This is a genomic window from Novosphingobium sp. (genome assembly GCF_031424035.1).
Taxonomy (GTDB): domain Bacteria; phylum Pseudomonadota; class Alphaproteobacteria; order Sphingomonadales; family Sphingomonadaceae; genus Novosphingobium.
The window spans coordinates 1-46,465 of the sequence record NZ_JANPGP010000119.1 but is presented as its reverse complement, the minus strand read 5'-3'; the positions used below and the strand labels follow the sequence as shown (position 1 = coordinate 46,465).

At 64.0% G+C, this 46,465-nt stretch carries 46 protein-coding genes and 1 pseudogene; 28 read left to right on the top strand and 19 right to left on the bottom strand.

All coding sequences use genetic code 11. From position 1 onward, the window contains the following. From RMO89_RS16705 to RMO89_RS16685, 5 genes and pseudogenes are all read right to left on the bottom strand, one after another. The coding region (locus RMO89_RS16705) for an ATP-binding cassette domain-containing protein (RefSeq protein WP_310534546.1) at positions 1-153 on the bottom strand (153 nt) is incomplete at its 3' end. A 2-nt stretch (positions 154-155) separates the two neighbouring features. Then, the gene (pstA, locus tag RMO89_RS16700) at positions 156-1,013 is read right to left on the bottom strand and encodes a phosphate ABC transporter permease PstA (protein ID WP_310534544.1); all 858 of its coding nucleotides are present in this window, start codon (positions 1,011-1,013) and stop codon (positions 156-158) included. Positions 1,014-1,056: 43 nt separating this feature from the next. Continuing rightward, a pseudogene (pstC, locus tag RMO89_RS16695) lies at positions 1,057-2,434 on the bottom strand (phosphate ABC transporter permease subunit PstC). Positions 2,435-2,439: 5 nt separating this feature from the next. Continuing rightward, a complete protein-coding gene (locus RMO89_RS16690; protein WP_409035572.1) occupies positions 2,440-3,477 on the bottom strand; it encodes a substrate-binding domain-containing protein in 1,038 nt (345 codons plus the stop codon). Between the two features lie 95 nt (positions 3,478-3,572). Beyond that, positions 3,573-4,574: an ATP-binding protein gene (locus tag RMO89_RS16685; protein WP_310534541.1), complete on the bottom strand. Its 1,002-nt coding sequence runs from the start codon at positions 4,572-4,574 to the stop codon at positions 3,573-3,575. A gap of 97 nt (positions 4,575-4,671) precedes the next feature. On the opposite strand from RMO89_RS16685, the gene RMO89_RS16680 reads away from it, so the two are divergent. Beyond that, positions 4,672-5,364 (top strand): fumarylacetoacetate hydrolase family protein, encoded by a 693-nt coding sequence (locus tag RMO89_RS16680; protein WP_310534540.1) that lies wholly within the window; start codon positions 4,672-4,674, stop codon positions 5,362-5,364. 26 nt (positions 5,365-5,390) lie between these two features. Here the strand turns inward: RMO89_RS16680 and RMO89_RS16675 are convergent, their stop codons facing one another. The 4 genes from RMO89_RS16675 to mutM form a co-directional block, all read right to left on the bottom strand. Next, positions 5,391-5,624 carry a hypothetical protein gene (locus RMO89_RS16675; protein WP_310534539.1) on the bottom strand — a complete coding sequence of 78 codons (234 nt, stop codon included), beginning with the start codon at positions 5,622-5,624 and terminating at the stop codon, positions 5,391-5,393. 3 nt (positions 5,625-5,627) lie between these two features. Then, positions 5,628-7,097, bottom strand: a complete 1,470-nt coding sequence (gene dnaA, locus RMO89_RS16670) for a chromosomal replication initiator protein DnaA (protein ID WP_310534537.1) — start codon at positions 7,095-7,097, stop codon at positions 5,628-5,630. Positions 7,098-7,623: 526 nt separating this feature from the next. Further along, the gene (rpsT, locus tag RMO89_RS16665; protein ID WP_310534535.1) at positions 7,624-7,884 is read right to left on the bottom strand and encodes a 30S ribosomal protein S20; all 261 of its coding nucleotides are present in this window, start codon (positions 7,882-7,884) and stop codon (positions 7,624-7,626) included. Between the two features lie 149 nt (positions 7,885-8,033). Next, complete coding sequence (gene mutM, locus RMO89_RS16660) at positions 8,034-8,849, bottom strand: bifunctional DNA-formamidopyrimidine glycosylase/DNA-(apurinic or apyrimidinic site) lyase (RefSeq protein WP_310534533.1); 816 nt, start codon at positions 8,847-8,849, stop codon at positions 8,034-8,036. Positions 8,850-9,013: 164 nt separating this feature from the next. Between mutM and RMO89_RS16655 the strand changes: the two genes are divergently transcribed. The 5 genes from RMO89_RS16655 (at position 9,014) to RMO89_RS16635 (ending at position 13,549) form a co-directional block, all read left to right on the top strand. Then, positions 9,014-9,745 (top strand): class I SAM-dependent methyltransferase, encoded by a 732-nt coding sequence (locus RMO89_RS16655; protein WP_310534532.1) that lies wholly within the window; start codon positions 9,014-9,016, stop codon positions 9,743-9,745. Positions 9,746-9,884: 139 nt separating this feature from the next. After that, entirely contained in the window at positions 9,885-11,432 is a 1,548-nt protein-coding gene (ubiB, locus tag RMO89_RS16650; protein ID WP_310534531.1) for a 2-polyprenylphenol 6-hydroxylase, read from the top strand. Then, complete coding sequence (locus RMO89_RS16645; RefSeq protein ID WP_310534530.1) at positions 11,432-11,710, top strand: hypothetical protein; 279 nt, start codon at positions 11,432-11,434, stop codon at positions 11,708-11,710. The genes ubiB and RMO89_RS16645 overlap by 1 nt, the downstream gene beginning before the upstream one ends. Next, the gene (locus RMO89_RS16640; RefSeq protein WP_310534529.1) at positions 11,707-12,174 is read left to right on the top strand and encodes a YbaK/EbsC family protein; all 468 of its coding nucleotides are present in this window, start codon (positions 11,707-11,709) and stop codon (positions 12,172-12,174) included. Before RMO89_RS16645 ends, RMO89_RS16640 begins: the two co-directional genes overlap by 4 nt. Positions 12,175-12,253: 79 nt before the next feature. Beyond that, positions 12,254-13,549, top strand: coding sequence for an amino acid permease (locus RMO89_RS16635; RefSeq protein WP_310534528.1), 1,296 nt, complete (start codon positions 12,254-12,256; stop codon positions 13,547-13,549). On the opposite strand, the gene RMO89_RS16630 is transcribed toward RMO89_RS16635, so the two are convergent. Beyond that, complete coding sequence (locus tag RMO89_RS16630; protein ID WP_310534527.1) at positions 13,524-15,122, bottom strand: NAD(P)/FAD-dependent oxidoreductase; 1,599 nt, start codon at positions 15,120-15,122, stop codon at positions 13,524-13,526. The genes RMO89_RS16635 and RMO89_RS16630 overlap by 26 nt on opposite strands. After that, the gene (locus RMO89_RS16625; protein WP_310534526.1) at positions 15,119-16,300 is read right to left on the bottom strand and encodes an aromatic ring-hydroxylating dioxygenase subunit alpha; all 1,182 of its coding nucleotides are present in this window, start codon (positions 16,298-16,300) and stop codon (positions 15,119-15,121) included. The genes RMO89_RS16630 and RMO89_RS16625 overlap by 4 nt, the downstream gene beginning before the upstream one ends. Positions 16,301-16,499: 199 nt before the next feature. Between RMO89_RS16625 and RMO89_RS16620 the strand changes: the two genes are divergently transcribed. The 5 genes from RMO89_RS16620 to RMO89_RS16600 are packed head-to-tail and all read left to right on the top strand — an operon-like array spanning position 16,500 to position 22,291. Further along, entirely contained in the window at positions 16,500-17,657 is a 1,158-nt protein-coding gene (locus tag RMO89_RS16620; RefSeq protein WP_310534525.1) for a hypothetical protein, read from the top strand. Beyond that, the gene (locus RMO89_RS16615) at positions 17,654-18,799 is read left to right on the top strand and encodes a hypothetical protein (RefSeq protein ID WP_310534524.1); all 1,146 of its coding nucleotides are present in this window, start codon (positions 17,654-17,656) and stop codon (positions 18,797-18,799) included. The genes RMO89_RS16620 and RMO89_RS16615 overlap by 4 nt, the downstream gene beginning before the upstream one ends. Then, the gene (locus RMO89_RS16610; protein ID WP_310534523.1) at positions 18,796-20,442 is read left to right on the top strand and encodes a bifunctional phosphopantothenoylcysteine decarboxylase/phosphopantothenate synthase; all 1,647 of its coding nucleotides are present in this window, start codon (positions 18,796-18,798) and stop codon (positions 20,440-20,442) included. The genes RMO89_RS16615 and RMO89_RS16610 overlap by 4 nt, the downstream gene beginning before the upstream one ends. Continuing rightward, positions 20,439-20,903 carry a dUTP diphosphatase gene (dut, locus tag RMO89_RS16605; RefSeq protein ID WP_310534522.1) on the top strand — a complete coding sequence of 155 codons (465 nt, stop codon included), beginning with the start codon at positions 20,439-20,441 and terminating at the stop codon, positions 20,901-20,903. The genes RMO89_RS16610 and dut overlap by 4 nt, the downstream gene beginning before the upstream one ends. 5 nt (positions 20,904-20,908) lie before the next feature. After that, positions 20,909-22,291: a transglutaminase-like domain-containing protein gene (locus RMO89_RS16600; RefSeq protein WP_310534521.1), complete on the top strand. Its 1,383-nt coding sequence runs from the start codon at positions 20,909-20,911 to the stop codon at positions 22,289-22,291. Here RMO89_RS16600 and RMO89_RS16595 read toward each other — a convergent pair. From RMO89_RS16595 to RMO89_RS16585, 3 genes are read right to left on the bottom strand one after another with little or no spacing between them, the layout of a single operon-like run. Further along, positions 22,288-23,025 carry an enoyl-CoA hydratase/isomerase family protein gene (locus RMO89_RS16595; RefSeq protein ID WP_310534520.1) on the bottom strand — a complete coding sequence of 246 codons (738 nt, stop codon included), beginning with the start codon at positions 23,023-23,025 and terminating at the stop codon, positions 22,288-22,290. The two genes, RMO89_RS16600 and RMO89_RS16595, sit on opposite strands and share 4 nt — an antisense overlap. Continuing rightward, positions 23,022-24,041 (bottom strand): nitronate monooxygenase, encoded by a 1,020-nt coding sequence (locus tag RMO89_RS16590; RefSeq protein WP_310534519.1) that lies wholly within the window; start codon positions 24,039-24,041, stop codon positions 23,022-23,024. The genes RMO89_RS16595 and RMO89_RS16590 overlap by 4 nt, the downstream gene beginning before the upstream one ends. 17 nt (positions 24,042-24,058) lie before the next feature. Then, the gene (locus RMO89_RS16585) at positions 24,059-24,517 is read right to left on the bottom strand and encodes a transcriptional regulator (RefSeq protein WP_310534518.1); all 459 of its coding nucleotides are present in this window, start codon (positions 24,515-24,517) and stop codon (positions 24,059-24,061) included. A 59-nt stretch (positions 24,518-24,576) separates the two neighbouring features. On the opposite strand from RMO89_RS16585, the gene RMO89_RS16580 reads away from it, so the two are divergent. The 5 genes from RMO89_RS16580 to RMO89_RS16560 all read left to right on the top strand — a co-directional run bounded on the left by RMO89_RS16580 (position 24,577) and on the right by RMO89_RS16560 (position 28,470). Then, positions 24,577-25,383 (top strand): SDR family NAD(P)-dependent oxidoreductase, encoded by an 807-nt coding sequence (locus tag RMO89_RS16580; protein ID WP_310534517.1) that lies wholly within the window; start codon positions 24,577-24,579, stop codon positions 25,381-25,383. 4 nt (positions 25,384-25,387) lie between these two features. Further along, the gene (locus RMO89_RS16575; RefSeq protein WP_310534514.1) at positions 25,388-25,882 is read left to right on the top strand and encodes a nuclear transport factor 2 family protein; all 495 of its coding nucleotides are present in this window, start codon (positions 25,388-25,390) and stop codon (positions 25,880-25,882) included. A gap of 183 nt (positions 25,883-26,065) precedes the next feature. Further along, positions 26,066-27,070: an LLM class flavin-dependent oxidoreductase gene (locus RMO89_RS16570; protein ID WP_310534512.1), complete on the top strand. Its 1,005-nt coding sequence runs from the start codon at positions 26,066-26,068 to the stop codon at positions 27,068-27,070. Beyond that, on the top strand, positions 27,067-28,098 hold the full coding sequence (locus RMO89_RS16565) for a zinc-binding dehydrogenase (protein ID WP_310534510.1): 1,032 nt from the start codon (positions 27,067-27,069) through the stop codon (positions 28,096-28,098). The genes RMO89_RS16570 and RMO89_RS16565 overlap by 4 nt, the downstream gene beginning before the upstream one ends. Before the next feature lie 72 nt (positions 28,099-28,170). Further along, positions 28,171-28,470, top strand: coding sequence for a GIY-YIG nuclease family protein (locus RMO89_RS16560; protein ID WP_310534508.1), 300 nt, complete (start codon positions 28,171-28,173; stop codon positions 28,468-28,470). A gap of 81 nt (positions 28,471-28,551) precedes the next feature. On the opposite strand, the gene RMO89_RS16555 is transcribed toward RMO89_RS16560, so the two are convergent. Next, the gene (locus RMO89_RS16555) at positions 28,552-29,877 is read right to left on the bottom strand and encodes an aromatic ring-hydroxylating dioxygenase subunit alpha (protein ID WP_310534506.1); all 1,326 of its coding nucleotides are present in this window, start codon (positions 29,875-29,877) and stop codon (positions 28,552-28,554) included. Continuing rightward, positions 29,874-30,197, bottom strand: a complete 324-nt coding sequence (locus RMO89_RS16550) for a hypothetical protein (RefSeq protein ID WP_310534505.1) — start codon at positions 30,195-30,197, stop codon at positions 29,874-29,876. The genes RMO89_RS16555 and RMO89_RS16550 overlap by 4 nt, the downstream gene beginning before the upstream one ends. Positions 30,198-30,349: 152 nt before the next feature. Here RMO89_RS16550 and RMO89_RS16545 point away from each other — a divergent pair, with 152 nt between their 5' ends. The 4 genes from RMO89_RS16545 to RMO89_RS16530 are packed head-to-tail and all read left to right on the top strand — an operon-like array spanning position 30,350 to position 34,250. Further along, positions 30,350-31,219 carry a xanthine dehydrogenase family protein subunit M gene (locus tag RMO89_RS16545; RefSeq protein WP_310534504.1) on the top strand — a complete coding sequence of 290 codons (870 nt, stop codon included), beginning with the start codon at positions 30,350-30,352 and terminating at the stop codon, positions 31,217-31,219. Beyond that, positions 31,216-31,704 carry a 2Fe-2S iron-sulfur cluster-binding protein gene (locus tag RMO89_RS16540; RefSeq protein WP_310534503.1) on the top strand — a complete coding sequence of 163 codons (489 nt, stop codon included), beginning with the start codon at positions 31,216-31,218 and terminating at the stop codon, positions 31,702-31,704. Before RMO89_RS16545 ends, RMO89_RS16540 begins: the two co-directional genes overlap by 4 nt. Further along, positions 31,701-33,971: a xanthine dehydrogenase family protein molybdopterin-binding subunit gene (locus tag RMO89_RS16535; protein WP_310534502.1), complete on the top strand. Its 2,271-nt coding sequence runs from the start codon at positions 31,701-31,703 to the stop codon at positions 33,969-33,971. Before RMO89_RS16540 ends, RMO89_RS16535 begins: the two co-directional genes overlap by 4 nt. A 33-nt stretch (positions 33,972-34,004) precedes the next feature. Further along, positions 34,005-34,250 (top strand): MoaD/ThiS family protein, encoded by a 246-nt coding sequence (locus RMO89_RS16530; protein ID WP_310534500.1) that lies wholly within the window; start codon positions 34,005-34,007, stop codon positions 34,248-34,250. 9 nt (positions 34,251-34,259) lie between these two features. Here the strand turns inward: RMO89_RS16530 and tagH are convergent, their stop codons facing one another. From tagH to RMO89_RS16515, 3 genes are all read right to left on the bottom strand, one after another. Further along, complete coding sequence (tagH, locus tag RMO89_RS16525) at positions 34,260-35,807, bottom strand: type VI secretion system-associated FHA domain protein TagH (protein ID WP_310534499.1); 1,548 nt, start codon at positions 35,805-35,807, stop codon at positions 34,260-34,262. A 12-nt stretch (positions 35,808-35,819) separates the two neighbouring features. Beyond that, positions 35,820-36,377 carry a DUF6931 family protein gene (locus tag RMO89_RS16520; RefSeq protein WP_310534497.1) on the bottom strand — a complete coding sequence of 186 codons (558 nt, stop codon included), beginning with the start codon at positions 36,375-36,377 and terminating at the stop codon, positions 35,820-35,822. Between the two features lie 79 nt (positions 36,378-36,456). After that, positions 36,457-38,388, bottom strand: a complete 1,932-nt coding sequence (locus tag RMO89_RS16515; RefSeq protein WP_310534496.1) for a type VI secretion system tip protein TssI/VgrG — start codon at positions 38,386-38,388, stop codon at positions 36,457-36,459. A gap of 193 nt (positions 38,389-38,581) precedes the next feature. Between RMO89_RS16515 and RMO89_RS16510 the strand changes: the two genes are divergently transcribed. The 8 genes from RMO89_RS16510 (at position 38,582) to tssF (ending at position 46,365) form a co-directional block, all read left to right on the top strand. Then, entirely contained in the window at positions 38,582-39,334 is a 753-nt protein-coding gene (locus tag RMO89_RS16510) for an OmpA family protein (protein WP_310534495.1), read from the top strand. A 115-nt stretch (positions 39,335-39,449) separates the two neighbouring features. Continuing rightward, positions 39,450-40,466 (top strand): type VI secretion system protein TssA, encoded by a 1,017-nt coding sequence (tssA, locus tag RMO89_RS16505; RefSeq protein ID WP_310534494.1) that lies wholly within the window; start codon positions 39,450-39,452, stop codon positions 40,464-40,466. Positions 40,467-40,537: 71 nt separating this feature from the next. After that, entirely contained in the window at positions 40,538-41,065 is a 528-nt protein-coding gene (gene tssB, locus RMO89_RS16500) for a type VI secretion system contractile sheath small subunit (RefSeq protein WP_310534493.1), read from the top strand. 40 nt (positions 41,066-41,105) lie between these two features. Then, entirely contained in the window at positions 41,106-42,596 is a 1,491-nt protein-coding gene (gene tssC / locus RMO89_RS16495) for a type VI secretion system contractile sheath large subunit (RefSeq protein ID WP_310534491.1), read from the top strand. Between the two features lie 75 nt (positions 42,597-42,671). Next, the gene (locus tag RMO89_RS16490) at positions 42,672-43,151 is read left to right on the top strand and encodes a type VI secretion system tube protein Hcp (protein ID WP_310534489.1); all 480 of its coding nucleotides are present in this window, start codon (positions 42,672-42,674) and stop codon (positions 43,149-43,151) included. Between the two features lie 15 nt (positions 43,152-43,166). Beyond that, positions 43,167-43,958, top strand: a complete 792-nt coding sequence (locus RMO89_RS16485; protein ID WP_310534487.1) for a type VI secretion system accessory protein TagJ — start codon at positions 43,167-43,169, stop codon at positions 43,956-43,958. Positions 43,959-43,971: 13 nt separating this feature from the next. Beyond that, positions 43,972-44,496, top strand: coding sequence for a type VI secretion system baseplate subunit TssE (gene tssE, locus RMO89_RS16480; RefSeq protein WP_310534486.1), 525 nt, complete (start codon positions 43,972-43,974; stop codon positions 44,494-44,496). Between the two features lie 3 nt (positions 44,497-44,499). Then, positions 44,500-46,365 carry a type VI secretion system baseplate subunit TssF gene (gene tssF / locus RMO89_RS16475; RefSeq protein WP_310534485.1) on the top strand — a complete coding sequence of 622 codons (1,866 nt, stop codon included), beginning with the start codon at positions 44,500-44,502 and terminating at the stop codon, positions 46,363-46,365. Positions 46,366-46,465: the final 100 nt, after the last annotated feature.

Sequence of the window (46,465 nt, the reverse complement as noted above, 5' to 3'; positions counted from 1 at the left end):
CACGCGCAGGAAGGTGCTCTTGCCGCAGCCCGACGGGCCGATGAAGGCGGTCACGTGTTCGCTGGCGATGTCGATCGAGACATCGTTGATCGCCTGCTTCTCGCCATAGAAGACCTTGACGTTGCGGGCGGAAATTCGGTTCGTCTCTGTCATGTTTACCAGCGTGTTTCGAAGCGGTTGCGGAGGTAGATGGCCAGCCCGTTCATCGCGAGCAGGAAGGCCAGCAGGACGATAATCGCAGCAGAGGTGTTCTGCACGAAGGCCTGGTCGATTTCATCGGACCACAGGAAGATCTGCATCGGCAGGACGGTTGCCGTGTCGGTCACGCCCTCGGGCGGTGCGGAAGCGAAGACGCGCATGCCGATGATCAGCAGCGGCGCGGTTTCGCCCAGCGCGCGGGCCATGCCGATGATTGTGCCGGTGAGGATGCCGGGCAGCGCCAGCGGCAGAACGTGGTGGAACACGGCCTGAACCGGGCTTGCGCCGACGGCCAGCGCGGCGTCCTTGATCGACGGCGGCACGGCCTTGATCGCATTGCGTCCGGCGATGACGATGACCGGCATGGTCATCAGCGCCAGGGTCATGCCACCGACGAGCGCCGAACTTCGCGGCAGGCCCATAACCTGGATGAACACGGCAAGGCCGAGCAGGCCGAAGATGATCGAGGGCACGGCGGCAAGGTTGTTGATCGATACCTCAACCCAGTCGGTCCAGCGGCTGCGCGGGGCGAACTGTTCGAGATAGACCGCCGCCAGCACGCCGAGCGGGAACGACAACGCCAGCGTGACGCCCATGGTCAGCAACGATCCCTTGAATGCGCCCCAGATACCGGCCGTGGCGGCCTCGGTCGAATCCGATCCGGTGAGGAACGACCAGTCGATTCCGCCGAGACCGTCGCGCAGCATGATGAACAGCAGGAAAGCGAGGAACGACAGGCTTAGCGCGACCGCGCCTGCGCCAATCGCCTTGAAGCGGCGTTCGGCGGCGTAGCGGCCTTGCAGTCGCTTCGCCATTTCCGGGCTGTTCCACGTTGACACCTGAGGGGGGACGGCGGGCTCAGTCATACGCTTCCCGGTACTTCTTGACGACGCGAAGTGCGACGATGTTGAGCGCGAGGGTGACGACAAACAGGACCAGCCCCAGCGCAAAGGCGGAGAGCGTGGACGGGTGGCTGAAATCGCCGTCTCCGGTCAGCAGGCGGGCGATCTGGTACGTCACCGTGGTCATCGATTCGAACGGATTGGCAGAAAGGCGCGCGGCAGCGCCGGCGGCCATGAACACGATCATCGTTTCACCGATAGCGCGGCTGATCGCCAGCATCACGCCAGCGACGATGCCGGGCAGCGCGGCGGGGATCAGCACTTTCTTGATCGTTTCCGACTTGGTCGCACCCATCGCCAGGCTGCCGTCGCGCATCGATTGTGGCACAGCGGCGATGGCATCATCGGCCATCGAGGAGACGAAGGGCACGATCATCACGCCCATGACGAGACCGGCGGCCAGTGCGCTTTCGGTCGTCGGGTTGGCAATGCCGATGGCCGTGCCAAAATCGCGGATCAGAGGCCACGGTGAGCGCGGCGAAATAGCCGTAAACCACGGTTGGAACACCGGCGAGAATCTCGAGGATTGGCTTCACCCAGCGGCGAAAACGCGCGCTGGCATATTGGGTGAGGAAGATCGCGCTCATCAGGCCGAGCGGCACGGCGACGATCATGGCGATGATCGCACCGATGAACAGCGTGCCCCAGAACAGCGGCAAGGCGCCCAGCTTTTCGCCGATTTCAGGCGTGATCGGCGCGAACGGATCGGGGTTCCAGTTGGTTCCGAACAGGAAGTCGATCGGGCTGACAAAGGTAAAGAACCGCGCCGCCTCAAAAACCAGCGACCCGATAATGCCGACAGTTGTCAGGATGGCGACCGAGCTTGCCGCGAGCAGCAGGCCAAGCACCCCGCGCTCCACGCGGGTGCGCGCCGGGAAATCGGCCCGCACGCGGGTGAAGCCGAAAGCACCGCCAGCGAAAGCCAGCACGGCAACCAGCGCGGCGCCGATCAGGTCAAAGCGCGTGAGGATCGCTTTCGCGGCCGGAACGAGCTGCGACGCCTCGGCCCGGAAGGCACCAAAACCGCCATTACGCGCCGCGGCCAGCGCCTCGTTGACAATGGCGTCGCGCTCCATGTCCATCGCCGGCAGGATCGAGGCAGCAGGATCGGCGAGCAACGCGGCGCGGACGAGGCCGGTGGCGACGCCGTTCCACACGGCCCAGCCGATCAGCGCCGGGACCAGCACCCAAAGTGCCATGTGCCAGCCGTGGTAATTGGGCATGGCCTTGAGCGAGCCGCGGCCCGTATACAGGCCTTGCGCCCGGGAGCGTGCGGTCCACCAGGACACGCCCCCGAGCGCAAGTAACATAGCCAGGACTATTGCCGGATGCATCGGTCTTACTTGAGGCCCGAGGCGTCCATCGGGACAAGCTTCGCCGCCAGTTCGGCGTTCTTGTTGCGGACGTCCTCAGTCGAAATGACCATGCCCTTGCTCTTCAGCAGGCCATCAGGGCCCCACGACTTGGCCCAGGCGGCGACAAATTCCTTGAGGCCGGGAATGGCGTTCAGGTGCGCCAGCTTCACATAGATGTAGAGCGGGCGTGCGCCGGGATAGGAGAAGTCCGAGATCGAGGCATAGGTCGGGTCGATGCCGTTCATCGGCACGCCTTTCAGCTTGTCCATGTTCTCTTCAAGGAACGAGAAGCCGAAGATGCCGATGGCCTTGGGATTGGCGGCGATCTTCTGGACGATCAGGTTGTCGGCCTCACCCGAATCGACATAGGCGCCGTCTTCGCGGACTTCGGTGCAGGTCTTCTTGTGGGCGTCCTTGTCGCTTTCCTTGAGCACCTTCATCGCCGGGTCGCTGTCGCAGCCCTTGGTCAGGATCAGCTCGGCCAGCGCGTCGCGGGTGCCCGAAGTCGAGGGCGGACCATAGACGAGGATGGGGATCGCCGGCAGGGCGGGGTTCACATCGCTCCAGTTCTTGGCGGTGTTGGGCTTGCCAAAGGGATTGGCGGCCAGTGCCTTGTAGACGTCGGTCGGGGTCAGCTTCATTGCCGGGCCTTCCTTGGCCTCGGCAAAGGCGATGCCATCAAGCCCGACCTGGATTTCGGCGATGTCCTTGACGCCGTTTTTCACGCATTCCTCGAACTCGGACTTCTTGATCCGGCGCGAGGCATCGGCGATGTCGGGGTGCGTTGCACCGACGCCGGCGCAGAACAGCTTGATGCCCGAACCGGTGCCGTTCTGTTCAACCTTGGGCGCCTTGACACCCGACTTGGCGGTTTCTTCCGCAACAGCCGAGGCGAAGGGGTAAAGCGTGGATGAGCCGACAGCCCAGGCGGCATCACGGCTGGAGGACGAGCCACCGCCGCCACAAGCGGTGAGAGCGGCTGAGGAAATGGCGACAAATGCCAGCGTCTTAAAGCGCATTATGGGAACCTTTCTTGCGAATCGCCGGTAGAGATATTGCGCTTCCGTGACAGTCTTGTGACACTCGAACAAGTCGCGGAAATTCGTGGTAGCGGCCGTCAAGCAGACGGCGCATTTTCCTTCTTGAGCGGTAAAATGACCGTTGCCGTGGTGCCCTGGCCGGGCCGGCTGGAGATATCGAACCAACCGCGATGGCGTTCGGCGATGTGCTTGACGATGGCAAGGCCCAGCCCGGTGCCGCCAGCGGCGCGGCTGCGCCCGGCATCGACGCGGTAAAAGCGCTCGGTCAGGCGCGGCAGGTGTTCAGGGGCAATGCCTTCGCCGTCGTCGGAGATGGAAATGGCGATCCGGCCCGAACCACTGTTATCAACCTCGATCCGCACGGGGCTGTCAGCCTTGCCATATTTGATCGCATTATCGACGAGGTTGCGGAGCACCTGCGCCAGCTGGCCGCGATCACCGGCGACAATGGCGCTGTCGCAATTGCCGGTAATCACCACCTTGGCGCGGTCCTGCACCTCGCCTGCGGCCTCGCGCACCAGCGCGGCGATGTCGACCGAATCGGTGGGCGCATCGTGCTTGACTGCCTCGATCCGCGAAAGTGACATCAGATCCTCGACCAGAGCGCGCATCCGCTGCGCCTCGTGCCGGATGATCCCAAGGAAACGCTTCCGCGTATCCGGATCGCCGCCGGCCTTGTCATCCTCAAGCGTCTCGACATAGCCCAAGACCGCCGCCAGCGGTGTGCGCAGTTCGTGACTGGCATTGGCGACGAAATCGGCGTGGGCCTTGGCAACGCTGACCCGGACCGACAAGTCTTCCAGCACCACCATCTTGCGGCGCGCAGTCAGTGGATGGCACGCCAGATCCCACTGACTGCCACGGCCTGATAGCCCCTCGATCCGCGCGGTGCCGCCTTGCGGCGCGGCGATCACGGACAGAGCCTGAGGAATGCGCACCGCGATGCGCACGTCCTGCCCGACGACATGGCCGCCCAGAATGGCGCGCGCCGCTGCATTGGCAAAGCGGACGATGTCATCCTCCAGCAGCATGACCGGCTGGTTGATATGTTCGAGCATGGGGGAGTCGGTAAAGGGCATGGCGCGCAGCCTAGAGGGGAACGAGGCACTTGTCAGGTCGGGATTGACAGGGGGCAGGGCGGGAGGCAGCGCAGGGGCTCTGTTCAAGGGAAAAGCAATGCCTGACCTGCTGTTTAGCCTGCCCGCCATTCCCGCCGTGCCGGTGCGCGGCACCGATGCGCGATTCCCGGTGCACCGGATTTTCTGCGTCGGGCGCAATTACGAAGCCCACGCGCAGGAAATGGGCACCACGGCTGACCGCGAGGCGCCGTTCTATTTTACCAAGAGCCCGGCAGCGCTGACGCTGACTGGGGCAAGCGTGCCCTATGCGCCGGGGACGGCGGACCTGCATCACGAGATGGAACTGGTCGTCGCGATCGGGGCTCCCGGTTTCGAAATTGCCCCGGCCCGCGCCATGGACCACGTATTCGGCTATGCCTGCGGGCTCGACATGACGCGGCGCGATTTGCAGAACGCTGCAAAAGCCAAGCAGCGGCCGTGGGATACCGGCAAGGACTTTGAAAACGCGGCGATTATCGCAGCCATCACGCCAGCGGCGGAGTTCGGGGAACTTGCCAATCAGCGCATCTGGCTCAGCGTCAATGGCGAGGTGCGGCAGGATCAGACGCTGGCCGATCTGGTGTGGAGCGTCCCTGAACTGATCGCCGACCTGTCAAAGTACTATCACTTGCAGGCGGGCGACCTGATTTACACCGGCACGCCGGCAGGTGTCGGCCCGGTGGTCCGGACCGACAGGTTGCATGGCGGGATCGACGGGCTCGATCCGGTGGAGATTCTAATAGTCGCCTAGACTAGATCCACCAGTATTCTTTCAAATTATGTGATTTCGAATCCGCTCAAAATCGAATGAGCCATGCAATCTTCACTTGCCTCATTGGTCGCGCCTTGAGCGATGTGAGCAATTTCTTCGATCTGGAAAATTCTGACGCCCGAAGGATCAGCGGCCCAAGGGACCGTAACCATTTCATGAACTGATGGTTTGGATTGAAGTACAAACGGTCCAACCAATTCACCGTCGCCGTTATTCCGGATCAAGACAGTAATCGCCATGCTTCAGCTTTCGAGCTGGCGCAGCAGCGAGCGCACGTCGCCGTCCATATCGGCGTCGCGGGTGCGCAGGTCTTCGATCAGGCGCACGGCGTGGATCACGGTCGAGTGGTCGCGCCCGCCGAACTTGCGGCCGATTTCCGGGTACGAGCGCGGGGTGAGCACCTTGGCGAGGTACATCGCCACCTGGCGCGGGCGGACGACCGCGCGGGCGCGGCGCTTGCTGGCCATTTCGGTGCGGTCAACGCGGTAGAACTGGCAGACAGTGCGCTGGATTTCATCGATGGTGATGCGGCGGCGGTTGGCCGAGAGGATGTCGGTGAGCTGTTCCTCGGCCAATTGCAGCGAAACGGCCTGTCCGGTCAGCTGGGCATAGGCGATCAGCTTGTTCAGCCCGCCCACCAGTTCACGCACGTTGCGGTTGATCGTGCGGGCAAGGAATTCGATGACGTCCGAAGGCACTTCGGTCGGCGACGAGAACCGCGCGAGGCGATGTTCGAGGATCATGCGGCGCAGTTCGATGTCGGCGGGCATGATGTCGGCGACGAGGCCCATCGACAGGCGCGAAAGCAGGCGCTGTTCCACCCCGTCGAGCGCCTGCGGGGCGCGGTCGGCGGCGAAAACCAGTCGCTTGCCTTCGGCGAGCAGGGCATCGATCGTATAGAGCAGCTCTTCCTGCGCCGAAGCCTTGCCGATGATGAACTGGATATCGTCAACCATCAGCAGGTCGAACCCGCGCAGGCGTGACTTGAACTCGATCATCTGGCCCTGACGCAGCGCCTGGACGAATTCGACCATGAAACGTTCGGCAGAGCAGTAGAAGATGCGCGCCCGCGGATGCGTGGCGAGGAAGGCGTGGCCGATGGCATGGAGCAGGTGAGTCTTGCCCTGACCGGTCGCCGCCTTGAGATAGAGCGGCGCGAACTGCGGCGTTTCGGTGGCCGCCATGCGCTGCGCTGCGTTGCAGGCCAGCACGTTCGAGCCGCCAGTGACGAAACTGGTAAAGGTCAGCGAGGGATCAAGCCCCATCGTGCCGAGGCCGAGCGCATCATTGGCCATGCCGCCGAAATCGCCGCTGGCCATCGAAAGCTGGCCGCCCTGCGGCATCGAACCCGAAGGCGCGCCGTCATTGGCCGGGCGGCGCGAATCGCCGAGGCGCAGGTCAGGCATGCCGCGACGGCCGGGGTGCACGGCAACACGCACATGGCGCACGTCGGGCCGGGCGATCTTCCATGCGAGTGAAAGCCGATCGGAAAACCGGTCTGAAACCCAGTTGGCGGAAAATTCGGTTGGCAGGAACAGGTCCAGTGTACCGGTTTCCTTGCAGAAAGTGCCGGGCTGAATCGGCTTGATCCACTGGCTGTGAAGCTGATGGCCAAGGTCCTTGCGCAGGCCCTGGCTGATATCCGCCCAGTCGGCGGCCAGATCGAGCGCGTCCTGGTCTTCGATGCGCGATCCGTTTGCTTTGCCCTTCACGGCCTGGTCTCCACTCATAATAACATACCGGACCATCGCGAAAAGCGCGCTGCCCCCACCCCATTGCGACACAGAGACCGCACCCTCCCCCGAAGGTAACGTGCCCGGGCTCCCCAGCGACCGGGCATTCGGACGCAAACCGACGACCGTTGAGGCAGCTTGCCCCAAGCGTTCATGCAGTCTCGTTCCGAATCTGTGGGCCCTTCGGAAAGAGAGAATCTCTCCGTCGGACAAGCAGGATTAAACTCGGTGACGGCCTTCAGGGCAAGGGGGGATAAAGCCAAAAAATAATAATAATCGCCTTGACTCTGAAGGACCCGCTGAAATGCAACTGTAACAATTGAAACTGGCGGAATTACGTCGATTTTGCCAGTTTCGGGTGCCGAATCACGGAAATTCAAGCACTTTCATGGCGGTCTTGTGACGCCTTCTGCAGGCAAACGAAAAGGCCGGGGTTTTGGCCCCGGCCTTCATCGATTTTTGGTCTGTTTCGGTGCGCGCGGACAAGCCCGCGGCGCAGGCCGGATCAGAGGCCCGAAACGGCCTTGGTCAGACGCGAAAGCTTGCGGCTGGCAGTGTTCTTGTGAAGCACGCCGCGGGCAACGCCCCGAGCCAGTTCAGGCTGTGCCGCCTTGAGCGCGTCCGCAGCAGCGGTCTTGTCACCGCCGGCGATCGCCGATTCGACCTTCTTCACGAAGGTGCGGATGCGACCGATGCGGTTGCCGTTGATTTCGGCGCGCTTTTCATTGCGACGGATGCGCTTCTTGGCTTGCGGCGTATTGGCCATGTGTGTCTGACTCTCGTCTTCTGGGGGCCGCCGGAGCAGCCGGAATGCTGGAAAAACTGCAAGGAAGGCGAACCGAAGCCCGCCGGGAAAGCGCGGCCCTTAGCGAGCGGCCTCCGAATCGTCAAGCGGGAGTCTTGCCAAACGGTGCTTCATTTCTGGCATTTGGCACACCAGAACGTGCTGCGCCCGCCTTGCACCATGCGTTGTACCGGGGTGCCACAATGCAGGCAAGGCTGTGCCTCGCGGCCATAGACCCGCCAGTTCGCCGCGAAATAGCCGAGTTCGCCGTTGGGCTGGGCATAATCCCGAATGGTCGAGCCGCCCGCCTCGATCGATTCGGAAAGCACGGCCTTGATCTCGGGCACCAGCCGATCAATCGCCTTGCGGCTGATCGATCCTGCGGCCTTGTCGGGCCGGATGCCGGCGCGCAGCAGCGCTTCGCAGACGTAGATGTTGCCTAGGCCCGCAACGATTCTCTGGTCGAGCAGCAGGGGTTTCACCGGCGCTGCACGCCCCTTGAACGCTGCGGCCAGGTGCTGCGTGGTCAGGTCCTCGCCAAGCGGCTCAGGGCCAAGCGCGGCGAAGGCGGGCCACTGATAAAGGCCAGCCGTATCGACCAGATCGACTGAACCAAACCGCCGCGCATCGTTAAGCGCCAGTACGTGGCCAGCGCCGGTTTCCAGCACCAGATGGTCGTGCTTGTCGGGCGTTTCCGGCTCGATCCGCCAGCGCCCGCTCATGCCAAGGTGGAACACCATGGTATGGTCACGGTCGGTATGGATCAGGCCATATTTCGCCCGTCGGCCGAGCGAGGTCACTGTTGCCCCGGTCAGGCTCTGCACGAGTCCTTCCGGGAAAGGCCGGCGCAGGTCGGCCCGGTTGAGCGTCACGCGGGCGATGCGTTCGCCCTCGAGATAGCGCGCAAGGCCGCGCACGGTGGTTTCGACTTCGGGTAACTCAGGCATGGGTTTTCTCGTCATCCCGGCCCCCGCGCCGGGATCGCTGGCGGGGTGTTCCGACCTAGAGGCCAGCGGTCCCGGGTCAAGTCTATCCTGAGCTTCGCCGAAGGGCCCGGGAGGACGCACGATCACTCTTTGCCCGCAACACAAACTCCCCTAAGGCACGGCGCATGAATGATCAGGTTTCCTTCGGCTACGAAGACGTGCCCATAGAGGAAAAGACCGCCCGTGTCGGCGCGGTATTTTCTGCGGTGGCGAAGAAGTACGATGTGATGAACGACGCCATGTCGGGCGGAATGCACCGATTGTGGAAGGATCAGTTCGTCCGCCGGGTCAAACCGCGCGAGGGCGAGCAGATCCTCGACATGGCGGGCGGCACCGGCGACATTGCCTTCCGCATGGCCGAGCGCGGCGCGACTATCACCGTGTCCGACATCAATCAGGACATGCTCGACGTCGGCATCGAACGCGCGATGGAGAGGGGCTTTGACGACCTTGTCTGGTCGCGCCAGAATGCCGAGGAACTGACCTTTCCGGACCGCTTCTTCGATGCCTACACCATCGCTTTCGGCATCCGCAACGTCACTCGCATCGACAAGGCACTGGCCGAGGCGCACCGCGTGTTGAAGCACGGAGGACGGTTCTATTGCCTCGAATTCTCGACCACTGAATGGCCCGGCTTCAAGGAAGTCTACGATGCCTATTCGCATAAGCTGGTGCCGTGGCTGGGTGAGAAGATCGCCGGGGACGCCGAGTCCTATCGCTACCTGATCGAATCGATCCGCCGCTTCCCGCCGATGCGTGAATTCGAAGGCATGATCCGCGAGGCTGGGTTCGCCCGGACCAAGGTGGAGCCGATCCTTGGCGGGCTGGTGGCGATTCACTCGGGGTGGAAGATTTGATGGCGGTTCGCACAAAACCTTCGTCATCCCCGCGCAGGCGGGAATCCATCTCCGGCGTTTTCGGCCAGAACGACGGGTGGGAGATAGGTTCCCGCCTGCGCGGGAATGACGAGTTTTCTTTGGTTATCTGCCTGCACTCATGACCTCACCCGCTACCCACATATTGCGCCTGCTGCGCTGGGGCCGCGTGCTGGCCAGGCACGGGGCGCTGCGCGGGATCGAGAATGATCGCAACGCGCCGAAACAGGTCAAGCGGCTGGTGCGGCTGGCGCGACTGGGCACGTTCCAGCCACGCGTGCCTGACTATGCCGGTGCCTTTCAGGCCATCGGCCCGGCGGCGATCAAGCTGGGGCAAAGCCTTGCCACCCGGCCTGACCTTGTTGGCGAGGAGGCCGCGCGCAACCTGCTGACCCTGCAGGACAGCCTGCCGCCGCTGCCATTCGCGGCAATCGAACAGGCAATCGAGTCGGGTTTCGGCAAGCCCGTGAGCGAAATGTTCCTTTCGCTCGATACCGATCCGGTCGGCTCGGCATCGGTCGCGCAGGTTCACCGCGGGATCACCACCGACGGGCGGCACGTGGCGGTAAAGGTCCTGCGCCCGGGCATCCGCGAAAAGTTCGCCCGCGATATCGAGACTTACGAATGGGCCGCCGCGCACCTTGAGGCGATGGGCGGCGAAGCGACACGCCTGCGCCCCCGCGCGGTGATCGACAATTTCAAGCGCTGGACCTCACGCGAGCTCGACCTGCGGCGCGAGGCAGCTTCCGCTTCCGAACTGGCCGACGCGATGAACGGCTATGCCGGTTACCGCGTGCCCGACATCGATTGGGACCGCACTTGCGGCACTGTCATGACGATTGCGTGGATCGACGGCACCAAGCTGTCGAACCTCGATGCCTTGCGCGCTGGCGGTATCGACCTGCCCGAACTGGCGCAGCGGCTGGTGCTCTCGTTCCTGACGCAAGCGATCAGCGCCGGATTTTTCCATGCCGACATGCATCAGGGCAACCTGTTCGTCGAAGCAGACGGCACGATTGCAGCGATCGATTTCGGCATCATGGGCCGGATCGACCGCCGCGCGCGGCTGTGGCTGGCAGAGATCCTTTATGGCCTGACGACCGGCAATTACCGCCGCGTTGCCGAGATCCATTTCGAGGCGCAGTACGTGCCCTCGCACCACTCCGTGGACGAATTCGCGACGGCCCTGCGCGCGGTCGGCGAACCGATGCGCGGCAAGCCGGTGAGCGAGCTTTCGGTCGGCGGGATGCTCGACGGCCTGTTCGCCATCACCCGCGATTTCGATATGCAGGTCCAGCCGCACCTGCTGCTGCTGCAGAAGACGATGGTGATGGTTGAGGGGCTGGCCACCTCGCTCGATCCCGAAATCAACATGTGGGACGTGTCCGGCCCCTTCGTGAAGGGCTGGATCCGCGACGAACTCGGCCCCGAGGCGGCACTGGCGGATCGCCTTCGCACCGATGCCGAAACGTTGCTGCGCCTGCCCGAATTGTTGCGCCGGATCGAAGACCGTTTCCCGGCCAAGGGCGGCGCGCCCGAACAGCGGCCTCTGCCTGAGGTCGAACTGGTCTGGGAACGCAGGGGCGACCGGCGCTGGCCCGGTTACGCGCTGGCGCTGGCCATCGGCGGCGCGGCCGTCTGGGGCGCGGGCGCGCTCGGCTGGCTCTGATGGACCTCGACGCGCTGTTCCTGCATTTCTTCGAAACCGAAGACCCGTCGACCCTGACGCAGGAAGACTTCGCGCTGGGGATCGAACGGCTGCGGCTGGGGTTTGAGCTGGAACGCGAAGAGGGGCGCAAGTTCGCGCTATGGACCCTGCTCGAAGGGCTGGGCCATGCGCCGCTGCCCGCCGATGCCTTCGCCAAGCACCCGCAGCTGAAAGCGGCGGCGGAGGAATACCTCAAGGCCGCCTTCCGCCTCGAACGTTTTGGCGATCCTGACGAATGAGCGAGGCCAGCGTGCGCGCCTGGCTGGCCGAACACGCGCCTGACATCGCGTTGATCGATCAGGGCGTGAGCACCGCGACCGTGACTGAAGCAGCAGAGGCGCTTGGCGTCGAGCCGGGCCGCATTGCCAAGACGCTGGCGTTCCGCGTGGGCGACACGCCGATGCTCCTCGTCGCGCGCGGCGATGCGCGGCTGGACAATGCCAAGTGCAAGGCGGAACTCGGCGGACGGCCGCGGATGCTCGATGCCGATGCGACGCTGGAACTGACCGGCCACGCCGTCGGCGGGGTATGCCCCTTCGGGCTGGCGAACCCGGTGGCCATCGTTTGCGACCGGTCGCTGCTCGCTTACGAGACAGTGTTCCCGGCAGCAGGATCGCGCACATCGTCGGTCGAAATCTCGCCGCAGCGGTTGGCCGAACTGGTCGGCGGCGAGTGGGTGGATATCTGCAAGCTGCCTGACTGAGGCGGATTACCTCGACAGCCTGCCCGTTTCGTGTTGCACTCTTTTCACGACCTAGGGGCAGGGACGCGGGGAGACTTCGATGGAAGGCACTGACAAGAGGCCGTTCGGCTTCTGGACCGCGACCGCGCTGGTCGTCGGCGGGATGATTGGCGCGGGCATATTCGTCCAGCCGGCGCAGCTTGCACCTTTTGGCTGGACCGGGATGATGGCCTGGTTCATCGCCGTTCCCGCCGCCATGCTGCTGGCCTATGTGCTCTCGAAACTGACCGCCGCGCGGCCCGGATCGACCGGCATGATCGAGATCGTTGGCGATGCGCTCGGGCCGATGCCGGGGGTGCTGGTCGGCTGGTCTTATTGGGTCGGCATCATATCAGCCAATGCGATCATCGCGCTTACCGCCGTGCGTTACCTTGCCGAATTCGTACCGGGTTTGACCGCTACCCCGCTGGCGACCGCGCTGGCGGCAACGGCGCTGATCTGGGCGCTGACCCTGCTCAATCTGGGCGGTGCTCGGGGGGCGGGGCGGTTTCAGGTGCTGACCACAGTGCTCAAGCTGTTGCCGCTCGTCGCCGTGGTGCTGATCGTTGGGGGGCTGGTGTTTACCGATCCGGCGACTTTCGCCCGCCATGCGCAGGCCCCCTTCAAAGCAAGGCAACTGACCACCGCGCTGACGCTCGCCTTCTTCCCGCTCGTCGGCTTCGAAAGCGCCTCGCTCGCGGCTGAACGGGTGCGCGATCCGGCGCGCAATGTCTTGCGGGCAACGCTGTTCGGCACGGCGCTTACCGGGGCGCTCTACATCGTCATCTGCAATGGCATCGTGCTGGCCATGCCGCCTGCCGAGGTCGCTGCATCCGATGCGCCCGTGGCCCTGTTCGTGCAGAACTTCTGGGGACGCGGAGCGGGACTTGCCGTTGCCGCCTTTGCCGCGATTTCGGCCATCGGCTGCCTCAATTGCTGGGTTTTGATGCAGGGCGAGGTGCCACTGGGTATGGCGCGGGCCGGACTGTTGCCCGCCTTCATCGCTCGCACCAGCGCCCGCGACGTGCCGACTGCGGCGATCCTTTTTTCGACTGTGCTGGGCAGCGCCCTGGTGATGTGCGGCGCATTGCCGGGATTGACCGGAGTGCTGACCTTCATGCTGCAACTGACCACTGCGGCGACGGTCTGGCTTTATGCCGGTGCAACACTTGCTGCGCTCAAGCTGGGTATTGTGCGCGGTCCTGCGGTGATTGGATTGCTGGCGGCGGGCTGGGTGCTGTGGGGCTCAGGTATGGAGCCCCTCTTGCTCAGCATTGCCCTGATGTTGACCGCCGTGCCGCTCTACTGGCTGCGGCCCCGCCCATCCCAAGTTAAGACCGCAGCAGCTTCCGGATAAGCGGCCGGTCGGCAAGGATTGCCTGCGCCGCATTGTGCCCCGGCGCGCCGGTCACGCCGCCGCCCGGATGGGTGCCCGATCCGCACATGTAGAGTCCCTTGATGGGCCCGCGGTAGTCGCCGTGGCCCAACACCGGGCGCGCGGCCCAGAGCTGGTCGATGCCCATCGTGCCGTGAAAGATGTCGCCGCCGATCAGGCCGAATTTGCGCTCCAGATCGAGCGGGGAGTGGATCTGCCGAGCGATGACGCTGGCCTTGAAGTTGGGCGCATGGTCGGTGATCGTATCGATGATCCCATCCGCCGCCGCCTCGCGGTGAGTGTCCCAATCCAGCGCCGGATCGTACTGCTGGCAGAACAGTGTGGCGACATGGCATCCCGGCGGGGCGAGGCTGTCATCCACCGTCGAGGGGATGGTGATCTCGACAATCGGCTTCTTCGACCAGCCGTGTTGCTGCGCGTCGATGAAGGCCTGATCCATGTAATCCATGCCCGGCGCGATGATGATGCCGGCGGTGTGATGCTCGGCCTGTTCCTTCCCCGGCAACACGGAGAAATCGGGCAATTCGGACAGCGCGACATTCATGCGGAAGGTGCCCGAACCGGTCTTGTAGGTCTTGATCCGCTGCCGGAAATCAGCATCGAGATCGGCCTCGTCGACGAGTCGGCGGTAGAGGAGCGCAGGGCCGACATTGGCCGCGACGATGGGCGCGACGATTTCCTCGCCGCTCTCCAGCCGCACGCCGCGCGCTTTTCCGCCGCTGACCAGCAACTTGTCGACCGGCGTTTCAAGGCTGATCTCCACACCCTGTAGTTCGCAGGCCTTCGCCATGGCCTGCGTGATCGCGCCCATGCCGCCCACTGCGTGGCCCCAGGCGCCCAGCTTGCCGTTGACCTCGCCAAAGACGTGATGAAGCAGGACATAGGCCGATCCGGGGGTCGAAACCCCGGCGTAATTGCCGACCACCGCGTCAAAGGCGAAAGCCGTCTTGATCACGTCATGTTCGAACCAGCCGTCGAGGAAATCGCGCGCGGACTTGGTGAAGATCGCCAGCAGGTCGCGCTGGGTGGCAAGGTCGAGCTTGGCCATCGGCCAGCCCTGCTTCGCCGCCGCGACAATCGCCGCCAGCCCGCCGCCGACATTGGGCGGGGCCTGCAGCGAGAGGTCACGCAGGACGCCCGCGACCTTTTCCAGCGCCGCGTCATAGGCGGGATAGGCGGCGGCGTCCTTGGCCGAAAAGCGGGCGAATTCGGCCTCGGTCCGGCCGGGCCCGCCGCCCAGTTTCAGGTAGTCATTCTCCAGCGGGAAGAAGTTGGAGATCTTGCGTTCGACCACGCGGTAGCCGTGATCGTGCAGCCTCATGTCGGCGATCACCTTGGGCCGCAGCAGGCTGACCGTGTAGCTGGCGGTCGAGTTGCGGAAGCCGGGATGGAATTCCTCGGTCACCGCCGCGCCGCCCACGACATGTCGGCGTTCGAGCACCCGCACCCGCATCCCCGCGCGGGCAAGATAGAAAGCGCAGGTCAGGCCATTGTGCCCGCCACCGATGATGAGCGCATCGTAGTGCTTGGTCATTCTTTGCTCCAGCCCGCTGCGGGCGAATGGGGAAAGCGGGCTTGCGGGATCAGCGCGCGGATCTTGCGCGCGAAAGAGCGGAGGCAGACCTCGCTCGTGGCAATCGGCCCGGTGGTGAAACTGCGGCTTTCCATGCCCGCCTGCACGAGGGAAATCAGCCAGGTATCTTCGGCATTGACCACGCGGTTGATCCGCCAGTTGGCATAGCGCGCGAGTTTCATTTCGCGGCGCTCATCCGGCAGCGCATAGGCAACTTCGCGCAGCAGACACGATGTCGGCCCGGTGGGCAGCCACTGCATGAAATCGATCTGGTCGGCGTAGATATCGAAGGCCATGTTCGGCCAGAGCTTGAAGTAGAGCCAGCGGTGCTGTGCCTCGTCGGGCAAGTGCTCCACGCGCGGCAGATGCGCGGCGTAGAACCGTTCCCAGAAGGTCTGCTTTTCGCTGGCCGCGACTTCGCCGGACAGCCGGTCCACCCAACCATGCGCCTCGATCCGGTAGGAGTCGCCGACCAGCCGGCTCAGCCCGTCATGCGCGACCGGAATGTGCAGGTTGTCCGAATAATTGTCGCCCACGGTCTTCCAGTTCACGGCGCGCGGGCGGTGGCGGACGGGGGCCAAGAGGTGCATCTCGGCGAAGCGGTAAGGTGCGATCTCGGCCTCGAAGGGCGCCATCATTTCAGCGGGCGTGGGAAAGCCTGCGGGCGAGAGGCAGACGAAGTAGAAGCCTTGCCATGTCTCCAGAGCCACGGGGGCGAGGCCATTGTCCTGCAGCCGCAGCGCCGGATAGTCGGCCTTCATCGGCACGCCCTGCAGGCTGCCGTCGCTGCCATAGGTCCACGCGTGATAGGGGCAGACGAGCTTCTTCGCGCAGCCAGCGGGCCCCTCGACGAGCCGCATAGCACGGTGGCGGCAGACGTTGGTGAAGGCGCGGACAACGCCGTCATCGCCGCGGATCACGATCACGCTTTCGCCGGCGTAATCGATCGTCTGGAAATCGCCGGGGGCAGGAATATCGCTGTCGTGACAGACGATCTGCCAGCTTGGGCGGATCACCCGCTCCATCTCGGCGGCGTGAAATTCGGCGTCGTGATAGGTCCAGCCGGGCAGGCTGAAATCGGCGTCGCAGTCCACCGCGTCGCTTTCGATCGCGGCAATCGCCGGGTCAGGTTCGATCATGATGCGGCGAATCCGGCGGACATGGCGCGGACCTTAGCACCTCGCCGCACCAGCGAAAGCGCCGGGGCAAACGCGCCCACGGAAAGGAAATCGCAACCATGGCAACCTATGGATTTCCCCCATAGTGCGCAAAGCCCGCTTTGCGCGCGCGGCGGGGCTGTGGCAGCAATGCGGCAGAACCGGGGGCTCTGGGGGTCGCATGAGCGTGGAGGAAGTTAAGGCGGAAGGGGCCGCACCGGCTTTTGACCGCTATGCCCACTGGCGAAAGTGGCCGGCGAGGCTTGCACTCGCCGTGCTGCTGTTGCTGATGGCGCTCGCCGCCTGGGCGCCGGGAATGCCGCGCGAATTGGCTGATGCACCTGATCTTGTCACGCAGTCTCGGGCACCGATTGCCGCCGCGCCCGTCAATGCGGCTAAGCCAACTGCGGGCGAAAAGGACAACGACCTCCTGCTCTATCGCCGCATTGCCGAGCGTGTCGCGGCGGGCGATGATTATTACGTTGCCGCCACCGAACTACAGCGTGCCAATGGCTACCCGGTTGCGCCCGGCTTTACCGTGCGATTGCCGACGCTGGCCTATGTGACTGCGGCGCTGGGGCCGAAGGGCATGGTCGGACTGAACCTCGCGCTGGTTTTCGCTGCACTGGCCTTCATGTACCGGCGCTTTGCTGCTGAACCGGGCGGCGAGCCGGTGAAACTGGTCGGCACGGCGCTGCTGCTTGTCGGCCTGTCGACGTCGATGGCCGCCGAATTCCTCAGCCTGCATGAGGTCTGGGCGGCCGAGCTGATGGTGTTCTCCTTCGCGCTGCACCAACCCGACAAGGACAAGTGGATTGCTGCCCTGATTGTCGCTGCCGCCGCTATCGCAGTGCGCGAACTGGCGCTGCCGTTCGTGCTGCTTATGGGCGCGCTGGCGCTGTGGCGCGGAAGCCGGCGTGAGGCACTGGGCTGGGCATTGCTTGTTGCCCTGTTCGCCGCCGGCCTCGCCTGGCATCTGAGCCTTGCCGAAGCGCATATCCGGGCCGGAGATGCGGTTTCGCCGTCGTGGTTGGCGCTCGAAGGGATCGGCGGCTGGCTCTATAAGGTCGAGCATTCGAGCCTGCTGAACCTGCTGCCGCAAATGATCGCCGGGCCGCTCGCCGTGCTGGCCGTCTTCGGCTGGACCGGGTGGAACAGCCAGGCGGGCCGCTTTGGCGCGCTGCTGTCGCTGGGCTATGCGCTGGCTTTCATGATCGCCGGGCGGCAGAACAATTTCTATTGGGGGGTGATTGCCGTGCCGTTCCTGTTCATGGGCCTCGCGTGGATGCCATTTGCTCTGCGCAGCCTGATCGATGCCGCGCGGGAGACACCCGCATGACCGCACCCGAGTGGAACCGCTTCGCCCACTGGAAGGCCGCTCCGGCGCGCGCGGTGCTGGCGCTGCTGCTGACCTTCCTCGTGCTCGCCGCGATCACGCCGATGCGGTCGGGCGAAGGCGTGCACACCTCGCTCGCCGAAGGGCGCAAGGTCAAGGCAGGCGACAAGGCGCGCGACGAGGACCTCGCGCTTTACGACCGCGTGACCGAGCGCCTGCGCCGGGGTGAGAACTATTACGAGGCGGTTGCCATCGAACACCGCGCCAGCCGCTATCCGCTGCGCCCAGGCTTTGCCGTGCGCCTGCCGACGCTGGCGACGATTGAGGCGCAGTTGCCGCCGCCGACGAATCCCAGCGATGGCGGCAAGGTCGAGGCATTGCTCGCGCTGGCGCTGATCGCTGCAATCCTGATCGTCTGGTGGCGAAGGCTGGGCGAGGAACCGGGCGGGGAACGCGTGCGCCTGTGGGCCACGGTCCTGCTGTTCCTTGGCGTGCAAATCCTCTCGATCGGCTATTTCTTCGTGCTGCATGAATTGTGGTCGGGCGGCCTGCTGGCGCTTGCCATGGGGCTGTACCGGCCAGAGAAGGGCAAGTGGCTGGGCACATGGCTCGCCGCCGCTGCGGCGCTCGCCTTGCGCGAACATGCGCTGCCCTTCGTGCTACTGCTCGGTGCCTTTGCCTTGTGGCACCGGCGTTGGAAGGAGTTCGGAGCCTGGACGCTGCTCGTCGGCTTCTTCATCGCTGCCATGGCGGTGCACCTGCATACCGTCGCCGGACTGGTGCGCCCCGGTGATCCGGTCGGGCCCTCGTGGGTCACGTTGCGTGGACTGTCAGGCTGGATGTCGATGGTCGTGCTGTCGAGCAATCTGCGGCTTATCCCGGCGATGCTGGCAGGGCCGCTGATGGTGCTGATGGTCTTCGGCTGGGCCGGCTGGCGCACCCCGATCGCCACTTTCGCCACGCTGCTGTTCCTCGGCTACGGCCTCGCCTTCATGATCGGCGGGCGCGGCGACAACTGGTACTGGGGCATGATGATCGCGCCGATGATGTGGCTCGGCCTCGCATTTGTGCCGATGGCGCTCAAGGGATTGGCAAGCGCGGCCTTTCCCTCGGCCAAAGCAGCGGCTAATAGCGAAAGCGCATGATCGGACCCCGGATTCTCCTCGTCGTCGGCGGCGGCATCGCGGCTTACAAGTCGTGTGAACTGGTGCGCCTGATCCGCAAGAACGGCGGCTCGGTAACCTGCGTGCTGACCGAGGGCGGTTCGCAGTTCGTCACCGCGATGAGCCTGGCCGCGCTGTCGGAAAATCCTGTCCACACCACCCTGTGGGACCTGCGTAACGAAGCCGAAATGGGTCACATCCGCCTTAGCCGCGAGGCAGACCTCGTTGTGGTCTGCCCGGCCACGGCAGACCTGCTGGCGCGCATGGCGGCGGGCATCGCCGATGACCTGGCGACCACGCTGCTGCTCGCCACCGACAAGCCGGTGATGGCGGTACCGGCGATGAACGTGCGGATGTGGCTGCATCCCGCCACCCAGCGCAATGTCGAGACACTGGCCGGAGCCGGCTGCCTCATTGTTGAACCGGACGAAGGCGACATGGCCTGCGGCGAATATGGCCCCGGACGCCTGCCCGAACCCGAAGCGATCTGGGCACGGATTTCCAGCCTGTTCGAAGGGCCGGATGCCCTGCCGATGCAGGGCCTAAGCGCGCCACTTGCAGGCTCGGTGCTCGAAGCGCTTGAGCCTGATGATGATGGCAGCGGTGACATCGGTTTGGGGCCGATGGCGTCCAAGCTGATCCAGCGTGAAGGCAAGGGCAAGGCGCCGTCGCTCGACGATATCGATTACCTGCCGGCGCCACCATCCAGCGATCCGGTCGAACTGCCGATCCCAGCGATTCCCGAAGTGCCTGTTCCCGCGACTTCGCTTGAGGCCACCCCGGTCCCCACCGCCGGCGGTCCGCTGGCGAAAAAGGGCCGCGCGCGCGCCGCTCCGCCGACCGATCCGCAGGCGATCAACCACACGGTCAACGCCAACCAGTCCGCACCCGAACCAATCCCGGGCGATGATCACGGCGTGCGAGTCGATATCCTCGACGGTCAGCCCGATTTCGATCCGGGCGAGCCGGTTGAAGGCCCGCTGACTGGCAAGCACATTCTCGTCACCGCCGGGCCAACGCACGAACCTATCGATCCGGTGCGCTACATTGCCAATCGCAGCTCGGGCAAGCAAGGCTATGCCATTGCCGCAGCCGCCGCTCGTCTGGGCGCGCGGGTCACGCTCGTCTCCGGTCCGGTAAGCCTGCCCACCCCGCGCGGGGTGGACCGCGTCGATGTCGAAACCGCGCGTCAGATGGCCGATGCGGTGAAGGAAGGGCTTCCAGCCGACTGCGCGGTCATGGTCGCCGCCGTGGCTGACTGGCGTTCGAAAGACGTGTCCAAGGGCAAGATCAAAAAGCGCGGATCGGCCCCGCCAGTGCTGATGCTCACCGAAAACCCGGACATCCTCGCCAGTGTCGCGGCGGGCGGGCGCAAGCCCAAATTGCTTGTCGGATTTGCGGCGGAAACCGATCACGTGCTTGAACACGCCACTGAAAAGCGCACTCGCAAGGGCGCGGACTGGATCGTTGCCAACGACGTATCGGGCGATGTCATGGGCGGCGCGATCAACCGGGTGGCAATTATCACCTCAACCGGGGTCGAACACCTGCCCGAAATGCCCAAGGAGGCCGTGGCCATGGCGATCATGGAACGGATCGCACAGGCGCTGGAGACTGCCCAATGAGCGAAGCCGTACCCGTTCTCGTCAAGCGGCTGGACCATGGGCAGGGGCTGGACCTGCCGGCCTATGCCACCAGCGGCGCGGCCGGCATGGACGTGGTTTCGGCCGAGGATGTGAGTCTTGCTCCCGGCGCGCGTCATGCGGTTGCCACCGGGTTGGCAATGGCGATCCCGCCGGGTTTCGAAGTGCAGGTGCGTCCGCGCTCAGGCCTTGCGCTCAAGCATGGCATCACCGTGCCCAACACGCCGGGGACGATCGATTCCGACTATCGCGGCGAACTCAAGATCATCCTGATCAACCATGGCAGCGTGCCGTTCGACATCCGCCGCGGTGACCGCGTGGCGCAGCTGGTGCTGGCACCGGTCGTGCAGGCGGGCTGGGTGGAAGTAGACGAACTGGATGACACGGCGCGAGGCGCGGGCGGCTTCGGTTCGACCGGCGGAGTGGTGGCGCTCGGATCCTGAGCGGGATGCGTCTTGCTCTCGCCTTAGCGCTTTTCTGGGCAGGGCCAGCGCTGGCATCGGACACATGGTTCCGCATCACCGATGAGCAGGGCCAGTTAATTGGTTGGCAGCGCGAAAGCGTCGAAACCATCCCCGCAGGCCGCCGCCTGACACGCGAACGGGTCACGGCTTTCCGCATCAAGGACCACCCCGCCGCACGGCTGACCGTGCGTGTGGTCCGCGAGGAAGACGCGCAGGGGCGCCCGCTAAGCCTGCTTGCCGAGACTGATCGCAATGGCAGCACAAGCCGGGTGCGCCTGACGGTCGCCGGCACAACCATGCTGGTCGAAAGTGCACGAGGCAAGGCGCAGATCATGCGGCAGATACTGCTCGATCCAGCGCTGCGGCTGGCGGACGGGGAGTGGCTCTCCGGTACGCCGATGACGGGCGATATTGCCGAGATCGAACCCGGCACAACCACGATCCAGCGCGGCCGCACCGAACGTTCGAAGACAAGTGTGGAAGAGGCGCTAATTCATTACCGCAACGGCGAATTTGCCGACGCCTGGCTGGTTACGAAGGACGGCAAGGGCGAAGTCTTGCGCGCCGAAAAGCCTCTACCCGGCGGGCGGCAAGTCTTCGAACGCAGCGCTGAGCCGGTGCGGGCCAGCCAGCTTTCAGCGGGCCGCGCGGTTTCCAGCCTGCGCTTCAAATCGCCATTTTCAATCTCTGAAGCAGCTTTGCGCGGCCACATCCGCTACATATTCCGCCCACGCGCCGGTGCACCGCTCGCCGTGCCCGAAACCGCCGAGCAGCGGGTGCGGGAACAGGCGGACGGCACGTTTCGGATCGACATCTGCTCCACTTGCGGCCCCAGCATTCCGAACGATGCCGAGAGCCTCGCCCGCTGGCGCGCACCTTCACCGTGGATCGAGAGCGACGCGCCTGAACTGGTCGCCGCTGCCCGCGCGGTTGCCGGTCGCAAGGTTTCCGAACGCACCCGGATGCGCATGCTCGGCGACATTGCCCGCGCGCGGATCAGCCGGGTCGAATTCTTCGGCCACCATTCCGCACGGCAGGCGTGGAAGCTGCGGGCAGGGGACTGTACCGAGGACGCGAATGTCTTCGCCGCACTCGCCCGCGCGGCGGGAATTCCGGCGCGGGTGGCGAACGGGCTGGTGTTCATGCGCGAACGCTATTTCGGCTCGGAAAACGCCTTCCAGCCGCATTCATGGGTGATCGCCTATGTCGACGGCAAGTGGGAGAGTTTCGACATTTCGGTCGGCAGTTTCGATGCAACGCACATTGCGCTGACCCTTGGCAATGGCGAGCCGGGGCCGATCCTCGCCGCGAACCGCAAGGCCGGGCTGCTGCAATGGGAAGGCATGGCGGAAGTGCGGACGCGCTAGTCTTTTTTCGCAAACCGGGCGATTCGATCTTGGTGATCGGGCGAGCGGCCGGGGTAATTTTCGGCCTCCCAAGCCAGCGCGTCTTCGATCTGCATGCCCTCGGTCGCCGCCAGCGCGCGCTTGACGTAGAGGTTGGTGTACCGCGAATTGGCCGCCACCTGCGCGGCGAAATCCATGACCATCGCGTCCAGTTCGCCAGCTTCGGCGAGCATGTCGACCAGCCCCAGACAGTGCGCTTCCACGCCGTCAATCGGCTGGGCAGACAGCATCATGCGCTTGGCCGCCGAAGGGCCGATCCGGCGCGGCAGGCGCTGGCTCATCCCCCAGGCACCGATCAGGCCCCACTTGCCGTGAGTATCGGCGAAACGCGAGGTCGTATCGGCAAGGATCATGTCGCAGGCGAGCGCCAATTCAAGGCCGCCGGTATAGCAGGCACCGTGGACCGCCGCGATCACGGGTTGCGGCAGGCGGGCAAGCCGTTCGACGATGCCCGGCTTGAAGCGCGGATCGACTGTAACCCCCGCCATCGCCTTGAGGTCAGCCCCGGCACAGAACGCCCGGCCAGCCCCGCGCAGCACGACGCAGCCAATCGAGTCTGCCTGCGCTTCCAGATCGGCAAAGTGCGCGTCAAGTGCTTCGAATGTCGCCGTATCGAGCGCGTTGAGGCTTTCCGGGCGGTTGAGCGTGAGGATGCAGACCTCGCCCTCGTCACGGCGCAGGACGCGGTCAATCATTGCGCATCTCCCCATGCGGGTATCGCGCAGGCGGCGGCATATTCCGCGCTGAGTTGCACCACCAGATCAGTGACGGGCGGGACTGCGTCGATCAGGGCAATCCCTTGTCCCGCGCTCCAGATATCGCGCCACGGCGTCTTGCCTTCGGGCAAGTGCTCGGTCGAGCGACCTTGTGGGATGAACAGGTTCTCCGGATCGAGGCCGATCTCGCGCAGGCTGGCCTTGAGCCACGATGCCGGCAGGCCGTTCACGCCGCGGGTATAGGTCACGTCCGCCGCGCCGCCTTCAACCAGCATCGCCTTGTAGGCCGCTGGCGCATCGCTCTCGCGCGTGGCGATGAAGCGCGTGCCCATATAGGCGAGATCTGCGCCCAGCACCTCTGCCGCGCGCACTGCCGCTCCGGTCGAGATCGCCCCGGCCATGACGATCGTGCCGCCGAAGAAGCTGCGCACCTGCGGCACGAAGGCGAGATGGCTGATCTGCCCGGCGTGCCCGCCGCCGCCCGCGCCGATGCAGACGATGCCGTCCACCCCCGCTGCGGCTGCCTTCTCGGCAAAGCGGATCGTCGTCGCGTCGTGGAAATGCAGCATGCCGTGATCGCGCACCAAAGGCGCATTGGCGGTGGGATCGCCGACCGATGTGACGATGATGTCGACGCTGTGATCGCGGCAGGCGGCGAGGTGGCGGGCGAAGTCTTGCTGGCCCATCGTGGGCGAGATGTTCATCGCCAGCGGCGCGGCGTGCCCGCCTTCGTCCTCGAATGCCTCCAGCGCGGCGCGCACGCAGCGAAGTTGCTCCACCATCTCCTCGAAATCGCGGCAGTGGTTGCGGGTGAGGGATCCAATCACGCCCGCCTTGCAGCAGGCAATGGCCAGTGCCGCCCCGCTGACGAGGAACATCGGCGCGGCAAAGACCGGCAGGATCATCCGGTTTTGCAGGGATTGCGCAATAGCCATGTCAGGTTCTCTCGCCAGAATATCGACCTGCGATGTTGCCGGAAGCGGCCGGCGCTGCAAGTCTGCCGGTGATCATATCACTCGGGCGCGGCATCGCCCTTTTCACGGATCACGCCATCGATGGCCTCGCCCATGGCGCGCAGGAAATCGGCCTGTCGGGACAGGCGCCGCACAGCCGCCTCCCCCATGCCTTCGCGCTGTTCGCCAAGCAGATCCGCCATCCGGCGCAGCATGGCAGAACGCATGGCGAAAGGACCGGTCTGGGCCGACGGCGCATCGAACAGCAATTGCTTGGTGCCCGGCTGCCGCAGGCGGACGGCGTTGCCATAGTCGACCAGCTCGCGCGTCGCCATCGAGGCGTTGCTCTTGGCGATGCCCAGATCGGCTACAATTTCGTCAAGCGTCGCGGGCGTTTCACGCACCAGCAGGTAGGCGAAAACCCGCGCGATCGTGCGCGACCAGCCCCACGGCTCCATCAGCGTGACCATCTCATCCATAAATCGCTGGGTCGATGCGGGCAGGGGTGCGTTTGACATATTCAATGATTCCTGAATTTATGGGGGGAAGGCAAGAGACTTCTTTGCGGAGAGTGAACGTGGCAGGCGAATTTGTTGGAAAGTACGGGCCGTGGGCGCTGATCGCCGGGGCCTCCGAAGGAACCGGTGCGGAGTTCGCGCGGCAGCTTGCGGCAGAGGGCCTCAACCTGATCCTGATCGCGCGGCGCGAAGGCCCGCTGGCGGCGCTGGCGCAGGAGCTTTCCGCCACCGGAGTGGACGTTGTCACCGGGAGCATCGATCTGGCCGCGCCCGACGCGACCCAGCGCCTTGCCGATGTCGCCGGCGACCGCGATGTCGGCCTGCTGGTGTTCAACGCTGGCGCCGATGCGAATGGCGTCGGCTTCCTCAAGGGCGATATTTCGGCGTGGATCGAACTCGCCACGCGCAATTGCCTGACGGTCATGGCAGCATGTCATCATTTCGGGCGGAAGATGCGCGAGCGCGGCCGGGGTGGGTTGCTCGTTTGCGGATCGGGGGTTTGCTATGCCGGCATTCCGGGGATTGGCGTTTACGGCGCGACCAAGGCCTTCGACCTCAACCTGATGGAAAGCCTGTGGGCCGAACTGAAGCCCAGCGGCATTGACGTGCTCTACCTCGTCATAGGGCGGACCGACACGCCCGCGCACCGCGCAGTGACCGAGAAGCAGGGCCGCGACTGGCAACCCGAAACCATGGCCAGCGCCGCCGATGTTGCCCGGCTCGGCCTTGAGCGACTGCCGCATGGACCGATCCAGAACTGGGGCTTGGCCGATGACGAGGCCGGTTGGGCAGGCATTTCCGCCGCCGACCGGCGCAAGCGGATCGAGGCGATAGCCGCTTCGTCGTCCTTTGCGAAGAAGGGCTGAGGCGATGAGCGACCTACTAACCCGGGTGGCCGACCGGCTGGCGATCACCGACCAGATCTACCGCTATTGCCGCGCGATGGACCGGATCGATCACGAACTGGGCTATTCGATCTGGCACGAAGACGGCACGGCCGATTACGAGCACAATTTTCAAGGGACCGGGCGCGGCTTCATTGATCATGTTTGCAGCCAGCACAGTCATTTGCTGCAACATTCTCACCAGATGTCGAACATCATTATCGAGCTTAACGGCGACTATGCGGGAAGCGAAAGCTATGTCACCGCCACGCTGCGGATGGAGCGTGAAGGGCGGCTGATGCAGATGACGGTGCTGTCCCGCTATGTCGATCGCTGGTCGAAGCGCGAGGGGCGGTGGGCGCTCGATCACCGGCGCGCGGTGATGGAAATGGACGAAATACGCGAGGTTACGCCGATGAAGCGGCACAGCGGCTGGGCGCGGGATCGCAGTGATCCTTCCTATGAGGTTCTGAAGGGATGACGCCCCATTTGCCCTTCGCCGCCACCCTGAACTCGTTTCTGGATCCATTTCGCATCTTGGCCCAGGTCGCGCGTCAGAAAACCTGCGGCGCCGTTGCATCTTCACCCATTGATCCGTGCGCCTTGCACGATGGATCCTGAAACAAGTTCAGGATGACGATCTGGAAAGTTCAAGGTTACTATGATGAAAGACATCAAACTTACCGTCTCGTTTGACATGCGCGCGCCTGACTGGGGCACGCCTGCGGCCGGGCTCTACCGCGCCGCCATCGATATGGCAGCGTTCTGCGACAGGATCGGCGTCGATCGCATCGGGCTGATGGAACACCACGGTTCGGACGACGGCTACCTGCCGCAGCCTTTCGTGCTGGCCAGCGCCATGGCGGCGGTCACCGAGCGGATCAGCTTCATGCTCGGCGCAGTGATCCTGCCGCTGCACGATCCGGTGATGCTGGCGGAAAAGATCGCGCTGGTGGACCTGATCTCGAACGGGCGGCTCAACGTGATCTTCGGCGCGGGCTATGTGCCTTTCGAATTCGCCATGTTCGGCAAAAGCCTGAAGGACCGCGCCAAACTGCTTGATCAGAATATAGATTTGATCCTGCGCGCTTTGCACGGTGAACGCTTCGAGGTGGATGGCAAGCCCGTCTTCGTCCGCCCGCTGCCGGTGCAGGAGCCGGAGGACATCGTGCTTGTCGGCGGCGGCGTGCCCGCATCGGCGCGGCGCGCGGCGCGGTTCGGGGTGGGCTTCGGGCCGATGAAAGGCGAACTGGTCGATCTCTATCTCGAGGAATGCGCGCGGCTAGGCCATGCGCCGCGTCAGTACAGCCGCCCCAAGAGCGGCATGCCGCTGGCGATCCACCTTTGCGAGGACCCGGAAGCAGGTTGGAAGGCGATCGAGCGCCACGCTGTCCATGTCATCACCGAATATGCCAAGTGGGCCGCGCAGGAAGGCGATGCCAGCTCTTCGCCGTTCAAGGGGCTCGATAACCCGGCGGCGCTGAAACAGGCGGGGCTTTTCGCCTGCTGGACGCCGGAGCAGTTCGTGGCCCAGGCGGGACGCATGGAAGACAAGACCTCGCTCGGATTGCAGCCGCTGCTTGGCGGGCTGGATCCGGAAGAAGGGTGGAAGTGCCTTCGCCTGCTCGAACAAGTCATCCCGGAAGTGAAGGCAGCGTTTGCATCATGAAAGCAGCATACATCCAGAACGGCCACGTCCTCACCGGCGAGGTCACCGATCCCGTCCCCGGCAAGGGTCAGGCGCTGGTGCGCACCCATTCGTGCGGCATGTGCGCCAGTGAACAGCACTTCCTCCACGCCGGGCAGAACATCATCGACCTGTCGCGCAAACTTGGCGGGCCTTACGCCGCGCTGCAATGGGACCAGCCCTTCGTCCCCGGACACGAATTCGTCGGCGAAGTGATCGATTACGGGCCCGGCTCGGCGCGCAAGGTGGCTGTCGGCAGCAAGGTGACATCGGTGCCGATCATGCGGCAAGGCGGGGCTCATGCGGTGGTCGGTTTCAGCCATGTCTGCCCGGGCGGCTATGGCGAGCTGATGCTGCTCGACGAGGACGTGATGTTCGCCCTGCCGGACAGCTTCGACGATGATCACGGCGCGATGATCGAGCCGCTTGCCGTCGGCCTTGAACACGCGCGGAGGGGCAGGCCCGAGAAGGGCGATGTCGCGCTGGTGCTCGGCTGCGGAGCGATCGGACTGGGCGTCATCGCCGGCCTCAAGATCATGGGCATCGCCCCGATCGTCGCGGCAGACTTTCATCCCGCGCGGCGCGAGGAAGCGCTGCGGATGGGCGCGCATGTCGCGGTTGATCCGCGCGAGGTCAGCCCCCATGCGCCGCTGCCCGATGTGGGCCGCGCGCCGAACCTGATCTACGAATGCGTCGGGCGCGCCGGTATGCTGCAATCGCTGGTCGAAGCCGCGCCGTTTGACGGGCGGATCGTCATGGGCGGCTATTGCATGGAGGAGGAAAGCCTCTTCGTCTTCGCCGCGCAGAACAAGCGGCTCAACGTCCAGTTCGCCGGCGGGGAAGAGCCGCAGGACATGGACCTCGCCATGCGCGCGATCGGCGATGGGCGGATCGACGTCGCCCCTTGGATTGGCGCGCGGATCGGAAGGTCAGGCGTGGCCGAGGCGATGGCGGCGATGAGCGGACCGGGCGCGCCGGTGCGGGTCGTGATCGATCCGCGGTTGGGGTGACGTTCCTACGAAAATCCTAATCCCCGTCACCCCGGGCTTGACCCGGGGTCCCGCTTCCTTTCCATTTCGAGCATGGATGCTGAACGCCGCGGAGGATGGGTTTACATCATGACCGACCGGTATCGCGGCACGATCTATGTCGGCGTGACGGCACACTTGGCGCGCAGGATCTATCAACATCGGGAAGGGGACGGATCGGATTTCTGCCGACGCTATGGTCTGGACAGGTTGGTTTGGGCGGAACGCGGCGAAACGATCGAAGACTGCATAGCGCAGGAAAAGCGGATCAAGCGCTGGCGGCGCGAATGGAAGTTCGATCTGATCGAGCGCGGGAACCCTGACTGGAAGGATTTGTACGAGCAGATGCTGTAAGTGGGGAATTGGCGGATATAAGCGAGACCCCGGGTCAAGCCCGGGGTGACGGTAGTTGAGAGTTGGGCTTCTTCGATTGCCTTAACCCACCTCCACCGGCCCACCAGTCCCCATGTAGCCCGCCAGCGCGCGGTGGAAGCCTACCACCGCTTCTTCCTCCGTCGGATGCGGCCGCGCCGAACCAAACGCCATCGATTTCATCCCCTGCTGCACCGCGCCCATGTTGGAGAAGTCTTGCAGCAGCACCACCGGCCAGTGGTCCAGCGTCTGCTCGGGCTTGTAGAGGTTCTCCGGCTTCGGCTCCTGCCCCTTGGAGAATTTCTCCAGCGTATAGACCTCGAAAATGCAGCTGTCAGGGTCATAGCCATTGGGCCGCGCGCGATAACACAGCGCGAAGGTCGGGCCATAGATCAGCACGGTGTTGGGGAAGATGTGGACGTCGGTTCCGGCTTCCGCCGCGTGTTTCGGATCGAGCGCGGGCCAGGTGATGCCGTTCTTCGCATCTTCCTCGATCACCCGGCGCATGAAGTGCATCTGCACGTCCATCGCGCTGGTGCCTTCGGGCAATTCGTCGACCAGCTTGTTGGCAACATCGACCATGGTCTGCGTGGTCGTTGCCCAGACTTCCTTCCACACCTGATTGAGACTGGTGGCGAGGCCGATGCGCATGTCGGGCGCCCCTGCCGCTCCCGCCGTGCCGCCGCCTACGCCTTCACGCTGCAGCGCGCCGAAGTTGCCGTGGATTCCGAGCGAGCGGCTCCAGGTCGGCTTGTCGGAATAGACCGCCAGCTGCGGGTGCGTGCCGATGACGTGGTAGCCTTCGTTGAACGCCTCAACCGCGACCTTCCAGTTGCACGGGAAGTGCAGCCACTGCCGCCAGCGATAGCGCATGTTCTGCATCTCGAACGGATCGAGCAGCGGCGCCACTTCGCCGAGGTATTCGCGCAAGGGCACCGCGTCCGGGTCCATGGTGATGAACACCCAGCCGCCCCAGGTCTCGGCGCGTACGTCCTTCAGGCGGATGTCGTCGGCGCTCAGGCTGTCGCCATAGCCGGACTTGCGCGTGACGCCGAGGTTGCGCCCGTCGAGCGCCCACGTCCAGCCGTGGAAGCCGCACTTGAAGCCCTTGGCATGGCCGCAGCCTTCGGTCAGCTTGCGCCCCCGGTGCGGGCAGACGTTGTGATAGGCCTTGATCGAGCCATCGTCCTGCCGGGTGACGATGATCGAATCGTCGAGGATGTCGTAAGTGACGAAATCGCCCGGCTTTTCGATTTCCTCTTCGCGGCAGGCCACCTGCCAGACCTTGCGCCAGATCGCATCGCGTTCGGCGCGGGCATAGTCTGGGGAAAGATAGGCCTCGGTCGGGATGGACCATGCCTGCGCTTGCACTTCGGTTTCGGCGTTCATTGGCTAGGCTTTTCCTCGTAGATCCACACTTTTGCGGCGGAGCGGTCCATCGCATCGGAGCGGGTGATAATGCCCTCGGCGCTGCGGCGGCCCATTTCGGCCATGAATGCCGCCGCGTCGTCGGTTTCGATATCGTAGATTGCGATCCGCGGTGCGCCGGGTTCGGGCATGGCAAAGGGTGTGGCGGCAAAGCGGCGGCCGCCGGTGACGCCGGGCAGGGCGCAGATGTCCTTCATGTGGACCGCGTCATACCACGCGTCATATTCGGCCTCGCGCCCCGGCAGCGGTGCCGACTGCGCGATCATCACATATTTGCCCATTGGCATCCTCCGTTGGCGCGCAGCCTAGTCTGACGCGCAGGCCAAGGTCCAGCGGCGGCTTGCCGGCATCGCGGGTCCGCTTGCTTGCAGCGGCAGGACAAATTGCCGCGTTCCGACTTGCGGGAGTCATCACGGCCCGCCACAGTGGAAACATGACCATGACATACCACCAGCCGCGCAGCCGCGAAGAGGCCGCCGCGCTGCTCGCCGCCGATCCATCCGCCCGTATTCTGGCCGGAGGGACCGACCTGATCGTGCAGATGCGCAGCGGGCGTGTTGCTCCCGGTGCGATTGTCGACATCAAGCGGATTTCCGCGATGCAGGCCGTGCAGGGCCACGATGGCGGCTTCACCATTGGCGCGGCGATGCCGTGTACGGGCCTCAAACAGTCGCAACACCTTGCCACCGCATGGCCGGGCGTGGTCGAGGCGGCGAACCTGATCGGCTCGGTCCAGGTGCGCAACCGCGCGACGATGGCAGGCAATCTGTGCAATGCCTCGCCCGCCGCAGATGCCGTCCCCGCGCTGATCGCGGCCGGAGCCACCGCGCTGGTCATCGGCCCGCGGGGCGAGCGGCTGGTGCCGGTCGAAGAGATCCCCGCCGGTCCCGGCAAGACGACGCTTGGTGCGGGCGAGTTCATCGCCGAACTGCGTTTGCCGCCAAGACCCGCAGGGGGAGGGGACGCCTATCTGCGCGCCACTCCGCGCACCGAGATGGACATCGCCATCGTCGGAGTTGGCGTGGCGCTAGCGATCGGTGCGGACGGGGTCTGCACCGCCGCGCGGGTTGCGCTCGGCGCGGTGGCACCCACGGCGATCCTTGTCCCGGATGCGGGCGCGGCGCTGGTCGGCACGCTGGTCGACGACAGCGCGCTCGATGCCATGGAGGCGGCCGCGCGCGCGGCTTGCCGTCCGATCGGCGACAAGCGCGGCAGCGCTGAATATCGTACCCACATGGCCGGCGTCCTCGCACGCCGGGCGACAATTATTGCCCTCTCGCGGGCCAAGGGAGAGCAGGCATGAGCAGAATGGCGATCAGCACTACGGTCAACGGCGATCCGGCTGAATTCCTCTGTGATCCGGGCGAATCCTTGCTTGATGCCTTGCGCTCCAGCCTGGGGCTGACCGGGGCCAAGGAAGGCTGCGGCTCGGGGGATTGCGGGGCCTGCACGGTGATGCTCGACGGGCAGATGGTCTGCTCGTGCCTGGTCCTTGCTGCTGAGGCCGAAGGCCGCACCATCGCCACAATCGAAGGCGTGGCCGAGGGCAGCGTGCTGCATCCGGTGCAGGACAAGTTCCTTGAATTTGGCGCGCTGCAATGCGGATTCTGCACCCCGGGCTTCATCGTCGCGGCCAAGGCGCTGCTCGATCACAACCCCGATCCGGACGAGAGCGAGATCCGCTACTGGCTCGCCGGAAACCTGTGCCGCTGCACCGGGTACGACAAGATCGTCCGCGCTGTTCAGGCCGCCGCCGCGCAGATGCGCCAAGAGGGAGCCACCGCATGAACGCGCCCGAGAATCCCAAGGCCTTCCCCAAGACCTTCAAAGTCATCGGCACGCGTCCCGTCCGCCCGGACGGGGTCGACAAGGTCACCGGCAAGGCGGTCTACGGACCTGACTTCACCACGGCAGGCATGATCCAGGGCGCGATTCTGCGCAGCCCGCACGCCCATGCGCGCATCATTTCCATCGACACGCGGGCGGCGGAAGCCGTGCCGGGGGTCAAGGCGGTGGTGACCAGCGCCGACTTCCCGGGGCAGGAATCGAAGATCGTCGCCGCTGGAGAAAGCAGCAGCAACCTTCAGCACATCGCCTCGACCTGCATGGCGCAGGGCAAGGTGCTGTACATCGGCCACGCCGTCGCTGCCGTTGCCGCAACAACCAAGGCGATTGCCGAGGCTGCGGCGAAGCTGATCGTGGTCGATTATGAAGTCCTGCCGCACGTGATCGAGGTGGAAGAGGCGCTCGCCGATGGCGCGCCGATCCTGCACGAAGGAATGATCACCAAGGGGATCGAGCCTGCACCAAGCAAGCCGTCGAATGCTGCCGCCTGCTTCACGCTTGCCGATGGCGACGTCGATGCTGCGCTGGCCACTTCGGCGGTGATCGCCACGGGCAAATACCGCACTGCGCCGGTCCATCAAGGCTATATCGAACCGCACGCCTGCGTCGCCAGCTGGAACGCCGACGGGCAGGGGCAGTTGTGGATTTCGAGCCAGGGCCATTTCGACCTGCGCAACCAGACTGCCGCCGTACTGCACATGCCGATTGGCGACCTGCGGACCTATCCACTCGAAATCGGCGGCGGCTTTGGCGGCAAGACCGGGATTTACTTGGAACCGGTCGCCATGCTTCTGTCGAAGAAGTCCGGTCGCCCGGTCCGCCTGACGATGAGCCGCGAGGAAGTCTTCGCCGGCAGCGGCCCGGCACCCGGCGTCGTCGCGGACATCACCATCGGGGCGAACGAGGACGGCACGCTGACCGCGCTCAAGCTCGAATTCTGGAACCAGTCGGGCGCCTATCCCGGATCGACGATTCACCCCGGCGTGATGACCGCGCTGGGGGCCTATCGCCTGCCGGCCTTCTGGGCGCGGGGATGGGACGTGCTGTCGAACTTCGCCGGCACCAAGGCCTATCGTGCGCCGGGTGCGCCGCAGATAGCCTTTGTGGTCGAGTCCTGCCTCGATGACCTCGCGCTCAAGCTGGGCATGGACCCGATCGACCTGCGGCTGAAGAACGCCGTGGTGCCGGGCGATCCCGGCCCGGTGCGCCTGCCGCACGGCAAGATCGGCTATGTCGAATGCCTTGAGGCAGCAAAGGCCCACCCGCACTGGTCCGCTCCGCTTGGGCCCAATCAGGGTCGCGGCGTGGCGGGGGCCTTCTGGGGCAATTACGGCGGGCAATCGACCGCCTCGGTCGCGCTCGCCTCGGACGGGTCGGTGCAGGTTACGACCGGCAGCCCGGATATCGGCGGCAGCCGTGCATCGATGGCGATCATGGCGGCGGAAACGCTGCAGGTGCCCTACGAAAGCGTGCGGGTGACCATCGCGGATACCGCCTCGATCGGCTATTCGATGGTTACGGGCGGCAGCCGCGTGACCTTTGCCACCGGCAAGGCCGTGGTCCTTGCGGCGCAGGAAGTGGTCGCCACGCTGGTCTCCCGCGCGGCGAGCCTGATGGGGGTGGGTGAGGAACAGATCGTCTGGCGCGACGGCGCGGCGCAAGGCCCCGGCGGGCAAGAGCTGACCATCGCCGCCATCGCCGCCAAGGCCGGCCAGTTCTCCGGGCCGATTTCCGCCGAAGCCGCGATCAATCCGCTCGATTATCTGCCGGCCTTTGCCGTCCACATCTGCGATACAGAGGTCGATACCGAGACCGGACAGGTTTCCATCGTGCGCTATACCGCGGTGCAGGATGTTGGCACGGCGATCCACCCCGACTATGTCGAGGGCCAGCTTCAGGGCGGTGCGGCGCAGGGCATTGGTTGGGCGCTGAACGAGGCGTACCTGTTCGACGGGCAGGGCCGGATCGAGAACCCCGGCTTCCTCGATTACCGCATGCCGGTCGCCTCGGACCTGCCGATGATCGACACCGTGCTGGTCGAAGTGCCGAACCCGGCCCATCCCTATGGCGTCAAGGGCGTAGGCGAAGCGCCGATCGTGCCGCCGCTCGCTGCCGTAGCCAATGCTGTGCGCGATGCCACCGGCAAGCGGTTCACCAAGTTGCCGCTGACGCCTGACCGGGTCTATGCGGGACTGAAGGCGCCGGCGTGAGCGTTGGCGCCTGAGCGTGGGGGACTGAGCGACTTGGCCCGCGTCATCCTGCTGCCGCCGTTCGCCGGAGAATTCTTCGGCGGACGCGGCGAGGTGGAGGTTGATGCGGGCAGCCTGTTCGCGCTAGTCCGCGCGCTTGATGCCCAGGCTCCCGGTTTTGCCGAGGCGGTTGAAGAGCGCGCGGCTATCGCCATTGACGGGGTGGTCGCGGGGGACTGGACGACTGCGCTGAAGCCGGACGACGAGGTGATGATCGTGCCGAAGGTGGCGGGCGGTTAACGCCAGAGTTTACCGCCTTCTGGCTGCCTCGTCCTCGTAGGCCTTTTTGAATTCCTTGGCGAAGACCTCCATGAAGGCCTCGTCCGAGCCTTGGCTCACGCCGCTGAATTCCTTTTCGTAAGCCTTCCACAACGCCGCATCACGCTTACCGGGGAGTATCTGGGCAAGCAGCCCCTTGCTTTGCACCCGGCTGCTGATTGCATGGGGTGAAAAGCGATCAAGCGTGGCGCGCAGCGCGCCCTGCATCGCCTTGAGCGTCGCCATCTGGTGCGCCTGCAGGTCCGAATAGGCATCGTCGATCGCACGGTCGGCGCTCATGAAGCCGCGTTCCGCCGGGTTCAGCAACTGCGCCAGCGCCTGTTCAGGGGTGCGCGAAAACTTGATCGGGTTGTTGCCGTCGAATTGCAGGATAGTATTCTGCGCGCCGAGCTGGGCCTTCGCCCGCGCGCGCGCCTCAACCATGACCACGAGTCCGGAGACCAGCCGGCGCATCAGGTTGGCCATGGCCGCAAATGTTCCGGCAGGCTCGCCGTGCAGATCCGCGCGGGTTAGCCCGAGCAAAGGGGCGATCTGTTCAAGCAGGGCTTCAGCCGAGGCTTCGGCGCTGGGCTGGCCCTGCGGCGGCGCGGCGGCGGCTGGTGCCTGTGCTTGAGGCGCGGCGGGCGCGGCATAGGCCGGATTGGCAGAGGGCGGCGGGGGCGGCAGCGCTCCTAGTGCGTCGGCACCGCTGACCGGGCTCAGGCCAAGGCCGCCACTGGCATTGTCAGCACCGGCAATGCCGAAACTGCTGCGCGACCAATCGGCCGTGTGGGCAGAGGCCAGCTCGCCCCAAATGTCGCGGCCGGCTGGCTGGCCAGTGGACGGCGCGGATGGATCGTTGACCGGCGAATTCTGCGACCAGTCGGAATTGCTGCCCGCGTTCCAGTCGGACCCCGGCGTCGGCACGCCCCAGGCGTCTGCGGGAGGTGCGGGCGGAGCGGCGGGCACCGGGGGAGTCAGGCCCTCTGGTTGCCACGGCTGCGGCGCAGCAGGCGGCGGGGCGCCCAATGAAGGCCCGCCTGCGGCAAAGGGCGAGGGCGAAGCCACGCTCGGCGGTTCCCAATTGGCCCCGAGCACACCGTCACCGGCGAGCGCGGCCTTGGCCTTTGGCTTGCCCCAGTCGCTACCGGCGCTGGCATCGCTGGTCGTGGCTGCAACATCCTTCCAGCCGCCCCAGGCCTGCGACGCCGGTGCCGGGGCCGCAGCGCCGCCCGGTGCCGACACCGAAACTTCGTACTGACCGATCACCAGAATGTCGCCGTTGGCCAGCCGGTGCGGACCGTTCATGCGGGTGCCGTTGATAACCGTGCCGTTGGTGCTGGTGTCGCGCAGCAGGTAGGTTTCGTCTTCGAAGCGGACCTCGCAGTGCCGTGATGAAATGTAGTTCGTTGGATCGGGCAGGGTCCAGTCAACCGTGGGCGAACGGCCGATGATCGCCCCGCGCCGGTCAAGCCGAAGCTCTACCGGACCGCCATCGGCAAGCGACGAAACATTGCGCAGGGAAAGGGTCAAAGTCACGATTGGATGGGCCTAGCTGCTGGCGATCCGGTCACCTTCGGCAACGGCAAAGCGCAAAACGGCTTCAGAATCGTCGTTTTCATATGCACGGATCAGTATCGCAGCCGCAGCCAGCCGTCCACAGATCGCGGGATCGGGCAGCACTGGTTCGCAATCTTCTGGCGCGATCGAACCGCCGGAAAAATAGACCGCGCAGGCAAGCAGGCGTTCGGGGCTCGATTCCTCTTCCTGCCCGGCCAGTGCCCAGGCAGCACGGCGGCGGTTGTCGGACGGATCGCGCAGCCAGGCCTGGACTGAATCGAACATGCCCTTGCGCGGTCCGGAGCGGACTTTTGCGCCCGCCTTGTCAGGAGCCCTTTCAAGCGATTCGGCGGCCCACTGCACGGCTTCGAGGCGGGGCAGGACTGCGCCGAGATAGCCCACGGCCAGATCATACCGCTCGCCGCTTGCCAGTGTGCTGTCGAAATAGTCCTTCGGCGATAGGGCTGCATCGGCACAGGGCGGCATTTCGTCAGGGCAGAGCGGCAAGACCTGCGATGCCTGAGTCCACGTTACTTTGAGCCAGCTCATTTCCGGATCATCCTGCTTCTTTCGAGCCTGGTTCGTTCTGGCCTGGTTCGTCCGAGACAAACAAAACCGCCCCAGACCGTCAGTTGATGAAGGTCATTCCGCCCTTCAGCGTCAAGGTGCCATCGCCCTTTACCGTGGTCATGGGCGATTTCATGTCGACTGTGGCGACACCAGTGATCTTGATGCCATTGGGTTCGATGACGATCTGCGATCCGCCGACCTTGAGCGTTATCTTGGCCTTGGCGGACATGGTGATCTCGGTGCCGGAATCGATGGTGATCGATTTCTTGACATCGAGCTTGTCGGTTTCCTTGATGTCCACCTTGCGCGCACCGTCGATCTTCACGGTCTCGTGGCGTTTGACGTATTCGCTGCGGTCCTGCCCGATCTTGATTTCCTGATCGAGCCCGATGTGGTGGCTTTCCTTGAAGCGTACGCGCAGGTTCATATCGCGCTCGGCGTGGAGGAAGACTTCTTCCTGCCCGTTCTTGTCCTCGAAACGCAATTCGTTGGCGCGCACATCCTCCACGTCGAGCTTTTCGGCGCCCGGCAGGCTGGAGGTCGTGTTGCTCTTGTAGCTCTTGGTCCGCCACAGCGCCTTGGTCTTGTTATCGGGCAGGGCATAGACCGGCATGTGCAGGCTGTTGAACACGCGGCCAGTCACGATCGGGCGGTCGGGGTCGCCGTGCAGGAAATCGATGATCACCTCGTGCCCGACGCGCGGCAGGATGATGTTGCCGAGCCCGCCGGTCTGCGAAACGCGGATCCAGCAAGTGCTCGATTCGTCGGGCGAGCCTGAGCGGTCCCAATGGAAGCGAACCTTCACCCGGCCATATTTGTCGGTGAAGATCTCCTCGCCCTTGGGGCCGGTGATGATCGCGGTTTCCGGGCCCTTGACGCTGGGGCGGGGCACCGTCGGCTGGACATGCCACTGGACGTTGGCCTTCACCGCTTCGATGAAGACGCCGCTGCCGCCCGAACTGCCCGCGCTGCGCTCTTGCTCGACTGACGAGACATGGTGCGTGCGGGTGATCATGTATTCCGCGTTGAAGCGCTTTTGCTGGTGCTCGGAAAGCTTGAACGTCGATCCGCAGCTCAGCCCCAGCGACTGGCTCTCGCCCGAGAAGACCTGCCGGTTCGCGCGCATGGCATCGAGCACTGACTGGCTGAGCGGGGTGCCGACGCTTTTTTCCTGATAGCGGCCGGGGAAGGCATATATCTCGTTGGCATCGAGCGGATGCGCCGCCCCCGCAGATGACGATACCTGCAAGGGCGCATCGGCCTTGGTGAAGTTGAAGTCACGCATGGTGACCTTGGCTTCGCCGCCCGATCCGACTCGCTCGCTCCACCGGCTGGCATAGTCCGACTTGGCGCTGCCGCCGGCAGTCGAAGAGACATTCCGCACAGTGTCAGAGTGCTGGTTGTACTTGATTCGCTCCGGCTTGCCCGGTTTGTGCGATGCCGGAGCCTCGCAAAGCACCATTTCGTGTTTGTCGGCGGTGTGGCGATAGAAGTAGTAAATGCCTTCTTCTTCGAACAACCGGGTGACAAAAGTAAAATCGCTCTCGCCATATTGCACGCAATATTCGCGGGCTGCGCGGCTGCGGCGGATATTGCCGTAATCAACCTTGGCGTTCGGATATTTCGCGAAGATCTGCTTCACGATGTCGATCGCGTTCTTCTCCTGAAAGATCCGGAAGTCGATCGTGTGCGACATGAAATAGGTCCAGGGACGCAGGCCCAGACGGTAATGATAACCGTCGTGCTGCTGCGAGATATATTCGCCCTCGACAAGGAAACCGTGGAAATGCCGAAGTAATTCGCCCTCTTCAGACAAGGTTACTGCGGCTGCCTTGCCCAGGTGGGGCAACAGGTCGATTTCGCCATGGGCAGCAACCACATCGACGGAAATGGAGAACGGACGTCCAAGCGCTTCAGTCGCCTCGACTCGCCGAATAGCAACCTGTTCGCCGCCCAGATTGATCGCAAGTTTTGTCTGTCGGCCTGCCATCACGTCACCCCCGGCGACTAAATATCCGCCTTCATTCGAGAAAGCGCAATCGTTTCCTCAATTTTGCCGAAGCTAATCGCAGAAGGAACGACTTGCAACATTACCTTGGTTAATGGCATTGCGAATCGTGACCTTAACCGCATTATGTGCTAGGGACTCTTATTGAGTCGTGATGTTTGCAGGTAGAATTATCATGCGACGTACCAATATCATCTTCGGAATTGCGGCTGCAGGGTTCTGCACCGTTACCATTTCTTCGGCTGCTTTGGCGGAAGAACCGCTCAGCCAATATGAGCAAAGCCTGGCCTGCAAATTCTCGCAGACCTGCGATCCAGCCACGCTCGCGCCTTATGAGGCGGCGGCCCAGTCTGAAGAGCAGACTCTCGAGGTCGGCCCGGAAGCGCCCTTCAAATTCTACAGGCCGACCACGCCGCAGGGCAAGCCGCAGACCGGCGGATCTGTCGCAGGGGTGTCGGCGCAGGGCAGTGGTCCCAAGCTTTTTCCGACCAGGGGCGGAGGCGCCCAGGATCAGAGCACCCGACGACCTCAGGCAACCGGATACACGGCACCGAAGCCTGTAAGGAAGCCGGACCGCCCCGCTTACGTTCGTAAGAACGCGGCGGACATGACGCTCAACTTCGAGAACGCTTCGGCCGATGTGAATTCAAGGGGCGCGGACGAAATCAAGGCTTGGGCCAATGTGCTCAACTCTTCCCAGTTTGCCGGCAAGGTCGTGCGGATCGAAGGCCATACCAATGCCGTCGGTGCCGAAGACTATAACCGCGATCTGTCGCGGCGCCGTGCTGAAGCGGTAAAGCAGTTGCTGATCAGCAACGGCGTCGATGCCAGCCGGATCGAAGCGGTCGGCCTTGGCTTTGACAAGCCGCGGGCGCGCGATCCCCGGGCAGAAGCAAATCGCCGGGTCGAGATCGTTCAGGCCAATTGACGTTCAGGCACTCCGCCTTGCGGCGGGGTGCCCGTTACTTTGGTGAAACATCATGCAGCGAAGCGTCATGCTGTGAAGCCGGCTCGATCGTCCGGCGAGGGATAAGGGGGGAATCTTGTCGAGCGATCTGGAAACGCTGCTGGCACCGATCAGCGAAGACGATCCGACAGGACCAGACCTCGATTCCGATCCCGATATGGTCGAAATCCGGACGGCGTTCGAAAGCGGCTTTTCCGACGACGCCGATGATGCCTCCCCGGTAAACTGGACTGCGATTGCCAACAGCGCCGAGGCCATGCTGGCCCGCTCGAAAGACATCTGGATTGCAGTCTACATGATGCGCGCAGCCGCCAAGGCTGACCGCATACAGACCGTCCTTCTCGGCAGCCAGGTTCTCAACGGTCTGATCGAACAGTATTGGGAAAAGGTGCATCCCGATCTTGAGGAATGGGGCGTCAACGCCCGCATTACCCCGATCGCCTCGCTGGGAATGCTGCGCGAATTCGTCAATCCGCTGAAGAAGGTAACGCTACTTTCGCACCCGCGTCTGGGCAAGTATTCGGGCGCTGATTTCGTGCGGCTGGAACGCGGCGGCGACAGCGAGGATGACTTCGGCCAGTTCAAGGCGGCGCTCAACGATGCCGACCGCGAAGAACTGGATGCCGCGCTGGCCGCTTTTGAAGCCATCGAGGACGCGCTGCGGCAGGTTGATCGCACGTTCATGTTCAACGCTGATGGCGATGGTCCGAACCTGCAGAACGCCTATGACGCGATTACGGAAATCCGTTCGAGTTTCCGGTTTCATCTCGGCGGACCGGAATTGTCCGACTCAGGTGTCGAGGATGCGGGGTCCAGCGACTCCGGCTACGAAGATTCCGCGCCATCGGGCGGCGGATCATTTGGCGGACGCATTGAAAAGCGCGAAGACGTGGTTCGTGCGCTTGACGCAATTGCCGACTATTATCGTCGCAAAGAGCCGAGCAGCCCTGTTCCAGTGATACTGAAGCGTGCCCGCGAATGGGTTTCGCTCGATTTTCTCACCATACTGCAGGATATTGTGCCAAACGGCATGGACGACGCGCGGCGTATCCTCGTTTTTCAAAGTGACGAGTCGCCAAGTTACGATGATTGATTTTTAATAAGTTAGCTTGCCCAATCGCAATTGTTTGATACCTTCGCATTACCGGACTCAGAGGGGGTTCTATGTCTAGTTCCAAGAGCGGCCAGCGGTTCATCAAAGAGAACCGGGCGCCCCGCGTACATATCGAATATGAAGTCGAAACATTCGGTGCCTTGCAGAAGGTCGAATTGCCTTTCGTCATGGGCGTGATGTCGGACCTGTCCGGCAAAAGCCATGTTGAGAAGAAGTCGCTCGACAAGCGTGACTTTATCGAATTCGACATGGACAACTTCGAAGACCGCATGGGGGCCATTGCTCCTCGCGCGGCGTTCAACGTCGAGAATACACTTACGGGCGAAGGGCGCATGTCGGTCGACCTCGAATTCAAGACGATGGATGACTTTACGCCTGGGCAGATAGCCAAGAAGGTACCTGCCCTCGCCAAGCTCCTTGAAGCGCGCCAGCAGCTCAACGATCTGATGAGCTATATGGACGGCAAGGATGGCGCGCAGGACCTGCTCGACAAGGTGCTGAACGATCCCGACCTCATGAAGTCGCTTGCCTCCGCGAAGAACACTGCGGCGCCAGATGCGGCCGAGCCTGAACAGTAAGTAGAACCAGCCCAGGGCTGCAATAACTGGAGTTTGCGCAATGGCGAAAGAGCCGCTGCAGAATGTAAATGCACCTGTTGCCGAGGCGTTTGCCCTCGATGACTTCGCTTCGCTGTTGCAGAAGGAATTCAAGCCTGCCGACGATGGCCGTGCCAATCGTATCGAACAGGCTATCCAGACCTTGGCCCAGCAGGCGCTGTCGGATGCCAACGTCATTGGCGAGGATGTCTTTGCGACGCTCGATTCGATGATCTCGGCGCTGGACCGCAAGTTGTCCGAACAGATCAACGTCATCCTGCACAACGATGAATTCCAGGCGCTGGAATCGGCGTGGCGCGGGCTTTCGTATCTTGTGTTCAACACCCCCACGGGCAAGGACCTCAAGGTCCGCGTGATGAACATCGGCAAGGACGAATGCCGCCGCATGTTCCGCGAATACCGCGACGCGCGCTGGGACCAGAGCCCGCTGTTCAAGAAGGTTTATGAATCCGAATTCGGCCAGCTTGGCGGACAGCCCTATGGCGCCTTCGTCTGCGACTACCAGTTCGATCATTCGCCGTCTGATCTTGACGTGCTCAAGGGCCTGGCAAAGATCGGTGCTGCGGCCCATGCCCCATTCATCACGGGCGCCTCGCCCAAGCTGATCGGCATGGAATCGTGGCAGGAACTGTCAAACCCGCGTGACTTGTCGAAGGTGTTCGATGCGACCGACTATGCCGGCTGGCGTGGTTTCCGCTCATCGCAGGACAGCCGCTACATGGCGATGACCGCGCCGCGTTTCCTCGGCCGCGTGCCTTATGGCGAAAAGACCAACAAGGTCGACGAATTCGGTTTCGAGGAAGAAACCACCGGCGAACATGACAACCACCTGTGGGTCAATTCGGCCTATGCAATGGGCGTCAAGATCACCGAGGCGTTCAAGACCTATGGCTGGTGCACCCGCATTCGCGGCGTGGAATCGGGCGGTACGGTCGAAGGCCTGCCGACGGCGACCTTCCCGACCGACGATGGCGGCGTGGACATGAAATGTCCGACCGAAATCGCCATTTCGGACCGCCGCGAGGCCGAGCTTTCGAAGGCCGGCCTGCTCACGCTGATCCATCGCAAGAATACCGATCAGGCCACCTTCATCGGCGCGCAGACCTGCTATGCGCCGAAGTCCTATGACGATCCGGCCGCCACGGCGAACGAGAACCTCTCGGCGCGCCTTCCGTACATCTTTGCCAGCTGCCGCTTTGCCCACTACCTGAAGTGCATGGTTCGCGACTGGGTGGGTGGCACGCGCGAAGCGCCGCAGCTGCAATATGACCTCAACCGCTGGATCTCGCAGTTCATCGACGGCAACCCGGAAAGCTCGACTGAGCAGGACAAGGCCAAGATGCCGCTCAAGGCAGCGCAGATCGAAGTTATCCCGGACGAAGAGAACCCCGGTTTTTACAAGGGCAAATTCCTGTTCGTGCCGCACTACCAGCTGGAAGGCATGGACGTGTCGCTGAGCATGGTTTCGCGCCTGCCGGGCGGCCAGGGATAAGCCTTCCGAATTTTGATTACTGACTAAGAATAAAGAAAAATTCTGGGACGCACCCCACTTTGAAGGAGATACATGATGGCCACAGACATGTTCCTGAAGCTTGACGGGATCAAAGGCGAATCCCAGGACAGCAAACACAAGGAAGAAATCGAAATCTCGTCGTTCAGCTTCGGCGTGCACCAGCTCGGTTCGGCGTCTTCGGGCGGCGGCGCGGGCACCGGCAAGGCGAGCTTCGATGACCTCCACGTCTCGAAGCATGCCGACAAGGCAACGCCGATCCTGATGCAGAAGAGCGCCACCGGCGAACACATCAAGACCGCCGTGCTCACCGTCCGCAAGGCCGGCAAGGACCAGCAGGAATACTACGTCATCAAGATGACCGACCTTATCGTGTCGGGCGTGACCAATATGGGCACCGATGGCGAAGTTCCCAGCGAGCAGGTTTCGCTCAACTTCTCGTCGATCGAGTTCACCTACAAGGAACAGAAGGCCGACGGTTCGCTGGGCGGCACGACGAAGTTCGGTTGGGACCTCAAGAAGGTCAAGCCTATCTGATCGGATTGAAAGCCGGTGGTTACCGACCCCAGCGAGTTACTGCGCCTTGGGGATCTGGCAGGTGCGCGCCGCGCACTCGTGGAGATCGTCAAATCGCAGCCAAACGATGCGCAGGCGCGCATGTTCCTGTTCCAGCTGCTCGCGCTGCTGGGTGAATGGGACAAGGCGCGCCTGCAACTCAATACGCTCGCCCAGATTTCGCCTGAAGCGCAAATGCTTTCCGTCGCTTATGGCCAGGCGATCGAGGCCGAAGCCGTGCGGGCGAAGGCATGGGCCGGGGTCGGGCCCGTCAAGGTCCACGGTGCCGATGAAGGATGGCCGCTCGCTCTGGCGGCGGCCATTGGCCACTTTGCCCGCGACGAAACCGCCGAAGGAGAAGCCGCGCGCGACGCTGCCTTCGCCGAGGCCGGAGATACTCCGGGCAATTTCGACGGCGCGGAGTTCGATTGGATCGCCAATGCCGACAGCCGGCTTGGCCCGGCATTCGAGGCGACCATCGGCGGCGTCTGGGGCATCGTTCCTTTCGAAGCCGTCAGCCAGATCACCAGCAGCGGCGTGCGCGACCTGCGCGACCTCGTCTGGTATCCGGTCGAGATCATGTTCCGCTCGGGTCAGTCGGCGGCAGCGCTCCTGCCCTGCCGCTATCCCTTCACCGAACGCGATGGCACCGATCTGGAACGACTTGGCCGCGGAACCAGCTGGGAAGGCGGCGCCTCGGGCGATCTGCCCACCGGCCAGCAGCTCTTTATGCTTTCCGGAGGCGAAGAGGTCGGCCTGCTCGACCTGCGCACCCTGACTTTCACCTGAGGTTGCCGGTCCCATGCGCCCGCGAGTCAATCCGACGATTTTCGACAAGCTGGTGTCTGGTACGGAAATTCCAGGGCTCCATGATGATTCCCCCGCCACAGAAGTCACCCGCGATACCCTGAAGCGCTTTTCGGTCGCCCGGGTTGAGCGCTTCAATGAAGAGGCGCTGCGCGGCACGATCATCCGTGACCTCGGCTGGTTATTCAATACGACCAATCTCGACAGCGTCATGAGCCTTGAACACTACCCAAATGTCCGGGCGTCGGTGCTCAATTACGGGGTTCCCTCCATGTCCGGCCGTTCGGTTACCAGCCGATCGATCCAGCAGCGCGCGCGGGAAATCCGCACGGCGATCATGACTTTCGAACCCCGCTTTGACTGCGATTCGCTGCTGGTGGAATCGAGCGACGAATCCGAGCGCGAGAATTCGATCACCTTCGTCATCACCGGCGATGTCTCCTCGGCGGTCAACGCGCTGCCGATGCTGCTCAAGACCGACGTCGAGATCGATTCGGCCGCCGTTACGGTGCGGGAATAGCGCGTGGATCCGCGGCTTCTCTCCGCATACGAAGACGAGCTGGCCTATCTGCGCGAGACTGCGCGCGAATTCGGCGAGGAAAACAGCGCGATTGCCTCGCGGCTCGGCCTGAAGACGCCCAACGATCCTGATCCCTATGTCGAACGGCTGCTCGAAGGCGTGGCCTTCCTCGCCGCGCGCGTGAACCTGAAGCAGCAGGACCAGTTTCCTGAGTTTACCCAGCACCTGCTTCAGGCGGTGCAGCCGCATTACCTTGCTCCAACCCCATCGATCTGCATTGCCGGGTTCGAACCCCAGGACGGCGATCCCGCACTGGTCACCGGCCAGACCATTCCGGCAGGCACCGAACTGAGCGCCGCGATGAACGAGGGCGAGAGCACCGCCGTCACCTTCGTTACCGGCCATGACGTCACGCTCTGGCCGCTGAAGATCATCCAGACCGAATTCCTTGGCTCGCGCGCGGCAATCGCGCCGTTCGCGGCAGCTGCCGGCGTGCGCGCCGAATGCGGGGTGCGGCTGCGCTTTGCCCCGACGGCCGGCCTGAAGCTTTCCCAAATCGCGCCGCCCGAACTGCCAATTTACCTTGACGGGACCGAGGCGGTGCCCGGCGAACTCTATCGCCAGATCATCGGGCAATGCGCGGCCGTGATTGCCCGGAACCCCAATTCGGCGGCCGGCGCTGCGTCGTGGACCTCGCTCGCGCACCCGGTCCAGGCCGGTTTCAGTGACGAGGAAGGCCTGCTCCCGGCAGAATTGCGCTCGTTCCGTGGCTATCGGCTGCTGTCCGAATACTTCGCCTGCCCCGAACGCTTCCTGTTCATCAAGCTCCTCGATCTGGCTAAGGCCTTCGCCGGCTGCGAGGAGGAGTGCGACGTTGTTCTGCTGTTCGATCGCCCGTCGACCGTGCTGGAAGGCGCGCTCGATCCGAACAATTTCAAGCTGTTTGCCAGCCCGGCGATCAACCTGTTCGCCAAGCAGCTCGGGCGCGTACAGATCGAGCCTTACAAACACGAATTCCACGTCCAGCCGGACCGGACGAAAACGCTCGACTTCGAGGTTTTCCGCGTCACCGAGATCAAGGCCTATGGCCGCGACGGCACCGATGGACGGACGGTGGCCCCGCTCTATGCCTTTGGAGCGCTGCTTTACGATTGGCGCGACGCGCTGTTCTATACCACCCAGCTGCGCCAGCGCCGGATGTCGCAAAAGGAACAGCGGTTCCGCAGCCGCAGCGACTACACGGGCACGGAGACGTGGATCAGCCTGACGTCACCGGGCAATGCGGAACGGCTGGACGCGATCAATGAACTCAGCGTCCGCGCCTTGGTGACCAATCGCGAAATGGCGGAAGGGCTGACGTTTCGCGGTGAGCATCACTTCACCGGGTCAGGGCTTCCCGTCCGCACGATCCGCGTGCTGCGATCACCCACCCGGCCGCGTCCGCCGCTGGGGCTCAATGATGCCGCGTGGCGGCTGATTGGCCACCTGACGCCGAACTACGCCTCGCTGGCACCTGATGATAGCAATGCCCCCGATGCCCTGCGCAATCATCTCGCGCTTTATGGCCGGCAGGATGATCCGCATCTGCGCCGCCAGATCGACGGTATCCTTGAAGTCTCCAGCCGGCCGATCAGCCGGCGCGTCCCCGGTCTTGATCGCAGCGCCGTGGCGCGGGGCCGCCGGATCACCATCAAGCTTGACGATGCGTCGTTCGACCAGTCGCGGATTTTCCTGTTCTCTGCGATTGTCGAACGCTTCCTCGCCGAATTCGTCACGATCAACAGCTTCACGGAATGTCACTTCGAAACGCCTCTTGAAGGAACCCTGATAAAATGGCCCCCGCGGATCGGCCGACAGCACACCATCTGAGCTACGTCGCCACCGCGCAGCCAGCGGTGAAGCGGTGGGGGCTCTTTCCGCTGCTCCGGCGGTTCGAGGCGCTTGCGCCGAAGCTGCCGCGCATCGGCCG

What these genes read in the sequence shown, in the direction of transcription:
- pstA (WP_310534544.1), bottom strand. Translation starts at nt 1,013, where the DNA reads ATGGCGAAGCGACTGCAAGGCCGCTACGCCGCCGAACGCCGCTTCAAG.
- RMO89_RS16685 (WP_310534541.1), bottom strand. Translation starts at nt 4,574, where the DNA reads ATGCCCTTTACCGACTCCCCCATGCTCGAACATATCAACCAGCCGGTC.
- RMO89_RS16680 (WP_310534540.1), top strand. Translation starts at nt 4,672, where the DNA reads ATGCCTGACCTGCTGTTTAGCCTGCCCGCCATTCCCGCCGTGCCGGTG.
- RMO89_RS16675 (WP_310534539.1), bottom strand. Translation starts at nt 5,624, where the DNA reads ATGGCGATTACTGTCTTGATCCGGAATAACGGCGACGGTGAATTGGTT.
- rpsT (WP_310534535.1), bottom strand. Translation starts at nt 7,884, where the DNA reads ATGGCCAATACGCCGCAAGCCAAGAAGCGCATCCGTCGCAATGAAAAG.
- mutM (WP_310534533.1), bottom strand. Translation starts at nt 8,849, where the DNA reads ATGCCTGAGTTACCCGAAGTCGAAACCACCGTGCGCGGCCTTGCGCGC.
- RMO89_RS16655 (WP_310534532.1), top strand. Translation starts at nt 9,014, where the DNA reads ATGAATGATCAGGTTTCCTTCGGCTACGAAGACGTGCCCATAGAGGAA.
- ubiB (WP_310534531.1), top strand. Translation starts at nt 9,885, where the DNA reads ATGACCTCACCCGCTACCCACATATTGCGCCTGCTGCGCTGGGGCCGC.
- RMO89_RS16645 (WP_310534530.1), top strand. Translation starts at nt 11,432, where the DNA reads ATGGACCTCGACGCGCTGTTCCTGCATTTCTTCGAAACCGAAGACCCG.
- RMO89_RS16640 (WP_310534529.1), top strand. Translation starts at nt 11,707, where the DNA reads ATGAGCGAGGCCAGCGTGCGCGCCTGGCTGGCCGAACACGCGCCTGAC.
- RMO89_RS16635 (WP_310534528.1), top strand. Translation starts at nt 12,254, where the DNA reads ATGGAAGGCACTGACAAGAGGCCGTTCGGCTTCTGGACCGCGACCGCG.
- RMO89_RS16630 (WP_310534527.1), bottom strand. Translation starts at nt 15,122, where the DNA reads ATGACCAAGCACTACGATGCGCTCATCATCGGTGGCGGGCACAATGGC.
- RMO89_RS16625 (WP_310534526.1), bottom strand. Translation starts at nt 16,300, where the DNA reads ATGATCGAACCTGACCCGGCGATTGCCGCGATCGAAAGCGACGCGGTG.
- RMO89_RS16620 (WP_310534525.1), top strand. Translation starts at nt 16,500, where the DNA reads ATGAGCGTGGAGGAAGTTAAGGCGGAAGGGGCCGCACCGGCTTTTGAC.
- RMO89_RS16615 (WP_310534524.1), top strand. Translation starts at nt 17,654, where the DNA reads ATGACCGCACCCGAGTGGAACCGCTTCGCCCACTGGAAGGCCGCTCCG.
- RMO89_RS16610 (WP_310534523.1), top strand. Translation starts at nt 18,796, where the DNA reads ATGATCGGACCCCGGATTCTCCTCGTCGTCGGCGGCGGCATCGCGGCT.
- dut (WP_310534522.1), top strand. Translation starts at nt 20,439, where the DNA reads ATGAGCGAAGCCGTACCCGTTCTCGTCAAGCGGCTGGACCATGGGCAG.
- RMO89_RS16600 (WP_310534521.1), top strand. Translation starts at nt 20,909, where the DNA reads ATGCGTCTTGCTCTCGCCTTAGCGCTTTTCTGGGCAGGGCCAGCGCTG.
- RMO89_RS16595 (WP_310534520.1), bottom strand. Translation starts at nt 23,025, where the DNA reads ATGATTGACCGCGTCCTGCGCCGTGACGAGGGCGAGGTCTGCATCCTC.
- RMO89_RS16585 (WP_310534518.1), bottom strand. Translation starts at nt 24,517, where the DNA reads ATGTCAAACGCACCCCTGCCCGCATCGACCCAGCGATTTATGGATGAG.
- RMO89_RS16575 (WP_310534514.1), top strand. Translation starts at nt 25,388, where the DNA reads ATGAGCGACCTACTAACCCGGGTGGCCGACCGGCTGGCGATCACCGAC.
- RMO89_RS16570 (WP_310534512.1), top strand. Translation starts at nt 26,066, where the DNA reads ATGAAAGACATCAAACTTACCGTCTCGTTTGACATGCGCGCGCCTGAC.
- RMO89_RS16565 (WP_310534510.1), top strand. Translation starts at nt 27,067, where the DNA reads ATGAAAGCAGCATACATCCAGAACGGCCACGTCCTCACCGGCGAGGTC.
- RMO89_RS16560 (WP_310534508.1), top strand. Translation starts at nt 28,171, where the DNA reads ATGGATGCTGAACGCCGCGGAGGATGGGTTTACATCATGACCGACCGG.
- RMO89_RS16555 (WP_310534506.1), bottom strand. Translation starts at nt 29,877, where the DNA reads ATGAACGCCGAAACCGAAGTGCAAGCGCAGGCATGGTCCATCCCGACC.
- RMO89_RS16550 (WP_310534505.1), bottom strand. Translation starts at nt 30,197, where the DNA reads ATGGGCAAATATGTGATGATCGCGCAGTCGGCACCGCTGCCGGGGCGC.
- RMO89_RS16545 (WP_310534504.1), top strand. Translation starts at nt 30,350, where the DNA reads ATGACCATGACATACCACCAGCCGCGCAGCCGCGAAGAGGCCGCCGCG.
- RMO89_RS16540 (WP_310534503.1), top strand. Translation starts at nt 31,216, where the DNA reads ATGAGCAGAATGGCGATCAGCACTACGGTCAACGGCGATCCGGCTGAA.
- RMO89_RS16535 (WP_310534502.1), top strand. Translation starts at nt 31,701, where the DNA reads ATGAACGCGCCCGAGAATCCCAAGGCCTTCCCCAAGACCTTCAAAGTC.
- RMO89_RS16520 (WP_310534497.1), bottom strand. Translation starts at nt 36,377, where the DNA reads ATGAGCTGGCTCAAAGTAACGTGGACTCAGGCATCGCAGGTCTTGCCG.
- RMO89_RS16515 (WP_310534496.1), bottom strand. Translation starts at nt 38,388, where the DNA reads ATGGCAGGCCGACAGACAAAACTTGCGATCAATCTGGGCGGCGAACAG.
- RMO89_RS16510 (WP_310534495.1), top strand. Translation starts at nt 38,582, where the DNA reads ATGCGACGTACCAATATCATCTTCGGAATTGCGGCTGCAGGGTTCTGC.
- tssB (WP_310534493.1), top strand. Translation starts at nt 40,538, where the DNA reads ATGTCTAGTTCCAAGAGCGGCCAGCGGTTCATCAAAGAGAACCGGGCG.
- tssC (WP_310534491.1), top strand. Translation starts at nt 41,106, where the DNA reads ATGGCGAAAGAGCCGCTGCAGAATGTAAATGCACCTGTTGCCGAGGCG.
- RMO89_RS16490 (WP_310534489.1), top strand. Translation starts at nt 42,672, where the DNA reads ATGGCCACAGACATGTTCCTGAAGCTTGACGGGATCAAAGGCGAATCC.
- tssE (WP_310534486.1), top strand. Translation starts at nt 43,972, where the DNA reads ATGCGCCCGCGAGTCAATCCGACGATTTTCGACAAGCTGGTGTCTGGT.